Below are 57,671 nucleotides of genomic sequence, written 5' to 3' on the forward strand. Positions count from 1 at the left end.
ATCGTGTCCGGTTTCAGACGCATAGCTAACAGCTATGCTGGTATGAGAGACGCGATTAGGCTAAGTTGTCGAGCCGGGCATAGACACGAATGTTTGACCCGCTACGCCCAAGTATAAGGTTGGTGCATTTTGAAGCAGCCTCATCTGCCTCGTATGTACTAGGCGCCTTAGGGTAAAAGGGTGCCTCGTAAGTAAATACCCCACTTGCTGAAGGCTGCGCCCTACCACCCCACCCACCTCCGGTCGCCGTCGCACACGATATAGGAGAAGTGAAATAATAAAGCTTTGGGAAGCTGCCGCAAGGGGTAGGAGTCGGTAGCTGACCAGGCTGGGCTACTCAATGGGGACTTTTAGGAGGGCAGCCAGCACAACTCAAAAGTGAGTTGTGCCCTGTAACCAACGGCCTTGCTTTGTTTTAGGCGAAGCAACAAACAGCCTTTCGTATTTGAGTAAGAGAGCTACTGCATGCGCAGAGGGTATTGACGGCGTAATTCGATTACAATAATCGGAAGCTTTAGCCTTGAATCCATGCTTTTTTCGACATAAGTATTTGATGAGCACAAACATAGGTTGCGAAGTCGTTGATAACCTGTTAGAAAAAAATTTACGCATCTCAGAGAGGAAGGCATCCTTATGTTACTCCCCCCTGCCAAGCAAAAGGGGAAAGGCTTCCTTTTGCACCTACGCTCCAGAAATCATAAAGCCGAAACATCTGGACGATCAGGCATCCGGCTTTCCAGACAGAAAGGAAGCGTCAGCTACTTGCTCTACATCCAGAAGGAAATCCGATAGCGAGGTGTGGTAGTACTGGCAAAGAGCAGCCAGGGTAGCAAGGGTTACATTCTGTCAGCGGGCATCGATGCGGGCAATGTGGATAGCAGTAGCGTCATAGCCCCGTTGTAACGTCTTTCCCTTACCCACATGGAATGCCTTGAGCCGCTTCGCAACTTCCTAGGGGCAACTTATTCTTCCTACTATCCAGACTGCACATACTAAATCGTACACAACTTGTGTACAATTTAGTATTAGTTATGTACAATTAATGGATTTGTATATTTTTGTGAGGCTTACCATTTAACCCTCATACAATGGCTATTTCAAATCATGAAACTCGCTCCTCTTCATGGGTATACCGCCGCGCCTGGGACCTGTTTATGGCATTGGTCTCAGCTCGAGATTCTAATGCTCATTGGCAGCAAGAAGTGCGTATCCCGGCTTCGACCATTACCGATCTACTTCCGGCAACTGCCAAGCAAGTGCTAGAAGATATTGCCTATACTAACGTCATTCACCAGGTATTATGGACAGACCCCAACGACCACACCGGAGAGCCCTCATGGAGCAGAATACTATTGCTCAGTTCCATTCAATACGACTCTAACACCCATTGCTTCGCCGCTGCCTTCAACCCTTTTGCGAATAATTATCTGGTCTCCCTTAAAGGCATTCTAGCGGATCTCTGGAGGAAAGGCCGACCCACAAAATCAATGGTACAGGAGCGGTTCACCAGCCTGTATCCAGGAACGAAACTCTTGATTACATCCGCGCCACTTAAGCATCAGTCTAGAATGTTCCATGCCGTTTCGCTAGAATGTAAAGATCATAAGCCTTTTTACTTCCTATTCCCGCGATAATCGCTTCTTCAATTTCTTCACATAGCCCTTGATGTCAATGAATGCATCCCCTACCCTTCAGCATCATGCTTGGCTCTTGTTTTTGGCCTTTGTAGAACGTTGGGACAGCCAACAGCTAAGACTTCACCAGATAACCGTTCCAGCCGAGAGTATCCCAGGACTTGGTCCAGAAGTAAGGGAGGACTACTTACAGCAGGTTGGTGATGCGAACTGCACCAGGCAGTTTCATTTGTTTGATGGGGTCAAATTCAATGGCCAGCCGCGCAACATTATCATCAACGTTTACTCCCTACTTCAATATAATCGAGGTCAGCGAAGCTTCACTACCGTTTTCAGCCCATTCACCAACGCCATTTTTGACCCATTCACCAGTGCCATCCTACCCCTTTTCCAATCGGTCGTAGCCGACCTGAAGAGGTACGGAGAGCCAACACCGGCCGCTGTGGTGCGGGAGTTTAAGGCTCGCTATCCGGAATTTGGTTTGACACTCCCTATGGTCGAGCCAGGTAGAGTCTTAATTGGAATCCCTTTATGAGCTTGGCTATGGTGAGGACAGACATATTATTTGTAAAATGCCCCTTTCTATGACTCGTCCTAGTTGGCTCTATTAATGACTCATCTCATTCCTTTTGACGCATACCGCACAACTGATACCCTTTCTACCTTTCTACTTAACCACCGATATGTCAAAGTGGCCCCTTGGGAAGCCAAAACTTGCAAACCGGTACGCGTACCGGTACGCCATAAATACAAACCATTAACAATCAGAGAAATGCCTCATCCGAAAGGCTCCCAGGAGGGAGCGCCAAGAAGCCCGGTAATAGACTTCAAACCAGTCTGTTACCGGGCTTTCTCGTTTCTATCGGGACAACGCACGAAAAACCTTTCAAAGCGCTGAGTTTTGGGCAGCTATAACCAGGCCATATATTGACCCAAACTATCAACTACACGGCACCTATGTGCGTGCTAGCTAATGTTTAGCCGGGGGCAACGATGCTGAAAAGAAGCGAAATCTATTGACCAGGTGGGGTCATTGGGTTCCTAGCAGGGAAAAACCGTCGAACTTTTGGGCTGGGCGGCTTTCCTTACTTCTGGTCGCTGCTACTGGAAGAGTAAATGGATGGTTCATTGCCTTGCGGATCTACTTGGCAGGCTACCAGCATTGACTAGAAACGCGGCACGTTTGGGAAAAGCAGCCTAAACGATGAGCCAACTCCCTTATGCGAATCAACCGAAATGAAAATCTGGTGTAGCTCGGCAATCGTCCAAGCCATTGCTAAACCAATGCCGGAATGAGCAGGCTCACCGGGCCGCTCGGCGTTGCAGGATCTGCTATTGTACGGTAACTGCGCACAAGCAATGCCTGGTCCTGTGTCGTGTACTTCTAGTAAATAACCTTGCCCAGATGGCGCGGGCTGTCCTAACAGGTGGACCTGACCTCCCGGATGGTTGTATTTGATGGCGTTGGTTGCTAGGTTATACACCAGTGTAAACAGCAGGCTGCGATTGCAGCGGTGCACTGTAAAGTCTGATTCTACGGTATATTCCAGTGTGACGTGATACTGCGTCAGAAGTTCATATAAGTCGTCAACTACCGCAGCGGTCAGTTCCTGCAGGGATATTGTCTCAGTACGAAAAAAGAGTTCGTTTTCAAGCTGCATCATGGTCCATTATCTTCGGGCAGGAAGTAACTACACTGTTAGGGAGTAAAGAGGCACGTGGGCATAGAGATAGAGCGAGCGGGAAGGGAACAGGCCGCCCCCTGCTTTAGCTTAATCTGCTTGGCTGGTAACGCAGCTATGCTGATAATGCAAGAGTACCAGCGCTTCATGATGTCAAGATGAAGGAGTTCATCGGGTCCATTGCCCCAGCTTCTACCTTAGCAGCCTGTACAGGCTACCTATAGGCGCGGCACAGCCGGAAACAGGAGCTGAAACGAGCTGCCTAGCCCCTCGATGGAGTTGACCTCAATACGGATGCCGTGCAGTTCGGCGATGGTGCGGGCAATGCTGAGTCCCAGCCCGTAGCTATCCTGGTCGGCTGCTTCGCCCTTGTCGAAGGGCTGAAACAGGCGCGACATCTGCTCTTTGCTGATTCCTACCCCCGTGTCACGGACTTCCAGCACAAATTTGGCGGCATCCGGAGCCAGGCGACCGAGCAGGTGAATCTGCCCGCCTTCGCGGTTGTACTTGATAGCGTTGCTCACTAAGTTAACGACCAGCGTAAAGAGCAGGCCCCGGTTGCAGTGAGGCACCAGAAAATCGGGCTCTACACTATAACTCAGCGTCAGCCCGCGCACTTCCAGCCGCTCCTGGACCTCCTCTGCTATTTCGGCGGTTAACTCCCGCAGCGACACCGTGTCGGTGCGGGTGAACTGGTCGTTCTCAATTTTAGAAATCATCAGCAGTGCCTTGATGATGGAACGCAGTCGGTGCACCGTACGCTGCGATTCTACCACGCGCAGCTGATTCTCCTCGGTCAGGCTTTCGTCGCCGAGCATATTATCGAAGCGGTACTGCAGCGCCGCCAGCGGCGTCAGAAGCTCATGCGAGGCCTCGGCAATAAAGCGGCGCTCCTTCTCAAACGAGGCCTGTACAGTGCGCATCATCGTGCGCAGGCTCTCGTCAAGATGGCGAAAGTCGTTGGTGCTGGTTTCAACTGGCTCGAAGTTAAACGAGGCCGGATGACGCACGTCGCGCAGGCGCCGGCCAATGATGGTGCCCAGGGGCCGGAGCAGGTAGCGGAAGTAGGCCAGGTCGGCCAGCGTGGTGAGCCCGATGGCCAAGGCCAGGATGTAAAGCGCGTAATAGCGAAAGTTGCGCTCCGTCTCGCCGATGCTGCCCGTACTGCGGCCCACCTCCAGCAGGTAATGCCGCCCATCCTGCGAGAAAGAGTAGCTCAGCACCCGGTATGCCACAATCTCGTCTTCCACGGCCCGCCTGGAGTCCTCGATAACGTCGATAGTTGGTCCTGGCTGAATTTCCTCAAGCGAAATAAACTCTTCCTTGAGCAGGTTGTAGCTGCCGTATGAAGACTCCCCTGCCTCCAGAAACGTGGAAATTCCTGTACGGCGCAGCAGACGCAGCACCTTTTCTTTCTTCTGTTGCAGACGCTGGTCAGTGCTGACCAGTGCCAAACGGCTCATTACCGGCGGCAGCACGCCTACCAGCAGCAGTAAAATCGCGACCCGGGAAAGGGCATTGAAAAGGGAAAATTTGGTAACGAGCTTCACGGCGACAACTGAACAGAGGAGTAGCAGAAAGCCCCGGCCAGCGGCCGGGGCTCAGCAGGAAGGTAGCAATACGTATCCGGCCCGCCGTTACAGCACCACCCGGTAGCCCACCCCGCGCACGGTCTCGAGCCAGTCCACGTCGGCATACTTGCCAAGCTTCTTGCGCAGGTTCTTGATGTGCGCATCGATGTAGTTGGAATCAAAGCCCAGGTCGGGCAGGTTACCCCAGATGTGCTCGGTGAGCTGCAGGCGGGTAAGCACGCGGTTGCGGTTGAGCACTAGGTAACTCAGAATGTCGAACTCCTTGACTGACAAAGCTACCTCCTGCCCCTCAAAGAGCAACCGGCGGGCCTGTAAATCGAGCTCAAACGCGCGGCAGGCCGTCAGGGGCTTATGCAGGCCGAAGCGCCGCCGCGTGATGGCGTGCATGCGGGCCAGTAGCTCAGGGAGCGAAAAGGGCTTCGCCAGGTAGTCATCGGCTCCCAGTTCCAGGCCGCGGATCCGGTCTTCCACGGCGCCACGGGCCGTCAGGATGATGACCGCGGCTGTCAGCTCATTCTCCTTGGCCTCGGCTAGTACCTGCAGCCCGTCGCCATCGGGCAAACCCAGGTCGAGCAGCACGAAGTCAAATACGTTGTCGGCCAGCTCCGCGCGAGCTTCGCGCGCGGTGCGGGCCACCGCGCAGGTGAAGTTCTGCTGGTGCAGAAACAAGCTCAGCTCCCGGGCTAGGGTACGTTCGTCTTCGACGATGAGGACGGTCATGACGAGATAGACGAGGCGTTATAGAGTAAGTGAGATGCTGGCCGTCAGAAAGGACCGGGCCCGCGTCACGTCCTCGGGCAGCAGGTTCAGGGGCACGGCGTAGCGCCACGCTGCCTGCACGGCTACCTTGCCCTTGGTGTAGGTCACGGGTACACGCAGCTCCGTGTTGAGCAGGCGGAAGCGCGTGGTTTCTGTCGTTTCCGTTGTCGTGACGGTGCCGCCCGGCCCGGGGCGGGGGCCACCCCGACCGGGCGGCACCGGAATGTTGCCACGGGTTTGCTGCTGTACCAGGCTGGTTTGCGCAAAGCGCTGCGTACCCATAGTGGCGCTCAGCCGGGGCTCAAGGGCGATGTAGCCGCCCAGCACCTTGTCGATTTCGAAGTACCGGGAATTGTCCAGGATCAGGAACAGGTCGCTCGACTCGCCGAACACGTAGGCCGCGTTCAGGCGCGAGTACAGGTAGCCCCAGTCCCAGCCCACGTAGCCATCAAGCGAATTGGTGACACTGGACTTCACCAGGGGGCTGTTAGGCCCAAACAGAAAGCGCGAGTAGCTGATGGAAGCATCAACTTTTTTCGATAGGTCCCCGTCCCACCCCACCGACACATCGGTCTCGTCAATGAAGCTGGTGGTGGCAAACAGATTGTAGCTCACCACGGAGCCCCATACCCCGAAACGGCTGGTATAGGTTGCCTCGGCGGCGGCATACGGGTAGCGTTCGGCCTGGGTGCGCCCAAAAAAAGAGGAGTTGTTGCCCGCGCTAAGCGTAGCTGTAAAACTTCCCCGGCGTTTCTGGACTGGTACGACCGCCGCCGTGTCGGCTATAGTAGCTGCTCCCGCTGTGGCCGCTTCACCCGGGCTGCCCGCGTCGCGCTGCGCTTGAGCAAGCCGCGGCAGGAAAAAGCCCAGCAATACAAAAATCACCGTAAGCAAACCCGCCCGGTGGACCCGCAACCGTATCATCATTTCACCTGTCTTCGCCTGTTATACAACGCTCATAAGCGGTTAGGTTCTTAGTTTCCTCGTCCACGTACAGCTCCCGCAGCGCGTCCTTGGGTGGTGCTGCGGGCGCCCCGGCCGGCTTCCCCTCTATTTCGCGGGCCACGGGCACTGCGCTCCGCCCGTGCACTTCGAGCCGTGCGGGCCTCAGCGGCCGCTTCAGTGGCTTCCGCCTCATCTATGCGGGCCGGTTTGCGCTTGCGGGCAGTCTGCGGCACGGCCTTAACGGGTGCATCCGTGGCTGGCCCTTGCTGGTCGGGGGCGGATCGTAACACCTCCGGCTGCACGTGCGCGGTGGCTTGGTAAGCCACTGCTTCACGCTGCTCCACCGTCGGGGTTTGCGCCTGAACCGTGAGCAGTGGGAAAGCAAGCAGGAAGAAGAGTAAGGTACCTTTCATTATCGTAAGACGGCTCGTTGAAAGCCAGATTCTAATGTAGTTCAATTTCGGTAGCCGGGACCTAACCGGCATCAGCCAACAGGCCCGGTTGTCCCACGAACTTTACATGCTCGTCGAACAACCGGGCCCTGGCCTTTGGCTTAGCGGCCGCGTCCCTGGCTCCGTCCCGTTTGACTGGATGCTTGAGCCCGGCCGGCAGAGCCGCCGCGGGTACGCTCCCCACGGGCGCTGCGCTCCGGGCGAGCGACGCTCCGGCCGCGGGCAGCCGAGCGGCCCTGGCGGGCAACAGTACTGATGGCAGCACCTTTATCGGCGCCGGTAAGCGTAGTGGTCTGAGCTACGTTACTTACGGCTTGACCGTGATTGGCACGAGCGGTCTGCTGCTGGGTGGAGCTGGCCGGGGTTGCGGGGGTCGGCGCGGCAGCACGCTTGGCTTGGCCGGCAGCTGCCTGGGGAGCTTGGGCGGAGGCTTCTGAAGCCAGCAGGCTGATGGCAAACAGAGCGGTAGAGAAGAGGAGGGTTTTCATGGTGAGGAGGAAGAAAAAGTGAAAAAGAAAAAGTTGAAAATTGTACGCGGAGTCAGCGAGTAAGACAAACCTAGTGCGCCAACATGATGCGAACATGATAAGCGCGGCGGAAACCAGATAGCCCTAGCGGGCCGGCTCGGTAGCCCACAGCTGGGCTTCCGGCAAAACTTCGGGCAGGGGTTGCTCGAGCATCAGTAGCAGCAGTCCGCACTGGCGCGGTGTGAGCACACGCAGAAGACCGGCTTGCAACTCAGCGGTTATGGCTTCCGGCGAGGAACCTGCCGGGGTATCCGGGCTTAGGCACCAGTCCAACGCATCGACCTGGTTCAGGTACCGGGCGATGCAGCGACGCACGGCCAACTGCTGGCGGGTGTTCAAGCGCAGCACATCGGTATAGTAGGCCGTCAGTGCGGCCGTTTGCTGGGCGAGCGGGTTTCGCTGCGGGGCGGCATACTCTGGGTCGGCATACCGAAAGGCCTGGCTGCGCGCGGGGCAGGCAACAGCGAGCAGCAGGGCAGTAAGAAGGGGCAGCAGCTTGTTCATGGCGCGGTAGTCGTCCGGGTAATTCCCGAAGCTTATGCCCAAACCTACCCCGTCTTCATGATGCCAAGATGATGAAGCCTGCTAAGGCAATTGAACGGGATACCCCCCTTTACCGGCTTTACCCTGGTGTCTTTAACTGCTCTAAGCGTGGGAGGCCGTGTTTGATCCACTCGTAACCATGACCCTGCAGGTCGGGCAGAAATCTGCGCAGTTGGGCCGCATCGTTTCGTTGCCCAGGACTTGTAGAGCCTGAGCTGGAATGGCTGCCGCTTGATCCTTCCCCAAGGGCTTGCGTCCTGTTTATTCGTTTAACCCCGCACAACAGCGTGGTTGCGCTGTCAGCGTGACCTGTTCACGCGTTTTCTCCCAAACGCCCTGATCAGGGCCGGTCGATGCGGTACAGCCGCCCCTGATCGGTAACTGCATACAAAGCGCCGTCGCTGCCCTGCGCAACGTCGCGGAAGCGCTGCCCCTCGTTGGCCAGCAGCCGTTCTTCCCCGGTCACCCGGTTGTTCTCAATGACCAGACGCACGATGTGCATACCACTCAGGGAGGCAACAAACAGGTTGTTGCGCCAGCCGGCTATCCGGTCGCTGCTGTAGAACGTTATCCCGCTGGGCGACACGACCGGGTCCCAGTAATATACCGGCTGCTCCAGCCCGTCGCGCTGCTGAATACCGCTTCCTACCGGTTGCCCCCCATATTCGATACCGTAGGTAATGGTAGGCCACCCATAATCAGCACCGGCCCGCAGGCGGTTAATTTCATCCCCGCCCCGGGGGCCGTGCTCACTTTCCCAGGCTTCCCCGGTTACCGGATGGATTGCCAGCCCCTGCGGATTCCGATGACCGATAGAGTACAGCCCCGGGCGCGCACCAGCCTGCGCAAAGACCGGGTTACCGGGCGCGGGCTGGCCGTCGCGGGTGATGCGGATGATCTTGCCCAGGGCAGACGTTGCCGACTGGGCCTGAGGCCGCGTGACCAGATCAGAACGCTCGCCGGTGCTGACCAGCAGGTTGCCTGTGCGGTCAAACACCACTCTGCCTCCGTAGTGGAGGCTGCCGGCGTACGCGGGCTCAGCGCGGTAGATAACGCTGACGCCTTCCAGGCTCTGCTCATTATTGGCCAGTCGCCCTTTGGCAATGGCTGTCACGTTGCCGTCGGGGCGGGCTTCCGAAAACGACCAGTACACCATCCGGTTGGTTGAAAAATCAGGATCGAGGCACAGGCCCAGCAAGCCACCCTGCCCGGCCGCATTCACCGGCGGAACTCCGGTGATGGGCGCACTTACCACGCCGGATGAGCTGACGATACGCAGGCGGCCGGCTTTCTCAGTTACCAGCAGGCGACCGTCGGGCAGAGCGGTAATCCCCCAGGGGCTGGCCAGTGAGGACGTCAGAACCGTGGCCCGGTAGCTGCCGGCCGCAGTAGTGACACCGGCCGCCCGGGTTTGCCCGGCAAAGGCCGGCTGGTAATTCGTATTGGGAGCGTTGGTTTCCACCGGGGGAATGTCGGGTCCTTTCGCGGCAGGGTCTACCGACGTATCACTTTTGCGGGAACAGGACAGCAAGGCTAGCGAGCAGCCGAGAAGGCAAATCAGGTAGTGTTTCATGGCGGATTGACTATTAATGTAGATGACCGGGGCTCTCCTATAACGTTAAACGTCTGCCCGACGACATTTCTCCGTTTTGCAGACCGTACTCCTGTATTCAGGAAGGGTACTTAATAAAATGAGAACCATCTCGCCCATTTTAAGTTAGGCCGAGGCACCACCCGTCCGGGCTGAATGCCGGACCCCGGGGCCGCCTGGCTACCGAGCTCGGCCGAAACAAGAAGTGCGGTTCTGCGTTGGCAATCGGGCACCCCGGCCTTCGTGCCGAACTTCCAACCTGACGTTGCTTTCCCGTTATGCCGCAATCAATCGAACAAGCCACTTTCCACAATTCCTTCGTCGACGAGCTTCCCGGCGAAGCGTCGATGGACAACCGCCCCCGACAGGTTCCTGGAGCGGCCTATTCCCGCGTGCTTCCTACCCCGGTACGCCAGCCTCGGCTGCTGGCCTGGTCGGAGGAGCTGGCAGCCGAGCTGGGCCTGAGCCGCCCGCCCGAGCAGGGCCCCGCCGTAGACGTGCTGGCCGGCAACCTGGTTACCGAAACGATGAAGCCGTTTGCAGCCCGCTACGGTGGGCACCAGTTCGGCAGCTGGGCCGGACAGCTGGGTGACGGCCGGGCAATGTCGCTCGGGGAGCTGTCGGCGGTGGACGGCTCGCCCCGGGAAATTCAGCTGAAGGGCGCCGGCCCCACCCCCTACTCCCGCCGGGCCGACGGCCGGGCCGTGCTGCGCTCCTCGGTGCGCGAGTTTCTGTGCAGCGAGGCTATGCACTGGCTGGGCGTACCCACCACGCGTGCCCTGAGCCTGGTAACGACCGGCGACCTGGTGGTGCGGGACATGTTCTACAGCGGCAACCCCCAGCCCGAGCCCGGCGCCATCGTGGCCCGGGTAGCGCCGACGTTCGTGCGCTTCGGCAACTTTCAGATGATGACCGCGGCCGGGGAGCTGGACAACCTGCGCACCCTGGCCGACTACGTAATCCGGCGCTACTACCCCGAGCTGGGCGAGCCGTCGGCAGCGGTATACGTGCGCTGGTTCGAGGAAATCTGCCGCCGCACCGCCGTGATGATTGCGCACTGGATGACGGTGGGCTTCGTGCACGGGGTGATGAACACCGACAACATGTCGATTTTGGGGCTGACCATCGACTACGGCCCTTACGGCTGGCTGGAGCCGTACGAGCCGGGCTGGACGCCCAACACAACCGATTTTTCGCACCACCGCTACGCGTTTGGGCAGCAGCCCCGGGTAGCGCTCTGGAACCTGGTGCAGCTGGGCCGCGCCCTCTCGCCCCTGGTCGATAACGTGGAGGAGCTGAATGCCGGCCTGGACCGCTACAATACGACCCTGAATGAAACCCGGCGGGAGCTGTACGGTCGTAAGCTGGGGTTGACCAGCTTTACCAGCGCCGAGGACCTGGCCTTGCTGGAAGTGCTGCCCGAAGCGTTGGCCGATGGCGTGGTCGACATGACGCTGTTTTTCCGGCGCCTGTCGCACCTGGCTCCCACGCTGATAACCCAGCCTGAGCAGGAAGAAGCACTGCTGGCTGAGCTGGTGCGCGAAACGTCGTATGTGGAGCTGGGGCCCATCGGGCAGCAGCACCTGCTGCCCTGGCTGCGCCGCTACACCGCTCGTCTGCGCCAGGAAACCACTGACCCCGATGCTATCCAAACCGGGATGCTGGCCGCCAACCCCAAGTACGTGCTGCGCAACTACCTCGCCCAGCAGGCCATCGAAGCCGCCGAAACCGGGGACCTGACGCTGCTGAACCGGCTGATGCAGGTATTGAAAGCACCCTTCGACGAGCAACCCGAACACAATGAGCTGGCAGCCAAGCGTCCGGAATGGGCGCGGGAAAAGCCGGGCAGCGCCACCTTGTCCTGCAGCTCCTAACTCCCTGAAGCTGATTTTTTTTTCAGCTACTGCGAAAAAATTTCTGCCCAAAGGCTCTGGCTTGCCAGGGCCTTTGCTTTTGGCAGGTTTCTGACCCTGGAATTACCTCGTTTCAAGCTGACCTGCTCCTCGGTTCGGATGCGCCGACGAAGCACTGTGCCCGCTTTCTTCCCGGCTGGTTTTTGCGGGCAGCGTCGCGCAGAAACAAAGCAATTCACTGAACTTAAGATTATTACTCTTAGCCAATGTAACTATTCTCATCTGACCTGTTTGTTCCGATGCGTAGTAGACTATTTACCAGGGACCAGCTTCGGACCGGAAGGCAACAGGGTAGCCAGCCTGATCTACTTGCCAAAGAATAGTAAAAATCCTCTTTAACAATCAAACAAAATAAGCACCGGTCGGGACCAATAAGTTTTCAGTTTTTAACCCAAAAAGTTAAACAAACTGCATTAAAGCTTCATAAAAGCTATAAACCACCTAAAACCGACTTTCACGGGCGGCCGTATGTCCGCATGAATTCTTCATAAACCCCTCCCGCTTTTTATGAAAAAAACTTTACTGGGCCTGTTGCTCTGGATGGGCAGCACCGTGGCCGCCTTCTCACAGGCTTTTGTCGATTCTCACCTGCAGTCGGCCCTGACCGGACCTGCCGCCGTACACCAGGTAGTGGTAACATTCCAAGGAAACGGCGCGCCCTCAGCGGCGAATCTGGGCTTGCTTCAGCGCCTGGGAATCGTACATGGCCGCACGATGAACGCCCTGCCCATAGCCGGTGTACTGGCCACTGCGGCCCAGATCGACCAGCTGGCTGCCGACCCGAGCGTGGTTTCCGTGTACCTGAACCGCTCCCTGCAGCGGGATAACGACGGCGCCACGGCGCTCACCGGCGCCCAGCGCGTGCGACTGGAGCCCCTGTTCACCCAGCGCAATGGCGGCCTGCCGGTATCGGGCAAAGGCATCGGGGTGCTCATCAACGACAGCGGCGTGGATGGAACCCACCCCGACATGAAGCTGGGCCAGAACCTGAAGCAGAACGTCTTGGGCACCACCAACCTGAACGCCCAGGACCCGATGCTGCCCATCACGTACGTCGAGAACGTCCCTAACACCGACCAGACCGGGGGCCACGGCACCCACGTAGCCGGCATTGTAGGCGCTACGGGCGCTGCTTCGAACGGTAAGCATGCCGGCGTTGCTCCCGGCGCCGACCTTATCGGTTACGGCACCGGCGCGGGCCTGTTTATTCTGGACGTAGTCGGCGCGTTCGACTATGCCCTGGTACACCAGTTCCAGTACAACATCCGCGTTATCACCAACTCGTTCGGTACGACCAGCGACATTTCCACCGACGTAAACCCGGCTGACCCGATTACCATTGCCACCAAGCGCTGCGTGGACCGCAACATGGTAGTCGTCTTCTCGGCCGGCAACTCGGGCGCCGGCTCCGGCACCATCACCGGCAACTACAAAAAGGCGCCCTGGATTATCTGCGTCGCCAACTCCGACAAGGCCGGCGTGCTAGCTCCCTCCTCTTCCCGCGGCCGCAAAGGCGTGAACGGCACCGTAACCATCGATGGCCAGACCTTTCCCTGGCGCGACGAGCCGACGGTAGCGGCTCCCGGCACCGACATCGTATCGACCCGCACCCTTTCGCCGGTGGGCGTGCTGAGCACCCAGCAGGACGCCGAAACCATCGAACCCGCTCACCTGCCCTACTACACTACCCTGACGGGAACCTCGATGGCCGCTCCCCACGTGGCCGGCATCGTGGCCCTGATGCTGGATGCCAACCCCAACCTGACGCCAGCCGAGGTGAAGTCGATTCTGGAGCAGACTGCCACCAACCTGCCCAACCGCGAGTCGTGGGAAGCCGGCCGGGGCATGGCCAATGCCTACGCGGCCGTCGACCGCGCCTACCGCCTAGCCGGCTACGGCCCCACAGTGAACGCTACCCGTACCTTCTTCAGCAACGTGAACACGAGCGTCAGCAACACGCCCTTCACCATCAGCTTCAACCCCGTTACGACGGCCACCAACAGCCGCACCTTTACGGTAGCTCCCGGCACGTCGTCGCTGGAAGTAAGCTGCAAGGTTTCGGGCCTGCTGGGTGAAACCGGCAACCCCGTGAACCTGGTGCTACTCTCGCCTACCGGTAAGCGCTACGCTTCGGGCATCTCGGTGCTGTTTGCCCTGAGCCCCGGCCGGGCCGTAGCAGTAGCCGGTCCCGAGGCCGGCACCTGGACGGTGCGCCTCGACGGCCTGCAGGGAGCAGCTCTGCCCGAGACCGTAAACGGCACTATCTCCCTGAACCAGGCGCTGGGCTCCACCGGCCTGAACGACGTAGCCACGCACCCGGCCAAGGCATCCATCGAAATGGCCATCGGCAAGCGCCTCATGGATGGTCTGGCCAACGGCTTCAAGCCCGACCAGAACCTGACCCGCCTGCAACTGGCCGACTATCTGCTGATGGGCCAGGCCATCCGTCAGTTCCTGCCGGTGGATGGCTCCACGCAGTTCAGCGACCTGAGCGCCGCTGAGCAGCTGCTGGGCTCGTCGGTGACGGCCCGGGGCGCGGCCCTGCGTGACCGTTACCACGTTCAGAATGGCGTCATGCTGCCCGTAGCACCCGGCTCGTTCGGGCCCAGCCAGGCCGTGACCCGCGCCAGCCTGGCGTATTCGCTGGTGCAGAGCCTGGGCTTGCAGAACAAAGCCCAGCAGAGCTCGGGCCAGGTGACCGTGGAAGTAAACGGACAGCGCCTGCCCATTGAGGATGCTGCCCAGATCCCGGCCGGTCTGGCCGGCTACGTGCAGGTGGCTCTTGATATGAACATCATCAACGCCTACTACAGCCTGACGCAGGGGCCCCTGGATTTGACTCCGACGCTGCACGCCACCTTCAAGCCCAATCAGGCCGTGAAGCGCGCCGACTTCGCCGTGATTGTCACCCGCACCCACGACCAGTGGAATACCGCTCCGGTGGATGCCGCCCGCTCGACTTCGACCAGCCAGACCGCCGGCATGAGTGCCAGCCGCTCGGCCGAAACCGTGGCCGCCGTAACGCCCAACCCGTTTGCCGAGCGCGCCACGCTGACGTACTACCTCGACCAGCCCGGCCGCGTGCAGATAGAGCTCTATGACATGATGGGCCGCAAGGTGCAGTCGGTAACTGAGGCGGCGCAGACGGCCGGCTTCCACGAGCAGACCCTGGAAGGCGCCAAGCTGCCGGCCGGTACCTACCTGTTCAAGCTGTACGCCGACCATAAAACCCAGACCGGACGGGTAGTCATCACCCACTAAGCCGTCACCGGTTTAAACACGAAAAAGCCTGGCTCGGTGAGTCAGGCTTTTTTGCGCGTGTCCCGTTCAGCCTTTGGGGCCGACGGTAGTTCCGATGGCTGGGTTCAACCAGCCGGCAGCTGGCACCCTGATCGGGTTGAGGGGCCACGCAAGGGCTCAAAAAGTTGTACTGCTTCCTGCCGCTGCCGGTGTTACCTTTCAAGCGCGGTAGTATGCCGTCCTTTCCGCTTCACTTTTCCTTCTCACCCATGAAAAAACTCCTTCTTTCCGCTACGCTGCTGCTTGCCACGGTAGCCGCGTCCCGGGCCCAGGATTTCAAATACCAGACGCCGCCCAAGGCTCTTCAGGACCTGCTGCTGGCCCCGCCCACGCCCCGGGTTAGCTTGTCGTCCGACGGCCGCGTGATGGCCCTGCTGCAGGTCCAGGATTTCCCCACCGTGGCCGAGCTGGCCGCGCCCGAGCTGCGGCTGGCCGGGCTGCGCTTCAACCCCCGCACCAACGGGCAGAGCCGCGTGAGCTATGCGGTGGGCATCAAGCTGAAAACCCTGCCGAACGGCGCTGAGACCGAGGTAAAAGGGTTGCCCGCCCAGGCGCGCATCAGCAGCGTGAGCTGGTCGCCCGACAATAAAACCATGGCGTTTGCCCTCACCACGCCCGGCACCGGTACCGACGGCCGCGTGGAGCTGTGGGTGGCCGACGTGGCCGGGGCTACCGCCCGCCGCCTGCTGGTCACGCCGCTCAACGACGCGTTCGGCAACGCCTTTGAGTGGGTGTCGGACAACAAGACCATCCTGGCCCGGGTTGTGCCGGCCGGCCGGGGCGCTGCCCCCTCGGCCGATGCCGCTCCTACCGGCCCGGCTGTGCAGGAAAGCGGCGGCGGCAAAAAGACGGCGGCTCCCACCTATCAGGATCTGCTGAAAAGTCCGACCGACGAGCGGCTGTTCGACCACTACGCTACCTCCCAGCTGGTGAAGGTAAACGTGGCCGATGGGGTGGCCCAGCCCCTGGGTCAGCCCGGCGTTATTCAAACGGCCTCGCCTTCACCCGATGGCCGGTACGTGCTGGTACGCACCCGCCACCGCCCGTATTCCTACACGCTGCCCATCACCCGGTTTCCGCAGCGTATCGACGTGCTGGACCTGACGAGCGGCTCCGTTGTAAAAACCGTGGCCGACCTGCCGTTGGCGGATGCCGTGCCCATCGGGGCCGACGCCGCACCCACCGGCCCGCGCAACCACGCCTGGCGGTCCGACGTGCCGGCCACCATCTACTACGTGGAAGCCCAGGACGGCGGCAACCCTAAAACGAAAGCCGACATCCGCGACAAGCTGTTCACCCTAGAAGCGCCCTTTAGCGGGGCGGCCCAGGAGCTGGCGGCTCTTCCGCTCCGCTTTGGTGGCCTGAGCTGGGGCAACAACCAGCTGGCCCTCGTTGATGGCTACCGCTGGGCCGACCGGCACCAGACCACCTGGCAGCTGAATCCCGGCAAGGCCGGCGCTCCTCTTGCCGTGCTGTTCGATGGCTCGTCGGAAGACAAGTACAAGGACCCCGGCACACCCTACGAGCACCGCAACGCCCAAGGCAAACTGGTGCTGCTGACCGGCGGGGCCAATAATCAGAGCATCTACCTGCTGGGCAACGGCGCCTCGCCCGAGGGCGACCGGCCGTTTGTGGATGAGCTCGACCTGCGCACAAAGAAAACCATCCGCTGGTGGCGTTCGGAAGGGCAGGTTTACGAAGTGCCCATAGCCATTCTCGACGCCAGCGGCAAGAAGCGCCAGCTGCTGACCCGCCGCGAGTCGCTCACCCAGTCCCCGAACTATTACCTGCGCGACGCCGCCAAAAAGGACAAGCTGACGGCCGTAACCAAGTTCCCGAACCCCTACGCCGCCTTCGGCGGCAGCTTCCCCAAGCAGGTGCTCAAGTACAAGCGCGCCGACGGCGTGGAGCTGACGGCCAACCTCTACCTGCCCCCAAACTACAAGAAAACCGACGGCCCGCTGCCCACGCTCATGTCGGCTTACCCGCTGGAGTTCAAGGACAAAAGCACGGCCGGGCAGGTGAGCGGCTCGCCCTATACCTTCACGCGTCTGGGCGGCGGCTCCCCGGTGTTCTGGGTTACCCAGGGCTACGCGGTCCTGGAGAATGTCAGCGTGCCGATTGTGGGCGAAGGTAGCAAGGACCCGAACGACACCTACATCGAGCAGCTAGTGAGCAGCGCCAAAGCGGCCATCGACGAGGGCGCCCGCCTGGGCGTGGTCGACCCCGAGCGCGTGGGCGTGATGGGCCACAGCTACGGCGCCTTTATGACCGCCAACCTGCTGACGCACTCCAACCTGTTCAAGGCCGGCATTGCCCGCAGCGGCGCCTACAACCGCACCCTCACGCCCTACGGCTTTCAGGGCGAGGAGCGCAACTACTGGCAGGCCCGGGACGTGTATAACGCCATGTCGCCGTTCAACTATGCCGACAAGATCAAGACCCCGATTCTGCTCATTCACGGCGAAGCCGACAACAACACCGGCACCTACCCCATCCAGAGCGAGCGGTACTTTGCCGCGCTGAAAGGCCAGGGCGCCACGGCCCGCTACGTGGTGCTGCCCGCCGAAGCCCACGGCTACGCCGCCCGCGAAAACATGCTCCATGTGCTGTGGGAGACAAACGCCTGGCTGGAAAAGTACGTGAAGGCTCCGGCCTCCCAGCCGGCCAAGTAGCCCGACCACGGCTCGGCCCTGCTCCGGAACCGGTACTACTCGTAAAAGCCCGGCCTACCAGATGGTAGGCCGGGCTTTTCTGGTTTCAGGAGCAGGTTACGTCTACGGGCCTCCTAGCGGGGAGCAAAGCCGCGCAGGCGCAGGGAGTTGGTCAGCACCGAGACCGAGCTCAGGGCCATGGCTGCCGCCGCCAGCATGGGCGAAAGCAGCACGCCGAAGAACGGATAGAGCAGGCCGGCCGCCACCGGAATACCGAGCGTGTTGTAGATAAAGGCAAAAAACAGGTTCTGGCGGATGGTGCGCAGCGTCTGGCGCGACAATTCAATGGCCGTGACAACGCCGCGCAGGTCGGAGCGCATGAGGGTGATGCCGGCGGCTTCCATGGCCACGTCGGTGCCGGCGCCCATGGCCAAACCAACGTCGGCGCGGGCCAGGGCGGGCGCATCGTTGATACCGTCGCCGACCATAGCCACGACCCGTCCCCCGGCCTGGAGTTCCTGCACCTTTTGGGCTTTATCGGAGGGCAAAACCTCGGCGAAGTAGCGGGTGATGCCCACCTGACCAGCCACCTGTGCGGCCGTCTGTGCGTTATCACCGGTCATCATGACTACTTCGATACCCATGGCCTGCAGCTGCCGGATGGCGGCCACGGACGTGTCGCGCACCGTGTCGGCTACCCCCAATAGGCCCACGGCCTTGCCGCCCACGGCTACGTAAAGCACGGTTCTCGCCTGACTGAGTAACTCGTCAGCGCGGGCAGAGAGGTCCGGGGAAAAGCGGATGCCTTCCTCGGAGAGCAGGCGCCGGTTGCCGATCAGCACTGATTCTCCTTCTACCCTAGCCGCCGCGCCCCGACCTTCGAGGGCCCGGAAGCTGGTAGCGGTAACCGGGCTCACGTCCCGTTCCTGGGCGTAGCGCACCACCGCTTCCGCCAGCGGGTGCTCCGACTGCCGCTCCACCGCCGCTACGAGTTGCAGCAGCCGGCTGGCGTCGTAGCCGGGCAGCACGATCAAGTCGGTGACGGTTGGCTCGCCCCGGGTGATGGTGCCGGTTTTGTCGAGCAGCACAGTGGTTACCTGACCGGCTTTTTCGAGGGCTTCGGCGTTGCGGATCAGGACCCCGTGCTCGGCGCCTTTGCCGGTACTCACCATAATGGCGGTCGGCGTGGCGAGCCCCAGCGCGCAGGGACAGGCAATGATGAGCACCGCCACGAAGTTGACCAGCGCCAGCGGCAGGCGCGTTTCGGCCGGGGCCAGCGCAAACCATAGAATGAACGTGAGCAGCGCGATGCCGACCACGATGGGCACGAACACGGCGCTGACCTTGTCGGCCAGCCGCTGAATGGGAGCCCGGCTGCCCTGGGCATCTTCCACCAGCTTCACAATCTGGGCCAGCAGGGTATCGGCGCCTACTTTGGTGACCGTGAACCGGAACGAGCCGGTTTTATTCAGGGTGGCGCCAAACACGGGGTCGCCGGTCTTTTTCTCCACCGGCAGACTTTCGCCCGTGAGCATGGCCTCGTCCACGGCCGAGTGGCCTTCCTGGATGATGCCGTCGGTGGCAACTTTCTCGCCGGGGCGGACCACGACCACGTCGCCGGGCTGCACCAGCTCAATGGGCACGTCGACTTCCTGGCCGTCGGGGCGCACCACCCGGGCCGTTTTGGCCTGCAAACCCATCAGGGCCCGGATGGCGGCCGACGTACGCGTCTTGGCGCGCTGCTCCAGCACTTTCCCGAGCAGAATCAGGGCAATGATGGTGGCAGTGGTATCGTAGTAGACTTCCGGCATCAGGCCCCGGCTGGTGAAGAAACCGGGCGCTACGGTGGCCGCGAGGCTGTAGAGAAAGGCCGCGCCGGTGCCCAGGGCAATAAGCGTATCCATGGTGGCAGTGCCGTGGCGGAAGCTGTTCCAGGCCGAGCTGAAAAACTCCCGTCCGCTGTACAGGAGCACCGGCACGGTCAGCACGAGCAGGCCGTAGTTAAGCGCCTGCATGTTCACGCGCTGCATCAGGGCGGGCCAGAGCATCAGCATACTCAGGGGCATGATGAGGAAAGCCAGCCCGGCCGCCACCCAGAAGCGGCGCTTCAGCTGCTGATAAGCCACGGCTTTTTGCCGGTCGATTTCGGCGCTGCGCTCAGCGGCAGAGGTATCGGGGGCACGCTCCACCACGCCGTAGCCGGCCTGCACCACGGCATCCTTGAGAGCAGCCGGCGTCGCCAGCTCGGGCAGGTAGTCGATGGTGGCTTTCTCGGTGGCGTAGTTGACCACGGCCCGCTGCACGCCAGGGGTACGGGTCAGGGACTTTTGCACGAAGGCGGCGCAGGATGCGCAGGTCATGCCTTCGATATCAAGCGTTTCGGTTTTAACAGACGGTTCCATAGTTGATCAGCGTAGCAGGTGCGGCCGGCCGAAAAACCGGCTTTGGTAGTACGCTACAAAGGAACGGCCCGTATCAGGCAGCGGCGGTACGAAATCCTTGCTCAGAGTTGCATAATTTTCACCTTACGCCGGCTCTTTCCAGGAGCCAGCTGCTTTTCTGCGGCATACGCAGAGACCAGAGGAAGGCCGGCACTTACATAATCCTGCTCCCGGGTTGCATAATTTGGCCGCCCGTAGTGGTCAGGGTCCGCAGGATAAGGCCGCAGGCGTCCCGCAATGGATGATTGGCCGCGGGCATCGACCCAGGGGAACCCTTTGTCAGCAAATGCAGTAATCAGGCTGGCCTTTCCGTATCGGGAAAGACCTCTAGTTTTGCGGGTACTTTCTGCTGCTCATGTTCCGTAGCCTGTTCCTTTTCCGACGCTTGCTGGCGACCTCCTTTCTGGTGGTCTTCGTCAACGTGTTCGTGGGCCAGTGCTACTGCGCCAGCCTGAGCGCCCCGAAAGCTCCGGCCACCAAGACGAGGGCCGTTGCGGCTCCGGCGCCGATGAAGCCCGGTCACGCCTGCTGCCGGAAGGCGGCGGAGCGCAGGGACCAGGCCAGCCGGAAAGCCCAGCACCAGAAGCACGCCGGCGCTGACGGCTGCTGCCGGCAGAAGTCGGCCACGCTCCTGGCTTCGCTGAGCTCCGAGGCCACCAAGCAGCTGCTGAGTCCGGCCCCGGCCGTGCTGCCGGCTACCCCCGATTTTCATTTCCCGGCCGCGCCCGTCAAGTGGGACCCGACCGTGGCCGTGCGCCTGGTGCCGCCCCAGCACCTGCCGCCCAAGATTCCGGACATCCGCATCTTTCTGCAGTCCCTGACGGTCTGATTGGCCGTTTGCGCCCTGGCTCGCGCCGGTATAGCAGTGCTATGCCCGGGCGGGCCTTTTTGTTGGCGCCGCTCTGCCCCGATTTCCCTCTTTCTTCTTCGCTTTGTCCGCGGCTAGGCGCCGGACCAGTTCACGCGGCCGGGCTGCCCGACCACCAGTCGCTACCAAGACCCCGGCCTCTGGTCCGTGGGCCGGTTGCCTCTCCTCTAACTTCCTTTCCCATGATTCGAATTTCAGCTTTTCTGCTGGCACTGACCAGCCTGCTGGCCGCTTCCGGCTGCTCTTCCGATACTCCCGCCACCGAAACGGCCGCTACTGCGCCGGCGGAAGGAGCCGCCCATGCCGGCGGACACATCTACTCCTGCCCAATGCACCCCGAGGTCACCAGCACGAAAGAGGGCGACAACTGCCCCAAGTGCGGAATGAAGCTCGAGCACACCGACGTGGTGGCCAACGGCAAAACCTACCAGATGCAGCTGGCCACCACTCCGGCCCGGCTTACGGCCGGGCAGCCGGCCCAGCTCACCTTCACGCCCCGGGAAACCGGCAACGAACAGGCCCCGGTGCCGCTCGACGTGGTCCATGAAAAGAAGATTCACCTGATCATCGTCTCCAGGGACCTTTCGCAGTTCTACCACGAGCACCCGGAATACACCGCCGAGGGCAACTACGCCGTGCGCTACACCTTCCCCAAGGGCGGCGACTACGTGCTGTTTCAGGACTACACGCCCACCGGTTCGGGCCATCAGCTCGGCCGCCAGCCGGTAACGGTGCAGGGCCCGGCCTACACGCCCGTTAAATTCGGGGCCGATGATATGCAGTGGAGCGGCAGTGGCTACCAGGCCACACTCTCCTTCGACAAAGCGCTGACGGTAGGCCAACTGCTGAAGATGACAATCAGCCTGAGCAAAGGCGGCCAGCCGGTTACCAACCTGGAAAACTACCTCGGCGCGCTGGGCCACGTGGTAGTTATCAGCGAAGACACCGAGGAGTACCTGCACGTACACCCCAACGAACAGACCGACAAGGGGCCGGTTATCGGGTTCAACACCAGCTTCGAGAAGCCCGGCCGGTATCGGGTGTTTCTGCAGTTCAACCACGGCGGACAGATTCGCACCGGCGACTTCACCATTAACGTGAAAGGCTAGCTTCCTTTTCATCTCACTCCATTCATTGATTTCTTATGAAAGCTTCTGCATTTCTTTTCCCGGTCCTGGCCTCGGCTGGCCTCCTGCTCAGCGCCTGCGACGGCAACAAGACCACCGAAACCACCACGACCACTACAACGGCCGCCAGCGCTGACTCCGCGGCTCACGACCACGATGCCGCCGGAGCCGGCCACGCCGGCATGAACCACAATGCCGCCGGCTCGGGCATGCTGGCCGTCATGAATACGATGATGCAGCAGATGGACGCGTTCAAGCCCGAGGGCAACGCCGACCACGACTTTGCCCACATGATGATGGCCCACCACCAGGGCGCCGTGGAAATGGCAGCTTTGGAGCTGAAGGAAGGCAAGGACGCCACCCTGCGGGCCATGGCCGAGAAAATCAGCGCCGACCAGCAGCGCGAAATCAAGGCCCTCGAAGCCGTTGCTACCCGCCTCGACGGCGCCCCCACCAACTACCAGCCCCAGAACCAGAACGACCCGTTCACGTCGAAGATGAAAGCCTCGATGGACCTGATGATGAAGGACATGGGCACGGGCAGCGGCAACGTGGACCAGGACTTCGCGGCCATGATGATTCCGCACCACCAGAGCGCCGTAGCCATGGCCCAGGCCGAGCTAACCCACGGCCGCGACACCAAGCTGAAGGAAATGGCCCGGCAGATGATTGACGCGCAGCAAAAAGAGATTCAGCAGCTGAAGGACTGGCAAACCAAGAACGGCAGCAAGGCCAGCACCAGCGCCGCCGCGTACGAGTGCCCGATGCGTTGCGAAGGCAGCCAGAGCAGCAAGCCCGGCAAGTGCCCGGTCTGCGAAATGGACCTGGTTAAAAAAGCCTAGTCACCCGCCCGAACCATTGGTCCGATGGCAGTGCTGTCGGACCAGCAGGCGCCGGTCAACAACCGGAGCGCCGGATAAAACGCCCACTGCCTATGCTACCTATTCAAACCACGACCCGGGCGCTGCTCCTGCTGGGGCTTCTGCTGGCGCTGCGCAGTCCGGTCCGGGCGCAGCAGGCTGTGGTGCGCCTCGACAGCGCCGAGCAGCAGGCCCTGCGCCGGCACCCGCGCCTGCGGCAGTCGGCGGCGGAAGTGGACGAGCAGCGGGCATTGAAGCGCGGTGCCTTTGCACCCCCCAACCCCGACTTCCTGCTCTCAGCCCCCACGGGGGAGCGGTGGGCACCGGGCGTGGTGCAAACCATCGACCTGCCCAACGTGTACCGGCGCCAGGCCCAGTCGGCCCAGGCCGGCATCACCCTGGCGGAGCGGGGCCTTGACGTGAACCGTGCTTCGGTGCGCCGCGACGTGCGCCTGGCCTTTCTGGCGTTGCAGTTTGCCCAGGCCCAGGTACGCCAGCTTTCCTACCAGGACAGCCTGTTCCGCAACCTGCAGCAGGCCACCGACCGGCTGTTTGCGGCCGGGGAAGTCACTGCCCTGCAGCGGGTGAGCACGGAGGCCGAAGCCCGGCAGGTCCGCAACCAGCGGGATCAGGCTTTGGTAGACCTCGACGCCGCCCGTCGGCGCCTGTCTCTGCTTACCGGGCAGGCGACCGGCGGCCTCACTGCTGAGCCCGACCTGCGCCAGACCGGCCCGGAGCTGACCCGCACCGGAACCGAGCTGCTCGCCGGCCTGCCGGCCCGGGACAGCACGGCCGTGGCGGCCAGCCCTACGCTGGCCTACTACGAGCAGAGCGTGGTGCTTAGCCGGGCCGGCATTGGGCTGGTGCGGGCCCGGCGCACCCCGGCCCTGACCCTGGGCTACCAGAACCAGGCGTTTGCGAATTCACCGCTGCGCTACCGCCTGCAGTTTGGTGTGTCGGTGCCCGTGTGGGCCTGGACGTTCCGGGCCCAGCTGCAGGCAGCCACGGCCCGGACCCGGGCGGCCGAAGCCCAACTCCAGGACCAGCGCCTGGAGCTGGGCTCCCGGTACCAGCAGGCCCTGGCCGACACGCGCAAGTCGGCTTCTTCCCTGGCGTATTATGAGCAGACCGGCCTGCCCCAGGCCACAGCCATCATTAGCCAGTCCCAGCGCCTGTTCCGGGCCGGGGAAATCAGCTACCTAGTGCTGATTCAAAGCCTGAACCAGGCGTTTACCATTCAGTCGTCCTACCTGACCACCATCCGCGACTACCGCCAGGCCATCGTGGAGCTTAACTACCTGCGCGGACAATGATGAAGAAAGTATTGCTGCTGTTCTGCCTGCTCGGGCTGGCGGCTCCGGCGGCCCGGGCGCACGGGGGCGAAGACCACGGCGACGAAGCCAAGGCCTCGGGCGGCCCCGTCCCTACCACGTTTTCGGTGGCAGCACTGTCGGAAAAGTTTGAGCTGCTGCTGCGCTACGAGCCCCTGGAAGCCGGCCAGGATGCCCACCTGCGCCTGTTCGTGTCGGATTACGTGACCAACGTTCCGATTCAGGGCGCGAAGCTGACGCTGACTACGCCGGAAGACGCCCAGCTGAAATGGACCGCCGAGGCCCAGGAGCCGGGTGTGTACCTCGTGGAGGGAAAATTTCCGGCCAACAAGAAATACAGCTTCGCCGTGAACGTGGTGGCCGGCAACCGGGCTGACCTGCTGCTGCTCCAGGGCATCGAAATAGGCAAAAAGCTGCCGGTAACTGCAGCCGCGGCGGAAGAGCCGGCTGGGCTGTTCTCGTCGTGGAAAACCCTGCTGGCTTTGGCCGGCGCCTTTGCCTTGGGCGTGGGCCTGACTGCCTTTTTTCTGCGCCGCCGGGCCGGCAGCGCATCCTCTACCTCAACCTCCCCCCGCTATGAAAACCCGGCTTAACCTTTGGCTGGCCGCGGCTGCCGTCGGACTGACACTGACTGTGCTGCTGCCCCCGCCCGCCAACCTGCTGGCCCACGGCGGCGAAGACCACGGCCACGAAGCCAAGCCCGGCGCCGGTACGGCTCAGACCGACGCGGTGGTGTTGCCCAAGGAAAGCCAGTACCTGTTTCAGGTGCGCACAGCCCTGGCCGCCTACTCTGACACCTACAGTCGCCTCACGCTCTACGGCACTGTCACGGCCGGAGCAGGCGGCGAAGGCCGGGTGGTGGTGCCCCAGACCGGGCGCGTCGTAAGCTTAAGCGCCCGGGTCGGCCAGCCGGTGCGGGCCGGGCAGACGCTGGCCGTGGTAGAGCAGACCCTCGACGCCACTCAGGAAATCGGTCTGCGCACCGAGCGGGCCAACGCCCAGGCCGAACTGCGGGCCGCGCAACAGGACTACGCCCGCCTCCAGACCATTGCCGACATTGCCGCCCGCAAGGACGTGGTAGCGGCCGAGCTGCGGCTCCGTCAGGCCCGGCAGAACGCTGCCATTCTCAACGGCCAGGCCAGTCAGCGCCGGGTTACCATCACCTCCCCCATCAGCGGCACCGTGGACGTGTTCAACCTGGCCGTGGGCCAGCAGGTAAATCAGGGCGACGAGCTGCTACGGGTACTCAACCCGGGCAAGCTGCGGGTGGAAGCCCAGGTGTTTGCCCAGGACCTGGCGAAAGTGACGCCCGGAGCCCAGTTCCGGGTGGAGGGCCTGCAAGGGCAGGCCGGCAGCAGCCCGGCCAGACTAGTCGTGTTCAGCAACGCGGTAAACCCGGTCAACCAGGCCCGGCAGCTCGTGCTGGAGCTGGATGCCGCCGACTCCCCGTTCCGCGCCGGCCAGGCCGTGAACGTGCAGGTGCTGGGCCAGCGCGGCACCGAAAAGCAGCTGGTAGTGCCCACTGCCGCCCTGACTGACCTGAACGGCAAGCCCGTCGTGTTTGTGCACACCACGCCCGAGGAGTTTAAGATCCGCTACGTGCAGCCTGGTCCGGCAAATGGCGAGCAAACCGTGCTGCTTGGCGGGCAGGTCAATGAAAACGACCGGGTTGTGGTAACCGGCACCTACCAGCTCAAGTCGATCTACCTCAATCAGTAATGCAGAAGCCAGTTCCCCTCCTCAGATGAGGAGGGGTGCCCGAAGGGCGGGGTGGTTGACGGGCGTTGTTAAGCCAGAACAACAAACCAGAAAGTCATCCTGAGCTTGCGAAGGACCTTATCAGGTTTGAACGACTTGCATCTGGACAACCAGCGAAGCAACGACTCGTGCGGCGGTGCTAAGGTCCTTCCTTCGTCAGAATGACAGACGATTGAAGTTGCCAATCCAACATCAGCAACGATTAACCACCCCGGCCTGCGGCTACCCCTCCTCGCAATAAGGAGGGGATCTGGCTTTAAATCTTCCCAAACCCATGCTCGATTCCATCATCCGCTTTGCGCTGCAGAACCGCCTGCTGATGCTGGCTTTTGCAGCGGCGCTGCTCCTGGCGGGCTCCTTCACAGCCCGGCAGCTGCCGGTGGACGTACTGCCCGACCTGGACCGCCCCCGGGTAACTGTATTTCTGGAATCCGCCGGCATGGCCCCCGAGGAAGTAGAGGCCCTGGTGACGCTGCCGGTGGAAACCTCGCTCAATGGCGCTACCGGCGTTTCGGCGGTACGGTCTAACTCGGCCATCGGCTTGGGCATGGTGTTCGTGGAGTTCGAGTACGGCACCGACATTTTCACGGCCCGGCAGATCGTGGCCGAAAAGCTGCAGACCGTGGGGGAGCAGCTGCCCCCCGGCGTGACGCCCGTGCTAGGCCCGATTTCGTCGGTGATGGGCCAGATTATGCTCGTGGGCCTGTCAGTTGAGAAGTCAGGAGCCGGAAGCCAGAAGCTGGGAGTTGGAAGTCAGGAGTCAGGAGCCGGCGGACCAGCAGCCGAAAACCAAAAACCAAAAACCTCCCTGGCCGACCTGCGCACCCTGGCTGACTACACCGTGCGGCAGCGGCTGCTGAGCTTGCCCGGCGTGGCCCAGGTGATTCCCATCGGCGGGGAAAGCCGGCAGTACCAGGTGTTGCTCGACATGCCCCGCCTCAACGCGGTGGGCGTCACCATCACCCAGGTAGAGGAGGCCCTGCGCCGCTCCAACCTCAACACCACCGGCAACTTCTTCGACCGCAACGGCTCGGAGGTGCTGATCCGCAACCTCGGCCGGCTTCGCTCGGTGCAGGACATCGAACGCATCATCGTGGGCTACCGCGACGGGTCGCCGATTACCGTAGCCCAGGTGGCGACGGTAGCCTTCGGGGCCCGCTTCAAGCGGGGCGACGGCAGCGTGAACGGGCAGCCGGCCGTGATTCTGAGCATCGAGAAGCAGCCCGGCGCCCCTACCGTGGGCCTCACCGAAGCCGTGGAAAACGCCCTCACCGAGCTGCAGCCTTCCCTGCCCAAGGACGTGCGCATCAACACCCGCCTGTTCAAGCAGGCCGACTTCATTGAGTCGTCGATTACCAACGTAGAGGAAGCCCTGCGCGACGGGGCCATTCTGGTTGTCATCGTGCTGTTTGCCTTTCTGCTGAACGTGCGCACCACGTTTATTTCCCTGGTCGCCATTCCGTTGTCCCTGCTCGTGACGGCGCTGGTGTTCCGCTTTGCCGGCATCAGCATCAACACCATGACCCTGGGCGGCCTGGCCATTGCCATCGGCGAACTGGTCGACGATGCCATCGTGGACGTGGAAAACGTGTTCCGCCGCCTGCGCGAAAACCAGCAGCTACCCGTGCCCAAGCCGGCTTTGCAGGTGATTTACGCGGCCTCGTCGGAGGTGCGCAACTCCATCGTGTACGCCACCATCATCGTGGTGCTGGTGTTCCTGCCCTTGTTTGCGCTGGAAGGCATGGAAGGTCGGATTTTCGCGCCCCTGGGCATTGCTTACATCACCAGCATCGTGGCGTCGCTGTTCGTGTCACTCACCATCACGCCGGTGCTGTGCTACTACCTGCTGCCCCGCTCCAAGCAGATCCGGCAGGCCGAGCAGGAAGGCGGGCTGGTGCGCTGGCTTAAGCGCAAGGACACCCGCCTGCTCGGCTGGGGGCTGAACCATCCGAAAGCCGTGCTGGGTACGGCCGGGCTGCTGTTCGCGCTGGCGGTGGCGGCGGTGCCCTTCTTCGGAACCGAGTTTCTGCCGCCCTTCAACGAAGGCTCGCTCACGGTGAACTTCTCGGCCCCGGCGGGCACCTCCCTCACCGAGTCGAACAAGCTGGGCACGCTGGGCGAAGAGCAGATGCTGAAGCTGCCGGAAGTGGCCTACACCGCCCGCCGCACCGGCCGGGCCGAGCTGGATGAGCACGCCGAGTCGGTCAACAACTCGGAAATCGAGGTGGCCTTCAAGACCGAGGAAGAGCTGAAAAAGGAAGGCCGGACGATGCGGAGCCGGGACGAAATCCTGGCCGACCTGCGCCAGCGCCTGAGCCTCGTGACGGGCGTGAACGTGAACATCGGCCAGCCTATTTCCCACCGCCTCGACCACCTGCTGTCGGGCGTGCGGGCCCAGGTCGCCATCAAGGTGTTCGGCAACGACCTGCAGGAGCTGCGCCGCTACGCGGGCGAGATTCGCACCGCCGCTGCTACCGTGCCCGGCGTGGTGGATTTGCAGGTGGAAAAGCAGGTGCAGATTCCCCAGCTGCTGGTGCGCCCCCGCGACGAGGCCCTGCGCGCCTACGGCCTCGACCGGGGCACCGTGGTGGAAACGCTGCAGACGCTGTTTCAGGGCGAGGTCGTGTCGCAGATGCTCAACGGGCAGCAGCGGTTCGACCTGGTGGTAAAGCTGCCCGAAAACCAGCGCAGCGACGTGGCCACCATTGCCCAGACCCGCATCGGGACGCCCGCCGGGGCGTTGATTCCGATCAGCCAGGTGGCCGACGTGAGCTACGAGCCGGGCCCCAACACCATCAACCACGAAAATGCCCAGCGCCGCATCACCATCTCCCTGAACGTGGCCGGGCGCGACCTGGGCTCCACCGTGCGGGAAGTGCAGGCGCGGGTGCGCAGCCAGGTGGAGCTGCCGTCCGGCTACTACCTCACCTACGGCGGGCAGTTTGAAAGCCAGCAGTCGGCGGCCCAGAAGATTTTCTGGCTTAGTTTGTTTTCCCTGGCCGGCATCTTCCTGGTGCTGTTCTCCCATTTCCGCTCGACCCTGCTGGTGGGGCAGATCATGCTCAACATCCCGCTGGCGTTGATCGGCTCGGTGCTGGCCGTGCTGCTCACGGGTGGCACGTTCAGCATTGCCTCCTTGGTGGGCTTCATCACGCTTACCGGCATTGCCTCCCGCAACGGCATTATGATGATTTCGCACTACCTCCACCTAGTAGAGCACGAGGGCGAGGAGTTCAGCCGGGAAATGATAGTCCGGGGCTCTTTGGAGCGGCTGGTGCCGGTGCTGATGACGGCCCTGGTGGCGGCCCTGGCTTTGGTGCCCCTCACGCTGGCCAAGGACGCGCCGGGCAAGGAAATTCTCTATCCGGTGGCCACCGTTATTCTGGGCGGCCTGCTGTCGTCCACCTTCCTCGACATCATCGTAACGCCGGTGGCGTTCTGGTTGTTTGGCCGCAAGGCCCTCGCCCAGTACCAGCGCGGGCACCGCGAAGTGCGCCTGGAAGCCAAGTCTTAGGGGCTTAGGGTGCTACTGCCCTCCTGATGTCAGGTTACAAAAAGGGTCCGCAACCGAAGTTGAGGGCCTTTTCTTTCGACTATTGAGCAAACTAAGACCTAAGTCCCTAAGCCCTAAATCCTTTTTCCCCGCAGCGTCAGGTAGTCGAGGTAGTAAAGCAGCTTCACCGACACGGAGTTGTTGTGGGGCGTGTTGATGGTGTTGCTCAGGTTGTCGAAATACAGCGGGGTGGCCTCGTTGGCCTGCAGCAGGTTGGTGCCCGCATTCTTCCACACGATGCTTACCTGGGAACCGGGCGCAAACCACCACGAGTACACCGCGTCGATGTTAAAGGCGTTGTAGGTGTTGTCGCGGTTGCGCTGGTAGCCTACCATTTCCTCCCGGCCGTCGGGCTGCAGGCGGGCATAGTCGAGGTAATGCACGTTGCTGGTGTAGTGCCGGGCCCGGAACGTGAACGACATGCGGTTGGTGAACGTGTAGGCCACCGAAGCCACGTTGGAGAACGTGCCTACGTGGCGGCGGCCCAGGATAATCTGCCCTACGTAGGGCTGGTCGAGCACCTCCTTGCGGTCCATCCCCCCGTTCACGTAGCCGATCTGGTTCTGGTCGAGGCTGTAGTCGAGGCTGTAGCGGAAGGTGAGGTGGTCGTTGACGCGGTAGCGGGGATAGAAGCCGAACGAGTAGCGGGTGCGCCGGGGGCGGGCCAGGCGGGCGTCCTGCTCGTAGGTGCGGTTGCCGGCATTCATGCCCAGGGCAAACTGCTTGCGCGTGTCGGAGTTAAAGAAAACCATCAGGCCGGTGTAGCCGGGCACCCGCACGTAGTACTCGCCCAGCGTGGGCGTGCGGGGCTCGAAGAAGTCGTGGCTGGCCGCGTTCCGGTTAAAGTTGAACCCCACCTGCAGGAAGCTTCTGGTGAATACGGTGTTGGCTCCCAGAAAGTAGTCGAGGCGCTGGTAGCGGGTGGGCTGGTAGAGCAGGCTGTTGCTGATCTGGCTGAAGACGTGCAGGTTGTTGACCTTCCAGAACGCCTTGTACTTATGGTAGCCGAGGTCGAACGACTGGGTGATGTTGTTGTTGCCGAACAGAATGCCGAGGTCGTTGGGGTTGTAGGTGTCCGACTCGATGCCGTGGTTCAGGCCCCAGGTCCAGGTGCCGCTGATTTTGCCGAATCCCACCGCGTACTTAAACCCATCCTGGTCGCTCACCTGCGTCGTGTCGCCAAACACGGTGCCGCGGCGGCGGGAGTACACCAGGCTGCCGTCGAAGGCGTAGGTGTTTTTCTGGTCGTTGAAGCGAAACAGCCCGCCCGTCACGTTGGCGTCGTAGGTGCGGCCGGCCCGGGTCACGTTGGTGTTGATGAGCGACACGTACGAGTTGTTTTTCAGCGACTGGTCCAGCACCGCAATGTTGTAGTTGGCCAGGGGCTGGGTCAGCACCTCCCGCTCCTGCCCGCTGTCGGTGTTGCGGATAGTGGCGTACACGTCGTTCGACACGGCATTGAACAGGCCGATGCCCAGGCCCTTGCTCGTGCGGCCCGATATCTTGGTGGCGTTCAGCAGGCGGGTTTCGGAGGGGTTGCGGATAACCTTCTCGTTGGTACCGGCCGAGACATTATAAAAGCCGATGGGCGTGGCGCCCACACGGCGGGAGTAGAACAGGTTGCCCTTGTTGAACAGCTCGGTGCCTTCGGTAAAGAACTGCCGGTTTTCGTTGAACTGCACCTCAAAGGGCGAGAGGTTCAGCACCTGGTTGTCGCTCTGCACTTGTCCGAAGTCGGGAACGAGGGTGGCATCGAGGGTAAAGCTTTCGTTGATGCCCCACTTCACGTCGGCCCCGCCGTTAAAGCTCGTCGTGGTGCGGCGGGTGCCCTCGGCGCTGAGCGGGTTGTGGTTGACGTAGCCCGACACGTAGGGCGTAAGCGAAAGGCGCAAAGGCGGCTTCACGTTCTGCACCCCGGTCAGCTCGCCCCATTGGTTGACGAAGCCGTTGCGCTCGGGCTTGACCTCATTCCAGAAAAACGCCTGGTTTTCGCGCTTGCGCTGCCGCATAAACTGCAGACCCCACTGCTGCACGTCGGCCGTGCCGAAGCGGATGGCGGAGTACGGAATGCGCATCTCGGCAATCCAGTCGGTGCCCCGGATGGTGGTGCGGGAGTCCCACACCGCGTTCCAGCTGAAGTCCTCGCCGGTAGCGGGCGAGTAGCGGGAATCGGCCTGCACGCCCCCGGCCGTCACCACGAAGCCGTAGCCGTTGATTTTGTCGTGGTAGGTGTCGAGGAAGATGGCGAAGAAGTCGGTATTGCCGAGGTTGTCGCGGCCCGTCAGCTCGTGCAGGATGGAGTCCGGGGAGATGTCGTGCATCACGGCCCCCACGTAGAGGGCGGCATCGTCGTAGAGAATCCGCACTTCGGTAGGGTGCTTCTCGTGGATGCCGGGCCTGGGGCGCTGCTGGATAAAGTCGGTGGCAATGGCGGCCTGCTGCCACATGGGCTCGTCGAGCACCCCGTCCATCTTCACCGGCTCGGTGATGCGCAGGGCCCGGAGCTGCCGGCCAGCCGCCTCCGGTAATGGGGCCGCGGCCGGGGTCTGCGCCCGGGCGCCGGTCTGGACTGCCAGCAGCCCCAGCAAAACAAAAGCAATTCGCAGAATAGAGGTGCTGGTCATAAATCAGATTTGAGAAATATGTAGCCGGGAAAAGAGGAAGCGAGAAATCCGAGATTCCCGGACAAAGCAGTGGCTGCAGCCGCAAAAAATGCGGCTCAGGCAATTCCGGAAAGAGGGGTTGGGTTAGATCCTGTTAGGCTGGGAGAACAGAGGCCAATAGCTGCTTTTCCTGCCTTTTTGAACGTCATTCCGAGTGTAGCCGAGGACCCGAAGGACAGCGAAGCTACTCTCGCGTGCAGTCGTTGGATTGATAGTCACAACGAAGCGGTAGAGATGCTTGCCTACGGCGACCTTCGGTTCGGCTTCGCGGACGAAAGATCAAGCATGGCCGCCTATTGAAAGGGGCCGTAACGCTGTCTGATTAAGCCCAACCAAAGCAGCGCGGCCGCCGGGGCGGTGTTTCACTCACCACAGCCACCGCCTGGGCAGCCGCGTGCTTTCGTTGGGCTCAGCAGCAGCCGGCGGCCCCGGCTTGCAGACCGGGGGCACACGGTCAGCTGCTTACTTTGCCTTGCGGATGTAGATGTTGCCGTTCATGGTCTTGATCATGAGCTCGGCCCCGCCCCCGTTCATCTTGCCGTAGGTCCAGTTGTCGGTGCTCACGCGGTAGGTGCCGTCCTTGGCCGTGCGCGTCACTTTCGGGGGGCTGCTGTCCACGGCCAGATCGAAGTCGCTGTAGATTTCGCCCCGGTCCGACTTCAGCTTCAGCGCCGCTTTGGCCTTGGCGGGCAAGGTCACGTCCACTTTGCCGTTCACGGTGGAGAAGGCCATCGGCGCCCCGGGGGTCACGTCGTTGAAATCGGCCACCAGTGACCCATTCACGGTGCTGAGCACCGCTGAGCCCGCCACATCCTTAAGGCGGATGCTGCCGTTCACGTTCGAGATTTCCAGCTCCCCGGCCACGTTCTCCACGGTAATTTCGCCGTTGTTGACCGTGCCCAGCTGCAGCGAAAACTGCCGGGGCACCTTAATGGTGAAGTCCACCGGATTCACGTGCGACTGGGTGCGGATGTAGACCTGATTGTCTTTTTCCTCGGCAGTCACGTCCAGGCCTTCCACCCGGGAGATGCGGCGCATGCCATTGGCGGCTTCGGCCGGCTCCCGGTCCCGGTCGCGGCTGCTGCTCTGGGCCGAGGCTTCAATCACCACCTCTTTGCCGCTGTAGCCCTGCACCCGGATCGAGCCGCGCACCAGCTTGAGGTGCAGCTTGCCGGGCTTGCCGGGGTAGCGAAGCACCACAACGATCTGCTCTTTGCTGGTCTGTTGGGCCGCCAGGGGCTGGGCGCCGGTCAGCAGCAGCAGGGCGAGCAGGAAACGAAATAGGTTCTGGTTCATCGGGTTTGCTGTTTGATGGTGACGTCGCCGTTGATGGTTTCGAAGCGGAAGTTTCGGCCGCCCTGCCCCAGCCGCACGGCCGTCTCCTTGTTGAGTTTATACTTGGTGCCCTGCCCGGTATTTTCCTTGTTCTGGGTCACGCGGGCGGGCAGTACTTCGGTCTTGGGAAAGTCTGTGAACATCTCCCCGTGCATGGTCTTGAAGTACAGGTCGGCCGATACGCTGGCCGGGTAGCTCACGGTGATGTTGCCGTTGATGGTGTGGTAGGAGGCATTCTGGGTGGGCGCGGCGGCGTAGGTTACGTCCACGTTGCCGTTCACGGTGTGGGCCACCGTCGCCTCCCGGGCGTTTCGGATGCTGACGGCCCCGTTTACGTTGCGGGCCTTGAGCAACCCGGCCACGTCCGTCACCTCCACCTTGCCCCCGTTCACGGTCGAGACCGTCACGTTCATGTTCTGGGGGACTTTCAGCACGAAGTCGTACTCATACTTGTAGTCGATGTCGCGGTTGTTATAGCTGTGGTTGCGGCGGGGGCGGGAATCGTGCGGGCCCTGCAGGTAGATGATGATACTGTCGCCGCGCTGCTCGAAGCCCAGCTGAGCTTCTTTCTTGCCCAGCTCCAGGGTTGGGCTGTCGTCGGCCCGCACGGTGCGGGTAGCTTCCATCACGACCTTGCTGCCGCTGTAGCCCTGCACCGTCACGGAGCCGAAGATGTTGTAAACGGCCAGGGTGCTGCGGCCGGCGTCGGCAGGAAGGGTAAACTCCCGGTTGAATTTCTCGGTGGATTCCCGGTCCTGGGCCTGAAGCGAGCAGCTAGGTAGCCACAGAAGTGTCCAGACGAGACTGAGGAGAAGAAGGCGTTTCATGATAGATCTGCGGATTAGAGTTGTCGGTAGCCCGGTCGTTCGACAGGGTCTGAATGCTTTCCTCGATTTTGATTTTTACCTGCTCGTTCAGGTTTTCCTGCTCGAGCATCCGGCGCAGGGGCCGCACCGAGCGGTGCTCCTGGATCTGCACCATCACATCGGCCAGGGCCGACTGCACCAGGGGCGAGTCCTGCCGGGCCAGGGACCGGACCAGGCCCTGCCGCACGGTGGGGTCGTGGCCGAGGCCGGCCAGCACTTCCAGGGTCGCCAGGCGCACGTTCACGTTGGGGTCCTGATTAAGCGTGCTGAGCAGGGCGGCCACCACCCGGTCGTTGGTCGGCGCGATTTCCTCGGCGTAGCTCACGGCCCGCAGGCGCTGCACGGCCGAGGGGTCGGCCAGTAGGGTAAGCAGCTGGGCCTGGCGGCCGGGCAGCTCGTTGTCCGAAGCAGCGGGCCCAGTTGGCTGAGCGGCCATGGCGGGCAACTCCTGCCGTCCTTTCAGGCCGTAGCCGGCCGCTAGGCCTACCACCAGCAGCACCAGGCTGTAGGCGTAGGCCGGCTGCCACCAGCTGCGCAGCTTTGCGAGCAGTACCTCGGCTGACCAGCGCTGCCGACGCTGCTCGGCGGCCTGGAACCCGGCCAGCATGGAGTAGAACTGCGGGCGCATCTGCTCACTGGGTTCGGGCACGGGCAGGTTGCCCATAGCCTGCCACAACTGCCACACGGCGGCTTGCTCCCGGCGGCAATCGGGGCAGCCGGCCAGGTGGGCTTCCAGGGCCCGGGCTTCGTCGGCGGGTAGTTCGTTTGCTAACCAGTCCATTAGCCCCACCCGCACGTCCTCGCACTTAATGAACTTTGCTTCCATTTTCCATTTTCAAGTAGATGTCCTTCAATTGGCCCAGGGCTCGGTGCGCGCGCACCTTCACGGCCCCGACCGTGGTGTTGAGCAGCTCGGCAATCTGCTCGTACTTCAGCTCCTGAAACCGGCTCAGCACCAGCACCTCGCGCTGGTCGGGGCTGAGCTGGCCCAGGGCCCGGTGCAGCTGCGCCACTTCCTGGGTTTTGAGCAGACCGGCATCGGCCGGGGCGCCGCCGGCCAGCTTCTCGGCCCAGTCGGCCACGTCCTGGTGATGGGCCGCCGGTTTGTCCTTTTTCGCGGCATCGGCTAGCACGTTGCGCGCGAGGTGGTACATCCAGGTCCGGAACTCGCCTTCGCCGGTAAACGTGTGGCGGTACTTGAGCATCCGGTAGAACACCGTCTGCACCAGGTCCTCACTGGCGGTGGCGTTGCCGTTGGCGTGGTAGAAGAACGCCAGCAGCGGGCGGTGGTACCGTTCAAACAGCAGCCCCATCTTCTCGACCTGACCGGCCTTTACCTGCAGCATGAGCGAATTGTCGGTGAGCGAGTTCAAGCAGGAAGGCAGAGGTGGTGGAAGAGCTGATTCGGACGTGGAAACTGTGGCTTTTGGCCGAGGTTACAGTGGAATAAAAATTATTTTTCCGATGGTCCCCGCCAGCGTGGCTCCGCCGGCTTTCGGCATCACTAGCTCGCCCGGCCTGCCAGCGTCATACTGATGAGGGTCATGACTTGCTGCCCATCCTAAACCTGGCGCGAAATCACCTTGGCCCGCCTTCTGTTTCGGGCCCAGGGGCAGGGGCCGGCCGGCAATTTGCCAATTGATACTTAACAATATATTTTTGAACGTTCGAAAGAGGCATGGTTTCCTGATCCTGCGTCATGACATAGCTACTTCACCTTCTACTCCCTTTTCTATGAAGAAAACCATTACCCTCCTCTCCCTACTTGCTTTGGCTGTGCCGGCCCTGGCCCAGTCGCCCATCACGCTCACGCAGGCAACGTTCCCGGCGTCGGCTTCGACCGTGGAACGGTACCAGAATGCCTCGCTGCCCGCGGGCCTCGGGGCTCCCGCTATGGGGTCCAATCAAAGCTGGGACTACCGCGCCCTGATGCCCAGCGGCTCGGCCTACAACCAGCTCAACCTTTCGGTACCACCCAGCCCGTCCTTCGCCGGGGCGCAATGGACGCGGGCCAATACCAGCACCATTGGCAACATGGCCTACGTTTTCACGACCTATTTTACCCTGGCGCCTACCGGCCGCATGGCGCTGGGTCGCGGCATAATCCGCCAGCCCTATTCCATTGCCACGCGCACCGGCGGCGCCAACGACTCCATTGTGATTAACCGGCAGACGGTGCCCTACGGCGGCGCGGGCGGCATTGCAGACTTTCCGCTGCCGCTGACGGCCGGCAGCCGTTCCCTGCAGACGTACCGCTTCGGCGTAACCGGCACGATAACGGTGGCCGCAGCGGGACTGAACCGCGCCCCGTTCCGCATCGTGCAGCGCTATATCTACGTCGACTCCGTGGCTGGCTGGGGTACGCTCCGCATTCCCTTTGCTGGCCGCGCCGCCGGCTCCGACCCGCTTCCGGTTTTGATGGTACGCAGCCGCACTATCCGGCAGGACAGCCTGTATCTGAACGGCAGCCCGGCCCCGGCTTCGCTGCTGGCAGCGCTTAATCTGACCCAGGGCAGCTTTACCAGCTTCTACCTCGACCACTTCTGGCGCACGGGCTCGGCCCAGCCGCTGCTGGAGCTGTACTATCCGAACCGCCAGTACGCTTCTCCTTTCTCGGCCGCCTACTCCACCGAAAACGACCTGCTGCTGGCAACCCAGGCCACTTCCGCGCTGGCGGCCGGCTGGAAGGCCTGGCCCAATCCGCTCGGCCAGGGTGAGGACCTGCAGCTGGCACTGCCCCGTGCCGCCGACCAGCCTGCGCAGCTAACCCTGCGCGACGCCCTGGGCCGGACTATACTCAGCCAGGCATTGCAGCTGCAGAACGGCAGCGGCACCTTGCCCGCCGCAGCCACCCAGGCACTACGGCCGGGCCTGTACACACTCACGGTGCAGCAGGGCAGCCACCAGGCCACCTTTAAGCTGCTGCGCCCCTAACGAACCATCTGCCTCACCCTGAAAAGCCCCGCTGGAAAACCGGCGGGGCTTTTTGCTGGATACTTACTAGCTGCTTTACTCCGCAGCAGCTTCTAGCCCCTGCAATTCTTGCTGCCGGCGAATGACTGCGTTGCCTGCCTGTGCTTTCGGGGCCCCTTTCGGAGAAGGTAACTTGCCGGCCCCCAGACCCGGCCGGCCCCTCGCGCGGAAAAACCGAAGAGTACAGGACAGTTGGCGCGCCGGGCAGCTCTTTCTTGCGGGTGTTCTTTCCGGGTTGGCCTCTCCGGCCGTGGCCCCTCTCCCACCCTTTCGTTTTCCCGATGCCTGAACTACCGCTCGTCCCGAAAAGCACCCGCTGGCCCGTTTTGTGGCTGAGTTTGCTCCTAGCCCTGGCTACGGCCCTGCCCGCCGCCGCGCAGAAGCTGCCTAAAAAGAAGGCCGTGCTTAAAAAGATGACCCTGGCCAACCGCTACTTCATGCAGAAGTGGCCCGACACCGGCAAGGAAATCGTCACCAACAAAACCCGCCCCAGCCACATCTGGACCCGGGCCGTGTACTACGAAGGGCTAATGGCGCTGTACGGCGTCGACAAGCAGAAACCTTACTACGACTACGCCGTGGACTGGGCCCAGAAGCACCAGTGGGGCTTGCACCGGGGCGTGGAAACCCGCAATGCCGACAACCAGTGCGCTGGGCAGACCTACCTGGCCCTCTACGAAATTGACCCGCAGCCCGAGCGGCTGCGCGACATCAAGGCCAGCATCGACCTGATGGTGAAAAGCCCCCAGGTCGACGACTGGTGGTGGATTGACGCCCTGCAGATGGCCATGCCCATCTACGCCAAGCTCGGCGCCATGACCAAGGATACAGCCTACTACGAGAAGATGTACCGCCTGTACAACTACTCCAAAACCAGGCACGGCACGGTAGGCCTCTACAACCCCCAGGATCAGCTCTGGTGGCGCGACAAGGACTTTGTGGCGCCCTACAAGGAGCCCAACGGCGAGGACTGCTACTGGAGCCGGGGCAACGGCTGGGTGGTGGCCGCCCTGGTCCGGGTGCTCGAGATTATGCCCCAGGGTGCCCCTCACCGCGAAGAATACGAGCAGATGTACCTGGCCATGATGAAGGCCCTGCCCCCGCTGCAGCGCCCCGACGGCTACTGGAACGTGAGCCTGCACGACCCCACTCACTTCGGCGGCAAGGAAATGACCGGCACGGCGCTGTTCACCTACGGCATGGCCTGGGGCATCAACCATGGCCTGCTCGACGCCAAGCAGTACCAGCCGCTGATTGCCAAAGCCTGGAACGCCATGGCCGCTGAGTGCGTGCACCCCAACGGCTTCCTAGGCTACGTGCAGGGCACGGGCAAGGAGCCTAAGGACGGGCAGCCGGTCAGCTATACCAGCAAGCCTGATTTCGAGGATTACGGCCTGGGCTGCTTCCTGCTGGCCGGCACCGAGCTGTACAAGCTGCTCGACGCCCCCGTAAAATCCACCGCCAAAAACTAGAACGAAAACTTTCCTCCTTGGATAAGGAGGGGAGCCCGAAGGGTGGGGTGGTTGAGTCGTCAGAACGTCTGGCATCAGCAGCATTCAACATCAGCAACGATGAACCACCCCGGCCTGCGGCCACCCCTCCCTGAAATTAAGGCGGGGAACTGGGTTTTCCACTTCGTATTCAAGCCTTTCCTATGAAGACTACCCTTGCTCTTTCCCTGCTGCTGGCTGCCTCGCTCACGACGGAACTACCGGCCCGGGCCCAGGCGCCGAAGTGGCCGGAGGTTACGCAGCAGAACAAGCCCTGGACGCGGTGGTGGTGGCAGGGCAGCGCGGTAAATCCGCAGGACCTGACCCGGCTGCTGACGCAGTACCAGCAGGCCGGTCTGGGTGGGGTGGAAATCACGGCCATCTACGGCCAGAAGGGTGCCGAGCAGCAGTTTATCGACTTCCTCTCGCCGAAGTGGATGGACATGCTCGGGCACACGCTCACCGAAGCCGGCCGGCTGGGGCTGGGCGTCGACGTGGCCCAGGCTTCGGGCTGGCCGTTCGGCGGCCCCTGGGTGTCGCCCGCCGACGCCTGCAAGTATGTGGCGTACCAGTCCTACACCCTGAAAGCCGGAGAGCAGCTAAGTCAGCCGGTGGGCATGGTGCAGAAGCCGATGGTGCGCACCGTGGGCCAGCCCATCGACATCAGGCAGCTAAAAGACCCCATCGCCCAGAATCCCAACCTGCAGCTCCACGCCTTCGACCAAGTGCGGTTTGAGAAGCCCCTGCCCCTGCAGGCGCTGATGGCCTATTCCGATAAAGGCCAGGCGCTGGATCTGACCAGTAAAGTAGGGGCTGATGGCAAGCTCGCCTGGACGGCCCCGGCTGGCTCCTGGACGCTCTACGCCGTTTTTCAGGGCTGGCACGGCAAGCAGGTGGAGCGGGCCGGCCCCGGCGGGGAAGGCGACGTCATCGACCATTTCTCCAAAAAAGCCACCGAAAACTACCTGCGCCGCTTCGATGAGGCCTTTAAGGGCCGGAACGTAAAGCCGGTACGGGCCTTCTTCAACGATTCCTACGAGGTGGACGACGCCCAGGGCGAGGGCAACTGGACGCCCGAGATGCTGGCCGAGTTTCAGAAGCGCCGGGGCTACGATTTGCGCCAGCACCTGCCGGCCCTGTTCGGCAAGGCTTCGGACGACGAAAACAAGCGGGTGCTGAGCGACTACCGCGAAACCGTGTCGGAGCTGCTGCTGGCCAACTACACGCAGACCTGGGCCTCCTGGGCCAAAACCCACGGCGCCCTGATCCGCAACCAGGCCCACGGCTCCCCGGCCAACATCCTGGACCTGTACGCTGCCACCGACATACCGGAAACCGAAGGCGAAGACCTGGTCCGCATCAAGTTTGCCTCCTCGGCGGCCCACGTCACCGGCAAGCCCCTGACCTCGGCCGAGTCGGCAACCTGGGAAAACGACCATTTCCTGTCCTCGCTCGGCGACGTAAAGAAAGCCATGGACCGGATGCTGCTCGGCGGCGTGAACCACACCTTCTACCACGGCACCAACTACTCGCCCCTGGCCGCGCCCTGGCCGGGCTGGCTGTTCTACGCCGCCGTCCACTTCAACCCCAACAACCCGTTCTGGACCGACTTCGGGCAGCTGAACCGCTACGTAGCCCACTGCCAGAGCTTCCTGCAGGCCGGGCAGCCCTCGAACGACGTGCTGGTGTACCTGCCCATCTACGACTCCTACGTGCGCCCCGGCAAGGTGATGCTGCAGCACTTCGACGGCATTCAGCACGGCTTTAAAGGTTTGCCGGTGGCGGCCACCAGCGAAACGCTGCTGCGCCGGGGCTACGGCTTCGACTACATTTCCGACAAGCAGTTGCTCAACGTGAAAGGCCGGGTGAGCGGGCTGCAAACCAGTGGGGGCACGAGCTACCGCACTATCGTAGTGCCCGACGCACGGCTGATGCCGCTGGCTACGCTACAGCACCTCGTAAAGCTGGCCCAAAGCGGCGCCACGGTCGTCTTCGAAAATGGCCTGCCCTCCGATGTACCCGGTCTGGGCACCCTCGACTCCCGCCGTAGCGCGTTTCGCCAAGTGCTGGCTTCCGTTAAGCCCGCGTCAACCAAACGGGCCGGTGTCGAGCGGGCTTCCGTTGGCAAGGGCTTCTTTCTGGTAGGCAAAGACGTGGATGCGCTGCTGCAGGAAGAAGGCGTGCGCCGCGAAACGATGGTCGACACCGGCCTGGAGTTTATTCGTCGGCGCACCGCCCGGGGCCACACCTACTTCGTCACGAACTGGAGCGAAAAAGCGGTAGACGGCTGGCTGCCCCTGCAAACGCCGGCCAAAACCGTGGCGCTCTACAACCCCATGACCGAAAAGCTGGGGCTGGCGGCCACGCGGGCGGGCAAGGACGGCACCCCGGAAGTATACGTGCAGCTGGCTCCGGGCGAGTCCTGCCTGCTGGAAGCCGACCAGCAGGGCGCCACCGGTCCGGCCTATGCCTACCTTAAGCCCACCGGTGCGCCCCAGCCGGTGCAGGGCACCTGGAACCTGCGCTTCGTGGCGGGCGGCCCTACCCTGCCGGCCTCGGTCCAGACGCCGACGCTGACGTCGTGGACCGTCCTGGCCGGGGACGCCGGGCAGAAGTTCTCGGGCACTGCCGCGTATTCAATTTCTTTTCCAATGCCCAGCGGCGCGTCCGAAAACTGGCTGCTCGACCTGGGCCGGGTTTCCCAGAGCGCCCGGGTGCAGCTCAACGGCCAGGAATTGGGCACGCTCCTCGGACCGGTGTACCAGGTGGCGGTGCCGAAAGGCCTGTTGAAAAGCACCAACGAGCTGACCGTAACCGTGAGCAACGGCATGGCCAACCGCATTATTGACATGGAGCGCAGTGGCGTCAGCTACAAAAACGCCTACAACATCAACATGTCGAGCAAGCTCAAGGAAAACCGTGGCGCCGACGGCCTGTTCACGGCCGGGAAGTGGACGCCTCAGGAATCGGGGCTGCTGGGACCAGTGACGCTGACGCCCACCAGCAGCCGGCCCGACAAGGTTCAGTAACCCGTTCAGCAAACCCGATGGAAGAAGTAGCCTTTCTGATGCAGCTCCGGCCCAGCGCGGCCGCGGAGTACCGGCGGCGCCACGACGCGCTCTGGCCGGAGCTGGCCGCGGCCCTGCGCGAGGCCGGCATCCGCGACTACTCCATCTTCCTCGACCCCGACAGCGGCCGGCTGTTTGCCGTGCAGAAGCGCCTGCCCGGCCACACTACCGCCGGGCTGCCCGCCACGGCCGTCATGCGGCGCTGGTGGACCTATATGGCCGACCTGATGGATACGAATGCCGATCATTCGCCGTGGACCCAGCCTCTGGAGCGGGTATTTCATCTGGAATGACGGCCGTCTTTTTCAGCGGATAATGCGGCTAATCCGGCTGCCCGTCGGAATCGTTTCCGAATACCAGTAAAGCACAGGAGAGTTTGGGGGGATTAACGGTGGTTATTGAATTGCTTTCCGTTCATCCCCATCTTCTCTGACCGCTATGACCCAGACGCTTTACCCGCCGACCACCAGCAGTTCGCTTTTCAAACCCTCCTCCTGGCGGCAGCGCCTGGCGACCGGCTGGCTGCTTTTGCTGCTGCTGATGCCCATAACGGCAACCCTGGCCCAGCGGCGCCTGGAAAAGCTTAACCGGGGCGTGGTAGCCGTGCGTACCGGCCCCAACGTGTACGTGGGCTGGCGCCTGTTCGGCACTGACCCGGCTGCCCTAGCCTTCAACGTGTACCGCGGCACGACCCGGATCAACGCTACGCCGGTAACCGGGGCCACCAACCTCACCGACAACACTGCCGTCAACGAAGCCTACACGGTACGACCGGTGCTGAACGGAGTCGAGCAGGCCGCCTCGGAAGCAGCCGCCGTATGGGCCCAGCCTTCCCTCAGCATCCCGATTCAGGCCCCCGCCGGCGGCACCACGCCCGACGGCGTGGCCTACACCTACGAAGCCAACGACGCCAGCGTGGGCGACCTCGACGGGGACGGGCAGTACGAAATCGTGCTGAAGTGGGACCCCACCAACGCCAAGGACAACTCCCAGTCGGGCTACACCGGCAACGTGTACCTGGATGCCTACCGTCTCAACGGCACCCGTATGTGGCGCATCGATCTGGGCCGCAACATCCGCGCCGGGGCCCACTACACCCAGTTTATGGTGTACGACCTCGACTCTGATGGCAAGGCGGAAGTGGCCTGCAAAACCGCCGACGGCACTATCGACGGCCGGGGCGTGCTGATTGGCAGCGCCACGGCCGACTACCGCAACAGCACCGGCTACGTGCTCAGCGGCCCTGAGTTCCTGACCGTCTTCAACGGCAAAACCGGCGCCGCCATGGCCTCCACCAACTACCTGCCGGCCCGGGGTACCGTTAGCTCCTGGGGCGACTCCTACGGCAACCGGGTGGACCGCTTCGTGGCTGCCGTGGCGTACGTGGACGGGGTGCGGCCCAGCCTGATTATGGGCCGGGGCTACTACACCCGCCTGGTGCGCGTGGCCTGGGACTGGCGCAACGGGCAGCTGACGCCGCGCTGGACTTTCGACAGCAGCACGACCGGCAACAGCGCCTACGCCGGGCAGGGCAACCACCAGATGACCGTGGGCGACGTGGACGGGGACGGATTCGACGAAATCTGCAACGGGGCCAGCGCCATCGACCACAGCGGGGCCGGGCTCTACGTGAACGGCAGCGGGCACGGCGACGCCCTGCACATGAGCGACCTGGACCCCAGCCGGCCCGGGCAGGAAGTGTGGCAGGCCCAGGAAGAGCCCAACAAGTACGGCGGGTTCGGCCTGCAGTTCCGCGACGCCCGCACCGGGCAGCGCATCTGGGGCGTGCAAACCACCGGCGATATCGGCCGGGCCCTGGCGGCCGACATCGACCCAACTTCGCCCGGCGTGGAGTGCTGGGGCACGATTTCGACCTCTACTACGCCAAACAACGCCGGCGTGTACTCCTGCACCGGCACCCGCCTGAGCACCAGCCGGCCCAGCGTCAACTTCGCGGCTTGGTGGGACGGGGATTTGTCGCGGGAGCTGCTTGACGGCACCTCCATCACGAAGTGGAATCATACGACCAGTCGCACCACCTCCCTGCTCGATGGCGCGGCTCTTGGAGCGGCCTCCAACAACACCACCAAAGCCACGCCCGCCTTGTCGGCCGACCTGCTGGGCGACTGGCGCGAAGAGGTAATCTGGCGCAACACGACCAACACCCAGCTGATGCTGTTTACCACGACCATCCCGACCACGGAGCGAATCTACACCCTGATGCACGACGCGCAGTACCGGCTGGCCATTGCCTGGCAGAACTCCGCCTACAACCAGCCGCCCCACCCGAGCTTTTTCCTGGGCACCGGCATGAGCACCCCGCCCCGGCCCAACATCGTGCTGGCCGACAGCCTGAACAACATCACCCTGGGCACCCGAAACCGGGCTTCGGCACCCGCCATTGCCGTATACCCCAACCCGACGAGCAGCACCATCACCATCCGGGCCGCCGGTGATTTCTCCTACCAGATCTTTAACCTGGCCGGGCAGCTGGTGGAGCAGGGCGAGCGGCAGCGCGACGCCTACCCCGCCGGGGGCCAGCTGCGGCCGGGCCTGTACCTGGTGCGGGTGCGCACCGCCGACGGTCGCCAGACGGCCGAAAAGGTACTCAAACAGTAGCGCCAGTGGCAATTTTCTTCCAGCCCAATATTATTCCGGCGTAGCAGGAGGGTGCGGGAGAGTTTGGTCTTAGTGAGTTGCCATATTTGGCTTAGTGAGTGGGAATTGACTCTAACTGGCGCGTGCCGGAGCGAAGATTACTGGAGTGGGAAACCTGTCTTCGACAAACCTCCGGCACGTGTCACGTTAGAGCCCAGCTAGCGCAAGGAGCCGCCACATTCTGCTCAAAAGGATTTGAATGAGAATTGAGTTTAAAGAAGCTGCTTCCGATGGGAGCAGCTTCTTTTTTTGCGGGTGCTCTACGCTACCTTCACCAGCCTGCTTGCCACACGCCTTTCCTGGCCCGCCGATGTTCATCCCCTACCTCCTCTCCCTCTTCCTGCTTCTGCTATGGCTGCTCTTGGGTGGCCTGATCTACGAGCGGCTCGCCCACCCGAACTTCAAGCATATTACCGGTGAGCAGATTTTCTTTACTACTCTGGTTCTGCTCCTGCTCAGCACTCTCAATCTGCTGCTGATAAAGCATTACCGCTCCCACCCGAAAGACCGGAGAGAGTGACCCCCTGAATTTGCTGCGCCTTCTTGCCGCTGTCGGTCCTTGTCTAATCAGGTATTGGCTCTTAGTGCAGCAGCACCACCAGGCTGCGGGCGCCGTGCGCCCCGATTACCAACGACTGCTCGATGTCGGCCGTTTTCGACGGGCCGGCCACGAACAGGCCATAGCCGCCCGCATCCGGAATCTGAGCGTAGGCCTGGTGCATGGTCGCCACAATCCGGCGGTGGTCGAGCACCAGGGCCAGGTGCTGGGTGACGGTGGGCAGCGCGCGGTGCAGCATAGCCGGCTCGGGCAGCCACACGGCCCCGTTTTCCGCCACTCCGATTTCGCCCGGCAGCACGGCCAGGTCAATGCCCTCGAGCACGCTGATGGGTGTCTGCTGGTCTACCGGTACCGAAGCCGGAAACAGCGGCGAGGCCACCAGCCGGGCGTCGGGAAACAGCTGCTGCAATTCGGCAGCCGAGGGCCGTGGGCCGTTGATCCAGCTAACCTGCCCGCCAATACCGGCCAGCACCGCGGCAAAACGCTCTACCGACGCGTCGCCGCCAAAAACCGGGACGTCCGGCAGCTTGGTTTCGGCGGGCTTGTTGGCTTTGGCCGCAGCCAGGATTCGTTCACGAGCGGTACTCAACGTGCTGAAGAAGTTAATGTATTGACATTAGGATGCATTGGCCCGGCCGCTTATGGGGATTGAGCGGCACCGTGCCAGACTCATGACTTCCCCTCCTGCTGCTGGTACCACTCCCGGAAGCTTTGCTTCGGGGGCTCGGGCAGCTCCCGGGCAATGGCCCAGGTGTTTAGGCTGGTGGCGTGGGTAAGGCCGTGGGGCAACAGGCGCAGGGCCTGGCGGCCGAGCCGCCCACTCACCCCAAAGGCTTTCGGACTGGTCAGCATCCGGCCCATAAACTTCATGCTCCACTTTTTGGACGCCGGAATCTCGTTTGCCTCCGCCAGCACCTGCCGCCATTTGTAGAGCTGCACGTGGATGTCGATCTTGACCGGGCACACGTCGGTGCAGGAGCCGCAGAGCGTGGAGGCAAATGGCAGGGAGCTATGCTTCTTCATGTCGATGTTGGGCGACAGAATGGCCCCGATGGGCCCGGGCACGGTGAAGTCGTAGCTGTGCCCCCCGCTGCGGCGGTACACCGGGCAGGTGTTCATGCAGGCCCCGCAGCGGATGCACTTCAGCGAGGCGCGGAAGTCGGGGCGGCCCAACTGCTGGGTGCGGCCATTGTCGACCAGCACGATGTGCAGCTCCCGCCCTTCGGCTGGCTTGGTGTAGTGCGAGGTGTAGGTCGTGACGGGCTGACCGGTGGCGCTGCGGGCCAACAGGCGGGTAAACACGCCCAGGTCGGTAAGGCGGGGCAACAGCTTTTCGATGCCCATGCAGGCAATGTGCACGGGCGCCAGGTTCACGCCCAGGTCGGCGTTGCCCTCGTTCGTGCAGATAACGACGCCGCCGGTTTCAGCAATGGCGAAGTTGACGCCGGTAATGGCCACCTGCCCGGCCAGGAACTTGGCCCGCAGGTGCTGACGCGCGGCTTCAGTGAGTTGCTGGGGGTCGTGGTTGCCTTTCTCGGTGCCCAGGTGCAGGTGAAACGTGTCGCTCACGTCTTCCTTCTTCAGGTGAATGGCGGGCAGCACCAGATGGCTTGGGGCCTCGTCGCGCAGCTGAATAATCCGCTCCCCCAGGTCGGTGTCGATGACCTCAATGCCGGCCCGGATCAGCTCGGGGTTCAGGTGGCACTCCTCGGTCAGCATCGACTTGCTCTTGACGACCCGCGTGGCGCCGTGCCGGCGGATGATACCGAGCACGATGTCGTTGTGCTCCCGGGCGTCGGCCGCCCAGTGCACGTGCACGCCGTTGGCTTTCGCGGCCGCTTCAAACTGCACGAGGTAGTCGTCGAGCCGGCTCAGGGTGTGCTCCTTGATTTGGGAGGCCAGCTCGCGCAGCTCCTGAAACTCGGGCACGCCATACACGGCCTTGTCGCGCTTCTGCCGTACAAACCACAGCGTTTCGTCGTGCCACGTCGTGCGGTCGACATCGGCCACAAACTTCTCCGCGCGGATTGAGTGGGACATGGGGTAAGGTTGATTGTTGCTAGTTGTCAGTTGTCAGGCGGTGGTTATTAGCAATTGTCAGGTGGTCGTTGCTCGGAGCATTTCATAGGCCCTGGCATACTTGATTCTAACAACTGACAACGAACAACTAACAACTCAATCCATTCAGAATCTCCGCCGCGTGCAGGACGCGGATGGGAAGCTGGCGACGACGCACGATGCCCTGCAGATGCATCAGGCACGACATGTCGCCGCCGGTCAGCACGGCGGTGCCGTTGCGAACGTGGTCGGCGACGCGGTCCTGGCCCATGCGGCCAGAAATGGCCGCTTCCGACACGCAGAACGTGCCCCCGAACCCGCAGCACTCGTCGTTGCGGTCCAGCTCGGTCAGCTCCAGCCCGTCGAGCGAGGACAGCAGGCGCCGCAGCTGCCCGTCGCGCACCGGCGTCATCTCCGACTCATTGGCCTGGTGCAGGCCGCGCTGCCCGTGGCAGCTCAGGTGCAAACCTACTTTGTGCGGAAACCGGCCCGGAATGTCGGTTACGCCCAGCACCTGGGTGATAAAGTCAATCAGGTCGTAAGCCGCGGCGCGCACGTGCTGCACGGCGTCAGACTGCTCCATCTTGTCGAAGTGCTTGCGCACGTGGTACACGCAGCTGCCCGAGGGCGCCACCACGTAGTCGTAGTCCTGGAACGTGTCGACGAAGTGCTGGTAGATGGGCAGGGCGTCCCGCTCGCAGCCGCTGTTGGCCAGGGGCTGCCCGCAGCAGGTCTGCTGGGCCGGGAAGTGCGCCGTGATGCCCAGCTTCTGCAGCAGCTGCAACGACGCAATGCCCACCTGGGGGTAGAACTGGTCGACATAGCAGGGAACGAAAAGGGCGACTTTCATTTAAACGTGGAGAGAAATAGGAAGCCAGCTCCCCTCCTTGGATAAGGAGGGGAATTCGGCTTCTGCGTTAGCTAAACAGCAGCTGCGTCTTTTTCAGTGCTTCGCCTTGCTCCAGATGCACTAATGCGCCGAGGGCGGTGGCCTGGGGGACTTCGAGGGTGCGGATTTCGGCGCCGGGGAAGTTCCAGCTCAGTGTCTGCATGAACAGCGGGTTGCGGGCAAAGCCGCCGTCGACGAAGATGATCTTCTCACCCTGCCAGACCAGATGGATGGATTCGAGCAGGATATTGATCAGCCCGTGCATCAGGTGCTGGTAGGCATCCGAAGCGGAGCGAAAGCCCGACAGGTCCCATTCTTCAACCGGCTGGTCGGGGAAGGGGCCGGTGCCGGCCATGCAGGCGGGCCGGAAGCCGGCCGAAGCCTGGTCGTACGGGCGGGCCAGCACGATGGAGCGGTAGAAGTCGGGCTTGACGTGGAAATGGCTGGCAATGCGCTCCACCTGGAAGTCGTGCTCCCGGCCCAGGAACACGCGGGCCGCGCAGGTGGCCTCGCCCCGGGGCGTCATAAAGCTCAGGCAGTCGCGGCGCAGCAGCTCGGGCGTGAGCGGACGGCTGTTGAACGGGTTGATGGTGACCGACCAGGTGCCGGTTGAAATCAGCACGAAGGGCTCCTCGTTCTCGGCCAGGTAGGGCATCACGGCCGAAGTGCTGTCGTGCAGGCCTACGCCCACCATAATGCCGTCCACCACCGAGGCAATGGAGTCGCGGGTCAGCGGGGCCAGCTTCTCGTCGATGCCCTCGCGGCGCACCCAGTCGTGGTAGGCGCGGCGCTGGTAGTCCCACAGGCCAGTGTGGCAGCCGATGGAGGTGTAGTCGCTGAACTTCTCGCCCGAAATCAGGTACGACAGGTAGTTGGGCAGGTGCAGGGACGTGTGTATGCGGGCGTACAGCTCGGGCTTGGCGTATTTCAGCCAGTACAGCTGCATTCCCGAGTTCAGCATCCCCAGGCGGGGTGAGCAGGTCTCGGCCGCAAACTCGTCGGGCGACTGGCCCAGCTCGGCGTAGAACTGCTCTTCGAGTCCGGCCGGCAGGGGCTTGAGGTAGTTGTAAAGCGGCGCGACGGGCTCCCCGTCGGCGCCCAGGTGCACGAAGGAGGCGCCGTAAGCCGTGAAGTTCACGCCCTTTACGGTGTAGTGCGGACTGTGGCGCAGCTCTTCCCAGTGGTGCTGCACCCACTCGGTGAGGCGGGGCAGATGGTCGCAGGGAAACCCGTCGTCGTCGAGCACGTCGGTGCACACGTGCAGGCGCTCGTCAATGATCTGCCGGTCCTCGTCGAACAGGATCAGCTTCTTATTGGTCTTGCCAATATCGAATACCGCGTAAATCGACTTCTTCATTGTCTTTTTCATAGCCCGGTGGACACGCTCAGCCTGCCCCGCTGTTGAATGAGTTGGTCGCGCACCCCGGCGCTGCGGTAGGCGGCTACCGGCTTCAGCGCCCCGCCGGCCTGGCGGTAGGCTTCGGCCACGAGGGGCCGCACGTCGAGCAGAAAGGCGTCGCGCAGAATTTCCTCGGCCCGCACCACGTCGTTGGCCTGCTGGGCTTCGGCCAGGGCGGCGCGGTCCACGAGCAGGGCCTTGGCGTAGGCGCCCAGGATGTTGTCCACCGATTGCAGCAGATCCTCGAGCGGGTCCTTGGTGTTGTGGCTGGCGTCAATCATGTAGGCCACCGCGGCGTTGGTCACGGCCTGGTCGCGGGCGCCGTCCACCAGCTCGTTGAAGATCAAAAACAGCTGGAAGGGCTTGCTGCTGCCGGTGGTGAGGTCGTCGTCGCCGTACATCGAGCCGTTGAAGTGGAAGCCCCCGAGGCGGCCGAACTGCAGCAGGCGGCCCACAATCTGCTCGATGTTGGTGTTGGGCAGGTGGTGGCCCAGGTCCACGAGCACCTGGGCGTTCTGGCCGAGGCTCTGGCAAAGCGAGTACGAGGTGCCCCAGTCGGGAATCACCATGGAGTAGAAGTGGGGCTCGTAGGGCTTGTACTCAATGAGCATGGTCCAGTCGGACGGCATGGCCTCGTAGATGGCGGCGAGTGACTCCTGGGTGCGCAGGTAGGCGCGGCGCAGGTGCTGCTGCCCGGGGAAGTTGGAACCGTCGGCCAGCCACACGGTATGGGTTTTGGCGCCCAGCTGCTCGCCGTAGCGGATGCAGTCGATGTTGTGCTGCACGGCCTGGTCGCGCACGGCCTGCTCGGTGTGGCTCAGCGAGCCGAACTTGTAGGAGAAGGGCTGGTCTTTCTGATCCTGGAAGGTGTTGGAGTTTACCGAGTCGATGTGCAGGCCCTGAGCTTTCAGCTGCTGCTGCAGGCCGGGCACGTCGCGCGGGATGTCCCAGGGAATATGCAGGGAAATCGAGTTCGACGAGCCATTGAGCTGGTGCAGCACGGCCACGTCCGAAATCTTTTCTTCGAGGGTGCGGGGCTCCCCACCCAGGGGGTAGCGGCCGAAGCGGGTGCCGCCGGTGCCCAACGCCCAGCTCGGAATGGCCACCTGAAACTCGACCAGCTGGCGCACCACGTCCCGGGCATCCTGGCCGCGGCGGCCAAGCAGGTCCGTCAGGTAAGACAACTGGAGCTGGTGCTCGGCCAGCAAAGGCTGATTGAGGTCGTGGAGGCGTTGGTCGGAGAACATGCGGGTCAGGATAAGGGCCGCGAATGAGGCAGGCGGCGGCCGGTGGTGGGAACCTCGTTTTTGCAAGAGCAATTTACCCGCCCGGCCCCGCCCAAACTGTTCTGAACTCTCCTGCCCGCCGGGTTTTATTTTGGGTGGTTCGGTACGGCAGCCAGCCCATAGCACCCATGTTTAGCAGAACGTCATTCCGAGCATGTGGCGCATGAAGGCAGGAACCGAGGAACCGAAGGCCAGCGGAGCTAATCTCGCGTGCTGATGTTGCTGGCAAAAGGCGGTCATGCTGAGCGGAGCACAGCGAAGCCGAAGCATCTCTACCGCTTCGTTGGATTAGTAACCACAACGAAGCGGTAGAGATGCTTCGACAAGCTCAGCATGACAAAACCAATCCACGCGAGATTAGCTCCGCTATCCTTCGGTCCGGCTTGCGCCGCTACATGACGCTCTGATCAATTTTAGCGGCTGCGGCAGGCCTACCATTTCTACAACGACCCTCTCCGAATCGTGTAGAACGGGTTTTTGACTTTGCCGCGCTGCTTTTCCAGCAGCATCGTGGCGGCGGTTTTGCCCATGGCCTCGAAGTCGGTGGTGATGACCGTCATGTTGAGCAGCTCCTTGAGCGGGGTTTCATTAAAGGAGATAATGCCGATTTCCCGGCCCAGCAGGTAGCTGGTCTGCCGGATTTTCTTGACCAGCTCCACCAGGTCGGTTTCGCGGATGACGACGTAGGCCGTGCCGGGCTCCAAGACCTCATTCATCGCGTTTTCCACCACCACAAAGGTTTTGTTGCGAATCAGGCAGAACGAGCGGAAGCCCCAGGGCAGCTCCTCGGGGTGGTTGGCGTCGGAGGGCAGGATCAGCACCAGCCGGGGGTACTTTTCGAGCAGGTCGTCGGCTTTTTCCAGGGCCCCGAAGATGTCTTTGTCGAAGTCCTGGAACACGCGTAGGCAGTCGTGCTTGAGCTCGGGCAGGTCTTTGTCGAGCAGCACCAGCTCCTGGCTGGGAATCGTGTTCAGGATAGCCTGGTAGGTAGCCTTGGGTGTGTCCAGCGTGAAGTGGGGCATCACCACGTAGTAGTTGTACTTGCCCAGGCTTTTCTCGATGATTTCCTGGAACAGGTTCACGTTGTAGTGGTGAATCTGCAGGTCCACGGTGGCCTGGTCGCCGAGGGCTTCGAGGAAGGCGTAGTAGATGATTTTCTTGTAGGAGCTGAGCTTGTTGAAAACCAGCAGGATCTTGAGCTTGGCCGCGTCGCGGGCCTGCACGTAGTAGCCCTTGCCCTGCACCGAGGTGATAAAGCCCCGCTCTCGCAGCTCCCGATAGGCTTTTTCCACCGTGTCGCGGGCCAGGTAGTATTCCACGCTCAGCTCCGAAATAGAAGGCAGCTGGTCGCCGTTTTTCAGGATGCCGCGCTCAATGTCCATGATAACCGACTGCACAATCTGCTTGTACTTCGGGGTTTTGTCGAGGGGCTTTAGCTGTAGGGTATACATTCCAGCGGCAACGGGCGAATCACGAGGCGCGTCCGGCAATCCGACGGTGGGCTGCCGGTCGCGAAAGGCGGATTTGAAAGTCATGACAGGTGAGAGAAGAGGGTGGCGGGGGTCAGCTAATTTAGCATTAATTCCCACGCGCCGCCACATTCAGAGCGCAAAGTAACGCTCCGGCCGGGCCACCCAAACGTCCCGGCCGGTCGGGCACCGACTGCCGGGAAGCAAAAAACCTGACGGGCCAATCTACTTATCAGCCCGTCAGGTTTCAGCAAGTTCAAGGGCCGGGCTTAGCGCACGAAGGCCATGGCCACGCCTCCGTCCACGTTGAGCACGTTGCCGGTGCTCTTGCTCAGGGAACCATCCACGAACACCAGCACGGCTTTGGCAATGTCCTCGGCCAGCACCTCCTCACCCAGCAGGGTGCGCTTGGCGTAGTGCGCCGGCAGCTCCTCGACCGACACGCCGTAGGCCTTGGCCCGGCCAGCGGCCCAGTCGCCTTCCCAGATCTTGGAGCCGCGCAGCACGGCGTCGGGGTTCACGGTGTTGACGCGCACCTTGTCGGGGCCCAGCTCGGCGGCCAGCAGGCGCGACATGTGCAGCTGCGCCGCTTTGGCCGTGCCGTACGCCACGTTGTTGGGGCCGGCCACCAGGCCGTTTTTGCTGGCGATGTTGACCACGTTGCCACCCAGCTGTTGCTTGCGCAGAATCTCCACGGCCTGCTGCGTCACCAGGAACTGGCCTTTTACAAGCACGTCGTTGAGGATGTCCCAGTCGGCCTGGGTGGTTTCGGCCAGGGGCTTGCTGATGCTCAGGCCGGCGCAGTTCACCACGATGTCGACCCCGCCGAACTGCAGCACCGTGGCGCGCAGGGAGTCGGCAATGGCAGCATCCTGGGTTACGTCGATGCCCACGGCTAAGGCGTTGTCCTTGCCGTAGCGCTTGCGCAGGTCGGCTTGGGTGTCGTCGAGCCGGTCGCGGTCGGCGGCTACCACGCAGGCGCCGTTCTGGAGCAGCGCCTCGCAGATGGCCAGGCCGATGCCGCCGGTGCCGCCCGTGACGTAGGCCACCTGTCCCGACAAAGACTTGGGCTTGGGCATGCGCTGGAGCTTGGCTTCCTCGAGCAGCCAGTACTCGATGTTGAAGGCTTCCTGCTCGGCCAGACCGGTGTACTCCGACACAGCCTCGGCGCCCTTCATCACATTGATGGCGTTGGTGTAGAACTCGGCGGCCACGCGGGCGGTCTGCTTGTCTTTGGCGAAGGCGAACATGCCCACGCCGGGCCACAAGATCACGACGGGGTTGGCGTCGCGCATGGCGGGTGAGTTGGGGTGCCTGCTGCGGTCGTAGTACGCGGCGTAGGCCACGCGGTAGGCGGCAAACTGCTCCTGCAGGTACTCTTTCACGGCCGGCAGCGGCTGGCGCATGGCAGCCTCGTCGAGCACCAGCGGGCGGATTTTAGTGCGCAAAAAGTGGTCGGGGCACGATGTACCTTTCTGGGCAAGGCGGGCCAGGTCGTGGGAGTTCACGAACTCCAGCACGCGCACGTCGTCGGTGAAGTGGCCGAGCATGCGTCGGTTGCCGGACGCCAGGCCGCGCAGCACCGGCATCACCTCGGCGGCCTGCCGGCGACGGTCGTCGGCACCGGGGCCGTTGGTAAGGCGGGGGCCGCCGAAGACGGGGCGCTTCCTGCCGTAGTTGGCTTCGAGGTAGGCCGCGGCCTGCTCAATTACTTCCAGGGTGTTGATGTAGGACTCGTAGCTCGTGTTGCCCCAGGTGAACAGGCCGTGCCCGCCGAGGATAACGCCGCGCAGGCCGGGGTTTTCGGCCACTACTTTCTCGAGCTGCAAACCCAGGTCGAAGCCCGGCTTCTGCCAGGGCAGCCAGGCCATGGTGTTGCCCCAGATTTCCTTCATGATGGCCTCGCCGTCCTTGCTGGCGGCAATGGCAATGAGGGCATCGGGGTGGAGGTGGTCGATGTGCTTGAAGGGCAGCAGGCCGTGCAGCGGGGTGTCGATGCTGGGCGTGGCGCACTTGGGGTCGAACAGGCAGTATTCGAACAGGGCCACCATCTCGTCCTCATGCTCGAGGCCCCGGTAGCGGTTTTTCAGGGCATGCAGCTTGTCGACGTACAGGTTGGCGCAGCCGGCTTTGGTGAGCGTGCCGATGTCGCCGCCCGAGCCTTTCACCCACATCACGTTTACCGGCTCGCCGGTTACCGGGTCCGTTTCAATAATTTTGCAGGAGGTGTTGCCGCCGGCGTAGTTGGTCAGGCGCAGATCCGCGCCGAGCAGGTTCGAACGGTACAGGAAAAGGGCTACTTCGTCGCCGCTGAGTTCGAGGGCCTTCGTCTCGTCCCATAAATAGCTGACGTGCTGAAAGGTGAGCGTTTTTTCCATAATGGCGCTTCTGGTTAGATTCCGGAGAACAGATGTCGAGTTCTTTTACCCAAAGGTCGCGGCACCTCCGGCGGCCAACCTCCTGCACTCTCCTGCTCAGGCTTAATTTTTTTATTTTTCAGCACCCCGCAATTCGCTCCGTTCCGCACTCAGGAGAGCACAGGACAGTTGGCGCAGCGCCGAAGCGCAGCTTTGTTTAAAACCCTACTACTATGGCCGTCATCTGGGGAGTAATCCTACACGCGCTGGGCGGATTCGCATCCGGCAGCTTCTACCTACCCTACAAGAAAGTGAAAGGCTGGGCCTGGGAAAGCTACTGGCTGGTGGGCGGCATCGTGTCGTGGCTGGTAGCCCCGCTGGTGCTGGGCTCGGCTACGGTGCCGAACCTGCTGGACGTGCTCCGGCAGACCGACTCGCAAACCCTGCTGTGGACCTACATCTGGGGCGCGCTCTGGGGACTCGGCGGCCTCACGTTCGGGCTGGCGATGCGCTACCTGGGCCTCTCGCTCGGCATGGCCTTCACGCTGGGCTTGTGCGCGGTGTTCGGCACGCTGGTACCCCCGATTTACAAAGGCGAGTTTCTCAACCTGCTGCAAACCACCTCGGGCAAGGTGATTCTGGCCGGCCTGGCCGTGTGCGTGCTGGGCATCGTGATTTGCGGGCTGGCCGGCATGATGAAGGAGAAAAGCCTCACCGCCGACGAGAAGCAGGCGACCATTGCCGAGTTCGATCTGCGCAAGGGCCTGCTGGTGGCGGTTTTCTCGGGCGTGATGAGCGCCTGCATGTCGTTTGGCCTCACGGCCGGGGAGCCCATTGCCAAGCTGGCCGAGCAGAACGGCGCCAACCCGCTTTACGTCAACAACGCCTCCCTCGTAGTTATCCTGCTCGGGGGGCTCACGACCAACGCCATCTGGTGCATCTACCTCAACATCAAAAACAAGACTTACACCGACTACCTCAACCCCTCGATGCCCGCGCTGCGCAACGTGCTGTTCTGCGCCCTGGCGGGTCTGACGTGGTACCTGCAGTTCTTTTTCTACGGCATGGGCGACAGCCAGATGGGCGACTACCGTTTCTCGGGCTGGACGCTGCACATGGCCTTTATCATTGCCTTCAGCTCGCTCTGGGGCCTGTACCTGCACGAGTGGCAGGGCGCCAACCGGCCCACCATGCGCACCATCCAGCTGGGCATCCTCACCGTGGTGCTGTCGACCGTTATTGTGGGCGTGGGCAACTACCTGGGGGCGTAGTCTCGGCCGATGCTTACTGCGGCGTACCGGGCAGCTCACTTTTCAGCTCGGCCAGGCGGTGGTAGTCGGTCAGGATCTTCTCAGCCCAGGATATCGTGCCGGCCAGCTTTTGCCGCTCGTAGGTGAAGTAGGCCGCTTCGAGGCGCTGCCGTACGCCAAGGCTCAGCAGCCACGCCTGCAGCTCGGCAGCATGCTCTTTCTGATTGTAAAAGCCTTTGATAAAGCCTTTGTCAAATACGTTCTGGTTTTCGTTGAAGACAAACCCGGCCAGGTGCTTGACCGGCCCCCGCCCCGGCGCATTTTCCCAGGTGGCGAGCAGCTCGGTAAAGTCTGGAAAGAAGTGCGCCAGGGTGGAGAAGTACTCCATGAAGCTCCATTCGGCCTTGTCGCTCTCGTCCTGCAGCAGACTTTCCCACAAGGCCCGCGCGTATTCAACAATAGCCGCCCGCTCCAACTCGGGCCCGCCCAGCCAGTCGATGTCGGTAAGCCGCTCAAACAGCAGCCAGAAGTCGTAGGGCTCGTTGTAATACGCCGTCAGCTCCAGGATGCGGGGCAGGAAGTGCTTCAGGTCGTCTTTGCCGCCCCAGGTGAGCAGCACGCTGCCGGTGAAAAAGGTCAGGTCCTGATCGGTCAGCTCCCGCAGCGGCTTGGCGAACAGGGCAGCGTTCCACTCGGCCAGATCATCGTAAATCGGGCTGCCGTCCATGTTGGCATTGCCCGGGTAGCGGGCGAAAACCTCGTACAGATTTTCAATGGCGGCAAGCAGTCGGGTAGTCATCGAGGGGCAGCAAGGGCCGGCAAAGTGCGAATAACTGCACACATCGGCCAGGTGCAATGCGAATCCTTGCCGCTTATTAAACTTCATAAATCAGAACGTCATGCTGAGCGCAGCCGAAGCATCTCTACCGCTTCGCTGGAATAGTAATCCGGACAAAGCTGTAGAGATGCTTCGACAAGCTCAGCATGACGTTCTTTTTACTCTATCTATGCCAACTACCCGATTTGTGCTGCCCCTGCGCTCCGGCCTGCTTTTTCTGCTGTTGCTGCTCAGCCCGAACGTACAGGCCCAGCCCGGTACCGAGAAGCAGGTGCTCTACCTTTCGGGCAAGGACAACCGCTCCACGGTGAAGTGGGACTTCTTTTGCACCGGCGGGCGGCAAAGCGGGTACTGGACTACCATTGCCGTGCCCTCGTGCTGGGAGCAGCAGGGCTTCGGGCTTTATAACTACGGCCGCGACTACAAAACCTACGGCAAGAACTTCCGCTTCGCCGACGAGCAGGGGAGATACCGGCACACCTTTACGGTGCCCTCGAACTGGAAAGAGCGGCGGGTAGAAATCGTGTTTGAGGGCTCGATGACCGATACTGAGGTGACGATAAACGGGCAGCCGGCCGGCCCCATCCACCAGGGCGCGTTCTACCGGTTCCGCTACGACATCACCGACAAGCTGAAAGGCGACGGCCCTAACCTGCTCGAAGTGACGGTCAGCAAGATGTCGGCCGACAAAACGGTGAACAACGCCGAGCGGCTGGCCGACTACTGGGTGTTCGGCGGCATCTTCCGCCCGGTGTACCTGCAGAGTTTTCCCCGGCAGTTTGTGGATAACGTGGCCGTTGACGCCAAGGCCAGCGGTGCGTTTGCGGTACAGGCAGCCGTGCACGGGGTGAATAAAGTGGCCCAGGTGCAGGCCGAAATTCTGGACGCAGCCGGACAGGTCGTCGGCACGGCCCAAACTGCCGTGCTGCCCGGTGATACGCTGGTGCGACTAACTGCTACCGTCCGTAAGCCCCAACTCTGGA

At 62.3% G+C, this 57,671-nt stretch carries 40 protein-coding genes (1 of these 40 cut by a window edge); 19 read left to right on the forward strand and 21 right to left on the reverse strand.

The genetic code is table 11. The annotated features are described in order from the left end of the window. Positions 1–1,088: 1,088 nt before the first annotated feature. On the forward strand, positions 1,089–1,634 hold the full coding sequence (locus LJY25_RS13330; RefSeq protein ID WP_227608842.1) for a hypothetical protein: 546 nt from the start codon (positions 1,089–1,091) through the stop codon (positions 1,632–1,634). A gap of 1,166 nt (positions 1,635–2,800) precedes the next feature. On the opposite strand, the gene LJY25_RS13335 is transcribed toward LJY25_RS13330, so the two are convergent. The 7 genes from LJY25_RS13335 to LJY25_RS13365 all read right to left on the reverse strand — a co-directional run bounded on the left by LJY25_RS13335 (position 2,801) and on the right by LJY25_RS13365 (position 9,707). Then, positions 2,801–3,298 carry a sensor histidine kinase gene (locus tag LJY25_RS13335; protein WP_227608843.1) on the reverse strand — a complete coding sequence of 166 codons (498 nt, stop codon included), beginning with the start codon at positions 3,296–3,298 and terminating at the stop codon, positions 2,801–2,803. Between the two features lie 236 nt (positions 3,299–3,534). Further along, entirely contained in the window at positions 3,535–4,779 is a 1,245-nt protein-coding gene (locus tag LJY25_RS13340) for a sensor histidine kinase (protein ID WP_227608844.1), read from the reverse strand. A gap of 174 nt (positions 4,780–4,953) precedes the next feature. Further along, complete coding sequence (locus tag LJY25_RS13345) at positions 4,954–5,628, reverse strand: response regulator transcription factor (RefSeq protein ID WP_227608845.1); 675 nt, start codon at positions 5,626–5,628, stop codon at positions 4,954–4,956. Between the two features lie 18 nt (positions 5,629–5,646). Continuing rightward, entirely contained in the window at positions 5,647–6,552 is a 906-nt protein-coding gene (locus LJY25_RS13350) for a hypothetical protein (RefSeq protein ID WP_227608846.1), read from the reverse strand. A gap of 613 nt (positions 6,553–7,165) precedes the next feature. After that, positions 7,166–7,552, reverse strand: a complete 387-nt coding sequence (locus tag LJY25_RS13355) for a hypothetical protein (RefSeq protein ID WP_227608847.1) — start codon at positions 7,550–7,552, stop codon at positions 7,166–7,168. Positions 7,553–7,675: 123 nt separating this feature from the next. After that, entirely contained in the window at positions 7,676–8,095 is a 420-nt protein-coding gene (locus LJY25_RS13360) for a hypothetical protein (RefSeq protein WP_227608848.1), read from the reverse strand. A 379-nt stretch (positions 8,096–8,474) separates the two neighbouring features. Continuing rightward, positions 8,475–9,707 carry a PQQ-dependent sugar dehydrogenase gene (locus tag LJY25_RS13365; protein ID WP_227608849.1) on the reverse strand — a complete coding sequence of 411 codons (1,233 nt, stop codon included), beginning with the start codon at positions 9,705–9,707 and terminating at the stop codon, positions 8,475–8,477. Positions 9,708–10,003: 296 nt separating this feature from the next. Here LJY25_RS13365 and LJY25_RS13370 point away from each other — a divergent pair, with 296 nt between their 5' ends. From LJY25_RS13370 to LJY25_RS13380, 3 genes are all read left to right on the forward strand, one after another. After that, positions 10,004–11,599 carry a protein adenylyltransferase SelO gene (locus tag LJY25_RS13370; protein ID WP_227608850.1) on the forward strand — a complete coding sequence of 532 codons (1,596 nt, stop codon included), beginning with the start codon at positions 10,004–10,006 and terminating at the stop codon, positions 11,597–11,599. A gap of 546 nt (positions 11,600–12,145) precedes the next feature. After that, the gene (locus LJY25_RS13375) at positions 12,146–14,899 is read left to right on the forward strand and encodes a S8 family peptidase (protein WP_227608851.1); all 2,754 of its coding nucleotides are present in this window, start codon (positions 12,146–12,148) and stop codon (positions 14,897–14,899) included. Positions 14,900–15,147: 248 nt separating this feature from the next. Beyond that, the gene (locus LJY25_RS13380; RefSeq protein ID WP_227608852.1) at positions 15,148–17,613 is read left to right on the forward strand and encodes a S9 family peptidase; all 2,466 of its coding nucleotides are present in this window, start codon (positions 15,148–15,150) and stop codon (positions 17,611–17,613) included. Between the two features lie 113 nt (positions 17,614–17,726). Here the strand turns inward: LJY25_RS13380 and LJY25_RS13385 are convergent, their stop codons facing one another. Beyond that, a complete protein-coding gene (locus LJY25_RS13385) occupies positions 17,727–19,994 on the reverse strand; it encodes a heavy metal translocating P-type ATPase (RefSeq protein ID WP_227608853.1) in 2,268 nt (755 codons plus the stop codon). Positions 19,995–20,388: 394 nt separating this feature from the next. On the opposite strand from LJY25_RS13385, the gene LJY25_RS13390 reads away from it, so the two are divergent. The 7 genes from LJY25_RS13390 to LJY25_RS13420 all read left to right on the forward strand — a co-directional run bounded on the left by LJY25_RS13390 (position 20,389) and on the right by LJY25_RS13420 (position 29,491). Next, positions 20,389–20,862, forward strand: a complete 474-nt coding sequence (locus LJY25_RS13390) for a hypothetical protein (protein WP_227608854.1) — start codon at positions 20,389–20,391, stop codon at positions 20,860–20,862. Between the two features lie 221 nt (positions 20,863–21,083). Next, the gene (locus LJY25_RS13395) at positions 21,084–22,010 is read left to right on the forward strand and encodes a heavy metal-binding domain-containing protein (RefSeq protein WP_227608855.1); all 927 of its coding nucleotides are present in this window, start codon (positions 21,084–21,086) and stop codon (positions 22,008–22,010) included. A gap of 35 nt (positions 22,011–22,045) precedes the next feature. Continuing rightward, positions 22,046–22,870: a DUF305 domain-containing protein gene (locus LJY25_RS13400; protein WP_227608856.1), complete on the forward strand. Its 825-nt coding sequence runs from the start codon at positions 22,046–22,048 to the stop codon at positions 22,868–22,870. 92 nt (positions 22,871–22,962) lie between these two features. Next, a complete protein-coding gene (locus LJY25_RS13405) occupies positions 22,963–24,201 on the forward strand; it encodes a TolC family protein (RefSeq protein ID WP_227608857.1) in 1,239 nt (412 codons plus the stop codon). After that, the gene (locus LJY25_RS13410) at positions 24,198–24,812 is read left to right on the forward strand and encodes a hypothetical protein (protein WP_227608858.1); all 615 of its coding nucleotides are present in this window, start codon (positions 24,198–24,200) and stop codon (positions 24,810–24,812) included. Before LJY25_RS13405 ends, LJY25_RS13410 begins: the two co-directional genes overlap by 4 nt. Then, on the forward strand, positions 24,796–25,938 hold the full coding sequence (locus LJY25_RS13415) for an efflux RND transporter periplasmic adaptor subunit (protein ID WP_227608859.1): 1,143 nt from the start codon (positions 24,796–24,798) through the stop codon (positions 25,936–25,938). Before LJY25_RS13410 ends, LJY25_RS13415 begins: the two co-directional genes overlap by 17 nt. Before the next feature lie 313 nt (positions 25,939–26,251). Then, complete coding sequence (locus LJY25_RS13420; protein WP_227608860.1) at positions 26,252–29,491, forward strand: efflux RND transporter permease subunit; 3,240 nt, start codon at positions 26,252–26,254, stop codon at positions 29,489–29,491. 113 nt (positions 29,492–29,604) lie between these two features. Here LJY25_RS13420 and LJY25_RS13425 read toward each other — a convergent pair whose 3' ends face one another. The 5 genes from LJY25_RS13425 to LJY25_RS13445 form a co-directional block, all read right to left on the reverse strand. Beyond that, positions 29,605–32,154, reverse strand: coding sequence for a DUF5916 domain-containing protein (locus LJY25_RS13425; protein WP_227608861.1), 2,550 nt, complete (start codon positions 32,152–32,154; stop codon positions 29,605–29,607). Positions 32,155–32,655: 501 nt separating this feature from the next. Then, a complete protein-coding gene (locus LJY25_RS13430; protein WP_227608862.1) occupies positions 32,656–33,489 on the reverse strand; it encodes a DUF4097 family beta strand repeat-containing protein in 834 nt (277 codons plus the stop codon). After that, on the reverse strand, positions 33,486–34,355 hold the full coding sequence (locus LJY25_RS13435; RefSeq protein ID WP_227608863.1) for a DUF4097 family beta strand repeat-containing protein: 870 nt from the start codon (positions 34,353–34,355) through the stop codon (positions 33,486–33,488). The genes LJY25_RS13430 and LJY25_RS13435 overlap by 4 nt, the downstream gene beginning before the upstream one ends. Then, complete coding sequence (locus LJY25_RS13440) at positions 34,303–35,220, reverse strand: HEAT repeat domain-containing protein (protein WP_227608864.1); 918 nt, start codon at positions 35,218–35,220, stop codon at positions 34,303–34,305. Before LJY25_RS13440 ends, LJY25_RS13435 begins: the two co-directional genes overlap by 53 nt. Then, a complete protein-coding gene (locus LJY25_RS13445) occupies positions 35,201–35,767 on the reverse strand; it encodes an RNA polymerase sigma factor (RefSeq protein ID WP_317206598.1) in 567 nt (188 codons plus the stop codon). Before LJY25_RS13445 ends, LJY25_RS13440 begins: the two co-directional genes overlap by 20 nt. Positions 35,768–36,128: 361 nt before the next feature. Between LJY25_RS13445 and LJY25_RS13450 the strand changes: the two genes are divergently transcribed. From LJY25_RS13450 to LJY25_RS13475, 6 genes are all read left to right on the forward strand, one after another. Further along, positions 36,129–37,328 carry a T9SS type A sorting domain-containing protein gene (locus LJY25_RS13450; protein WP_227608865.1) on the forward strand — a complete coding sequence of 400 codons (1,200 nt, stop codon included), beginning with the start codon at positions 36,129–36,131 and terminating at the stop codon, positions 37,326–37,328. 320 nt (positions 37,329–37,648) lie between these two features. Beyond that, positions 37,649–38,839 (forward strand): glycoside hydrolase family 88/105 protein, encoded by a 1,191-nt coding sequence (locus LJY25_RS13455; RefSeq protein WP_227608866.1) that lies wholly within the window; start codon positions 37,649–37,651, stop codon positions 38,837–38,839. A 182-nt stretch (positions 38,840–39,021) separates the two neighbouring features. Then, on the forward strand, positions 39,022–41,886 hold the full coding sequence (locus LJY25_RS13460) for a glycosyl hydrolase (RefSeq protein ID WP_227608867.1): 2,865 nt from the start codon (positions 39,022–39,024) through the stop codon (positions 41,884–41,886). A 17-nt stretch (positions 41,887–41,903) separates the two neighbouring features. After that, positions 41,904–42,218 carry an L-rhamnose mutarotase gene (rhaM, locus tag LJY25_RS13465; protein WP_227608868.1) on the forward strand — a complete coding sequence of 105 codons (315 nt, stop codon included), beginning with the start codon at positions 41,904–41,906 and terminating at the stop codon, positions 42,216–42,218. Between the two features lie 145 nt (positions 42,219–42,363). Beyond that, positions 42,364–44,544, forward strand: coding sequence for a rhamnogalacturonan lyase family protein (locus LJY25_RS13470; protein ID WP_317206599.1), 2,181 nt, complete (start codon positions 42,364–42,366; stop codon positions 44,542–44,544). A 349-nt stretch (positions 44,545–44,893) separates the two neighbouring features. After that, positions 44,894–45,103 (forward strand): hypothetical protein, encoded by a 210-nt coding sequence (locus LJY25_RS13475; protein WP_227608869.1) that lies wholly within the window; start codon positions 44,894–44,896, stop codon positions 45,101–45,103. Positions 45,104–45,164: 61 nt separating this feature from the next. On the opposite strand, the gene LJY25_RS13480 is transcribed toward LJY25_RS13475, so the two are convergent. The 7 genes from LJY25_RS13480 to LJY25_RS13510 all read right to left on the reverse strand — a co-directional run bounded on the left by LJY25_RS13480 (position 45,165) and on the right by LJY25_RS13510 (position 54,621). Next, positions 45,165–45,731, reverse strand: coding sequence for a LutC/YkgG family protein (locus LJY25_RS13480; RefSeq protein ID WP_227608870.1), 567 nt, complete (start codon positions 45,729–45,731; stop codon positions 45,165–45,167). 80 nt (positions 45,732–45,811) lie between these two features. Beyond that, positions 45,812–47,182 (reverse strand): lactate utilization protein B, encoded by a 1,371-nt coding sequence (locus LJY25_RS13485; RefSeq protein ID WP_227608871.1) that lies wholly within the window; start codon positions 47,180–47,182, stop codon positions 45,812–45,814. A gap of 127 nt (positions 47,183–47,309) precedes the next feature. Further along, a complete protein-coding gene (locus LJY25_RS13490; RefSeq protein ID WP_227608872.1) occupies positions 47,310–48,050 on the reverse strand; it encodes a (Fe-S)-binding protein in 741 nt (246 codons plus the stop codon). A 67-nt stretch (positions 48,051–48,117) separates the two neighbouring features. After that, the gene (locus LJY25_RS13495) at positions 48,118–49,458 is read right to left on the reverse strand and encodes an FGGY-family carbohydrate kinase (RefSeq protein ID WP_227608873.1); all 1,341 of its coding nucleotides are present in this window, start codon (positions 49,456–49,458) and stop codon (positions 48,118–48,120) included. Beyond that, a complete protein-coding gene (locus LJY25_RS13500) occupies positions 49,455–50,735 on the reverse strand; it encodes a TIM barrel protein (protein WP_227608874.1) in 1,281 nt (426 codons plus the stop codon). Before LJY25_RS13500 ends, LJY25_RS13495 begins: the two co-directional genes overlap by 4 nt. Before the next feature lie 479 nt (positions 50,736–51,214). Next, on the reverse strand, positions 51,215–52,225 hold the full coding sequence (locus tag LJY25_RS13505; RefSeq protein WP_227608906.1) for a GntR family transcriptional regulator: 1,011 nt from the start codon (positions 52,223–52,225) through the stop codon (positions 51,215–51,217). A 287-nt stretch (positions 52,226–52,512) separates the two neighbouring features. Next, on the reverse strand, positions 52,513–54,621 hold the full coding sequence (locus LJY25_RS13510; protein ID WP_227608875.1) for a bifunctional aldolase/short-chain dehydrogenase: 2,109 nt from the start codon (positions 54,619–54,621) through the stop codon (positions 52,513–52,515). A 212-nt stretch (positions 54,622–54,833) separates the two neighbouring features. Between LJY25_RS13510 and rhaT the strand changes: the two genes are divergently transcribed. Then, entirely contained in the window at positions 54,834–55,871 is a 1,038-nt protein-coding gene (gene rhaT, locus LJY25_RS13515) for an L-rhamnose/proton symporter RhaT (protein ID WP_227608876.1), read from the forward strand. A 13-nt stretch (positions 55,872–55,884) separates the two neighbouring features. Here rhaT and LJY25_RS13520 read toward each other — a convergent pair whose 3' ends face one another. Then, positions 55,885–56,649 carry a hypothetical protein gene (locus tag LJY25_RS13520; RefSeq protein WP_227608877.1) on the reverse strand — a complete coding sequence of 255 codons (765 nt, stop codon included), beginning with the start codon at positions 56,647–56,649 and terminating at the stop codon, positions 55,885–55,887. Between the two features lie 208 nt (positions 56,650–56,857). On the opposite strand from LJY25_RS13520, the gene LJY25_RS13525 reads away from it, so the two are divergent. Next, a protein-coding gene (locus LJY25_RS13525; protein WP_227608878.1) for a glycoside hydrolase family 2 protein crosses the window boundary here: on the forward strand, positions 56,858–57,671 show its 5' portion. It continues 2,075 nt past the right edge of the window; only the first 814 of its 2,889 coding nucleotides appear in the window; it begins with the start codon at positions 56,858–56,860; the stop codon falls past the right edge of the window.

Origin of the sequence: Hymenobacter translucens, assembly GCF_020685205.1 — a bacterium.
In the GTDB taxonomy this organism is placed as follows: domain Bacteria; phylum Bacteroidota; class Bacteroidia; order Cytophagales; family Hymenobacteraceae; genus Hymenobacter; species Hymenobacter translucens.

Excerpts from the sequence above, each read along its gene's own strand:
- LJY25_RS13335 (WP_227608843.1), bottom strand. The coding sequence starts at position 3,298 with ATGATGCAGCTTGAAAACGAACTCTTTTTTCGTACTGAGACAATATCC.
- LJY25_RS13425 (WP_227608861.1), bottom strand. The coding sequence starts at position 32,154 with ATGACCAGCACCTCTATTCTGCGAATTGCTTTTGTTTTGCTGGGGCTG.
- LJY25_RS13405 (WP_227608857.1), top strand. The coding sequence starts at position 22,963 with ATGCTACCTATTCAAACCACGACCCGGGCGCTGCTCCTGCTGGGGCTT.
- rhaT (WP_227608876.1), top strand. The coding sequence starts at position 54,834 with ATGGCCGTCATCTGGGGAGTAATCCTACACGCGCTGGGCGGATTCGCA.
- LJY25_RS13370 (WP_227608850.1), top strand. The coding sequence starts at position 10,004 with ATGCCGCAATCAATCGAACAAGCCACTTTCCACAATTCCTTCGTCGAC.
- LJY25_RS13345 (WP_227608845.1), bottom strand. The coding sequence starts at position 5,628 with ATGACCGTCCTCATCGTCGAAGACGAACGTACCCTAGCCCGGGAGCTG.
- LJY25_RS13470 (WP_317206599.1), top strand. The coding sequence starts at position 42,364 with ATGACCCAGACGCTTTACCCGCCGACCACCAGCAGTTCGCTTTTCAAA.
- LJY25_RS13510 (WP_227608875.1), bottom strand. The coding sequence starts at position 54,621 with ATGGAAAAAACGCTCACCTTTCAGCACGTCAGCTATTTATGGGACGAG.
- LJY25_RS13420 (WP_227608860.1), top strand. The coding sequence starts at position 26,252 with ATGCTCGATTCCATCATCCGCTTTGCGCTGCAGAACCGCCTGCTGATG.
- LJY25_RS13440 (WP_227608864.1), bottom strand. The coding sequence starts at position 35,220 with ATGGAAGCAAAGTTCATTAAGTGCGAGGACGTGCGGGTGGGGCTAATG.
- LJY25_RS13360 (WP_227608848.1), bottom strand. The coding sequence starts at position 8,095 with ATGAACAAGCTGCTGCCCCTTCTTACTGCCCTGCTGCTCGCTGTTGCC.
- LJY25_RS13365 (WP_227608849.1), bottom strand. The coding sequence starts at position 9,707 with ATGAAACACTACCTGATTTGCCTTCTCGGCTGCTCGCTAGCCTTGCTG.
- LJY25_RS13410 (WP_227608858.1), top strand. The coding sequence starts at position 24,198 with ATGATGAAGAAAGTATTGCTGCTGTTCTGCCTGCTCGGGCTGGCGGCT.
- LJY25_RS13435 (WP_227608863.1), bottom strand. The coding sequence starts at position 34,355 with ATGAAACGCCTTCTTCTCCTCAGTCTCGTCTGGACACTTCTGTGGCTA.
- LJY25_RS13400 (WP_227608856.1), top strand. The coding sequence starts at position 22,046 with ATGAAAGCTTCTGCATTTCTTTTCCCGGTCCTGGCCTCGGCTGGCCTC.
- LJY25_RS13395 (WP_227608855.1), top strand. The coding sequence starts at position 21,084 with ATGATTCGAATTTCAGCTTTTCTGCTGGCACTGACCAGCCTGCTGGCC.
- LJY25_RS13450 (WP_227608865.1), top strand. The coding sequence starts at position 36,129 with ATGAAGAAAACCATTACCCTCCTCTCCCTACTTGCTTTGGCTGTGCCG.
- LJY25_RS13375 (WP_227608851.1), top strand. The coding sequence starts at position 12,146 with ATGAAAAAAACTTTACTGGGCCTGTTGCTCTGGATGGGCAGCACCGTG.
- LJY25_RS13520 (WP_227608877.1), bottom strand. The coding sequence starts at position 56,649 with ATGACTACCCGACTGCTTGCCGCCATTGAAAATCTGTACGAGGTTTTC.
- LJY25_RS13385 (WP_227608853.1), bottom strand. The coding sequence starts at position 19,994 with ATGGAACCGTCTGTTAAAACCGAAACGCTTGATATCGAAGGCATGACC.
- LJY25_RS13490 (WP_227608872.1), bottom strand. The coding sequence starts at position 48,050 with ATGAAAGTCGCCCTTTTCGTTCCCTGCTATGTCGACCAGTTCTACCCC.
- LJY25_RS13475 (WP_227608869.1), top strand. The coding sequence starts at position 44,894 with ATGTTCATCCCCTACCTCCTCTCCCTCTTCCTGCTTCTGCTATGGCTG.
- rhaM (WP_227608868.1), top strand. The coding sequence starts at position 41,904 with ATGGAAGAAGTAGCCTTTCTGATGCAGCTCCGGCCCAGCGCGGCCGCG.
- LJY25_RS13485 (WP_227608871.1), bottom strand. The coding sequence starts at position 47,182 with ATGTCCCACTCAATCCGCGCGGAGAAGTTTGTGGCCGATGTCGACCGC.
- LJY25_RS13355 (WP_227608847.1), bottom strand. The coding sequence starts at position 7,552 with ATGAAAACCCTCCTCTTCTCTACCGCTCTGTTTGCCATCAGCCTGCTG.
- LJY25_RS13460 (WP_227608867.1), top strand. The coding sequence starts at position 39,022 with ATGAAGACTACCCTTGCTCTTTCCCTGCTGCTGGCTGCCTCGCTCACG.
- LJY25_RS13505 (WP_227608906.1), bottom strand. The coding sequence starts at position 52,225 with ATGTATACCCTACAGCTAAAGCCCCTCGACAAAACCCCGAAGTACAAG.
- LJY25_RS13415 (WP_227608859.1), top strand. The coding sequence starts at position 24,796 with ATGAAAACCCGGCTTAACCTTTGGCTGGCCGCGGCTGCCGTCGGACTG.
- LJY25_RS13330 (WP_227608842.1), top strand. The coding sequence starts at position 1,089 with ATGGCTATTTCAAATCATGAAACTCGCTCCTCTTCATGGGTATACCGC.
- LJY25_RS13340 (WP_227608844.1), bottom strand. The coding sequence starts at position 4,779 with ATGAGCCGTTTGGCACTGGTCAGCACTGACCAGCGTCTGCAACAGAAG.
- LJY25_RS13380 (WP_227608852.1), top strand. The coding sequence starts at position 15,148 with ATGAAAAAACTCCTTCTTTCCGCTACGCTGCTGCTTGCCACGGTAGCC.
- LJY25_RS13495 (WP_227608873.1), bottom strand. The coding sequence starts at position 49,458 with ATGAAAAAGACAATGAAGAAGTCGATTTACGCGGTATTCGATATTGGC.
- LJY25_RS13390 (WP_227608854.1), top strand. The coding sequence starts at position 20,389 with ATGTTCCGTAGCCTGTTCCTTTTCCGACGCTTGCTGGCGACCTCCTTT.
- LJY25_RS13430 (WP_227608862.1), bottom strand. The coding sequence starts at position 33,489 with ATGAACCAGAACCTATTTCGTTTCCTGCTCGCCCTGCTGCTGCTGACC.
- LJY25_RS13455 (WP_227608866.1), top strand. The coding sequence starts at position 37,649 with ATGCCTGAACTACCGCTCGTCCCGAAAAGCACCCGCTGGCCCGTTTTG.
- LJY25_RS13500 (WP_227608874.1), bottom strand. The coding sequence starts at position 50,735 with ATGTTCTCCGACCAACGCCTCCACGACCTCAATCAGCCTTTGCTGGCC.